This window comes from Streptomyces sp. NPDC056061, from assembly GCF_042266885.1.
Taxonomy (GTDB): domain Bacteria; phylum Actinomycetota; class Actinomycetes; order Streptomycetales; family Streptomycetaceae; genus Streptomyces.
The window spans coordinates 172,131-229,801 of the sequence record NZ_JBHJWQ010000009.1; the positions used below are offsets into that span (position 1 = coordinate 172,131).

At 70.6% G+C, this 57,671-nt stretch carries 46 protein-coding genes, 1 pseudogene and 1 CRISPR repeat array (2 of these 48 cut by a window edge); of the genes and pseudogenes, 27 read left to right on the forward strand and 20 right to left on the reverse strand.

Annotated features, from left to right (window positions below; genetic code table 11):
- The 4 genes from ACFC79_RS16400 to ACFC79_RS16415 all read left to right on the forward strand — a co-directional run.
- Positions 1 to 537, forward strand: partial view of an anthranilate synthase component I family protein gene (locus ACFC79_RS16400; protein WP_376240522.1) — the end only. The gene continues 1,056 nt to the left of window position 1, outside the view; the window shows 537 of its 1,593 coding nt (coding positions 1,057-1,593); its start codon lies beyond the left edge, outside the window; the stop codon is at positions 535 to 537.
- Positions 534 to 1,187, forward strand: coding sequence for an anthranilate synthase component II (locus ACFC79_RS16405; protein ID WP_376240524.1), 654 nt, complete (start codon positions 534 to 536; stop codon positions 1,185 to 1,187). Before ACFC79_RS16400 ends, ACFC79_RS16405 begins: the two co-directional genes overlap by 4 nt.
- Before the next feature lie 299 nt (positions 1,188 to 1,486).
- Complete coding sequence (locus ACFC79_RS16410; RefSeq protein WP_376240527.1) at positions 1,487 to 2,797, forward strand: phenylacetate--CoA ligase family protein; 1,311 nt, start codon at positions 1,487 to 1,489, stop codon at positions 2,795 to 2,797.
- Positions 2,766 to 2,975, forward strand: a complete 210-nt coding sequence (locus ACFC79_RS16415; protein WP_376240529.1) for a DUF6052 family protein — start codon at positions 2,766 to 2,768, stop codon at positions 2,973 to 2,975. The genes ACFC79_RS16410 and ACFC79_RS16415 overlap by 32 nt, the downstream gene beginning before the upstream one ends.
- An 8-nt stretch (positions 2,976 to 2,983) precedes the next feature.
- Here ACFC79_RS16415 and ACFC79_RS16420 read toward each other — a convergent pair whose 3' ends face one another.
- On the reverse strand, positions 2,984 to 4,180 hold the full coding sequence (locus ACFC79_RS16420) for an IS110 family transposase (RefSeq protein WP_376240531.1): 1,197 nt from the start codon (positions 4,178 to 4,180) through the stop codon (positions 2,984 to 2,986).
- Between the two features lie 1,096 nt (positions 4,181 to 5,276).
- On the opposite strand from ACFC79_RS16420, the gene ACFC79_RS16425 reads away from it, so the two are divergent.
- Entirely contained in the window at positions 5,277 to 5,996 is a 720-nt protein-coding gene (locus ACFC79_RS16425) for a hypothetical protein (RefSeq protein ID WP_376240534.1), read from the forward strand.
- On the forward strand, positions 5,981 to 9,139 hold the full coding sequence (locus tag ACFC79_RS16430; RefSeq protein ID WP_376240536.1) for a CHAT domain-containing protein: 3,159 nt from the start codon (positions 5,981 to 5,983) through the stop codon (positions 9,137 to 9,139). The genes ACFC79_RS16425 and ACFC79_RS16430 overlap by 16 nt, the downstream gene beginning before the upstream one ends.
- Positions 9,140 to 9,468: 329 nt before the next feature.
- On the opposite strand, the gene ACFC79_RS16435 is transcribed toward ACFC79_RS16430, so the two are convergent.
- Positions 9,469 to 10,290, reverse strand: coding sequence for a hypothetical protein (locus ACFC79_RS16435; protein WP_376240538.1), 822 nt, complete (start codon positions 10,288 to 10,290; stop codon positions 9,469 to 9,471).
- A gap of 744 nt (positions 10,291 to 11,034) precedes the next feature.
- Between ACFC79_RS16435 and ACFC79_RS16440 the strand changes: the two genes are divergently transcribed.
- Genes ACFC79_RS16440 through ACFC79_RS16450 form a run of 3 tightly spaced genes read left to right on the forward strand, consistent with a single transcriptional unit; the run spans position 11,035 to position 13,101 of the window.
- A complete protein-coding gene (locus ACFC79_RS16440) occupies positions 11,035 to 11,454 on the forward strand; it encodes a hypothetical protein (protein ID WP_376240541.1) in 420 nt (139 codons plus the stop codon).
- Positions 11,451 to 12,215 carry a hypothetical protein gene (locus ACFC79_RS16445; protein WP_376240543.1) on the forward strand — a complete coding sequence of 255 codons (765 nt, stop codon included), beginning with the start codon at positions 11,451 to 11,453 and terminating at the stop codon, positions 12,213 to 12,215. The genes ACFC79_RS16440 and ACFC79_RS16445 overlap by 4 nt, the downstream gene beginning before the upstream one ends.
- A 1-nt stretch (position 12,216) precedes the next feature.
- Entirely contained in the window at positions 12,217 to 13,101 is an 885-nt protein-coding gene (locus ACFC79_RS16450) for a hypothetical protein (protein ID WP_376240546.1), read from the forward strand.
- Between the two features lie 137 nt (positions 13,102 to 13,238).
- On the opposite strand, the gene ACFC79_RS16455 is transcribed toward ACFC79_RS16450, so the two are convergent.
- Positions 13,239 to 13,667, reverse strand: a complete 429-nt coding sequence (locus ACFC79_RS16455; RefSeq protein ID WP_376240548.1) for a hypothetical protein — start codon at positions 13,665 to 13,667, stop codon at positions 13,239 to 13,241.
- Positions 13,668 to 14,013: 346 nt separating this feature from the next.
- A CRISPR array of direct repeats spans positions 14,014 to 14,470; the repeat unit is 29 nt; unit sequence CTGCTCCCCGCGCGTGCGGGGATGGTCCC.
- A gap of 121 nt (positions 14,471 to 14,591) precedes the next feature.
- On the reverse strand, positions 14,592 to 15,518 hold the full coding sequence (locus tag ACFC79_RS16460; protein WP_376240655.1) for a Scr1 family TA system antitoxin-like transcriptional regulator: 927 nt from the start codon (positions 15,516 to 15,518) through the stop codon (positions 14,592 to 14,594).
- A gap of 170 nt (positions 15,519 to 15,688) precedes the next feature.
- On the opposite strand from ACFC79_RS16460, the gene ACFC79_RS16465 reads away from it, so the two are divergent.
- Both ACFC79_RS16465 and ACFC79_RS16470 read left to right on the forward strand, forming a co-directional pair.
- Complete coding sequence (locus ACFC79_RS16465) at positions 15,689 to 15,883, forward strand: hypothetical protein (RefSeq protein ID WP_376240658.1); 195 nt, start codon at positions 15,689 to 15,691, stop codon at positions 15,881 to 15,883.
- A gap of 257 nt (positions 15,884 to 16,140) precedes the next feature.
- Positions 16,141 to 16,836, forward strand: coding sequence for a hypothetical protein (locus ACFC79_RS16470; protein WP_376240551.1), 696 nt, complete (start codon positions 16,141 to 16,143; stop codon positions 16,834 to 16,836).
- A gap of 64 nt (positions 16,837 to 16,900) precedes the next feature.
- On the opposite strand, the gene ACFC79_RS16475 is transcribed toward ACFC79_RS16470, so the two are convergent.
- From ACFC79_RS16475 to ACFC79_RS16485, 3 genes are all read right to left on the reverse strand, one after another.
- Positions 16,901 to 18,109, reverse strand: a complete 1,209-nt coding sequence (locus ACFC79_RS16475; RefSeq protein WP_376240554.1) for an oligogalacturonate lyase family protein — start codon at positions 18,107 to 18,109, stop codon at positions 16,901 to 16,903.
- Positions 18,106 to 21,306, reverse strand: a complete 3,201-nt coding sequence (locus ACFC79_RS16480) for a hypothetical protein (protein WP_376240557.1) — start codon at positions 21,304 to 21,306, stop codon at positions 18,106 to 18,108. The genes ACFC79_RS16475 and ACFC79_RS16480 overlap by 4 nt, the downstream gene beginning before the upstream one ends.
- A 144-nt stretch (positions 21,307 to 21,450) precedes the next feature.
- Entirely contained in the window at positions 21,451 to 22,860 is a 1,410-nt protein-coding gene (locus ACFC79_RS16485; protein WP_376240560.1) for an ABC transporter substrate-binding protein, read from the reverse strand.
- Between the two features lie 233 nt (positions 22,861 to 23,093).
- Here ACFC79_RS16485 and ACFC79_RS16490 point away from each other — a divergent pair, with 233 nt between their 5' ends.
- Positions 23,094 to 24,275 carry a LacI family DNA-binding transcriptional regulator gene (locus ACFC79_RS16490; protein WP_376240563.1) on the forward strand — a complete coding sequence of 394 codons (1,182 nt, stop codon included), beginning with the start codon at positions 23,094 to 23,096 and terminating at the stop codon, positions 24,273 to 24,275.
- Between the two features lie 447 nt (positions 24,276 to 24,722).
- The gene (locus tag ACFC79_RS16495) at positions 24,723 to 26,006 is read left to right on the forward strand and encodes an MFS transporter (RefSeq protein ID WP_376240565.1); all 1,284 of its coding nucleotides are present in this window, start codon (positions 24,723 to 24,725) and stop codon (positions 26,004 to 26,006) included.
- A 351-nt stretch (positions 26,007 to 26,357) separates the two neighbouring features.
- Here ACFC79_RS16495 and ACFC79_RS16500 read toward each other — a convergent pair whose 3' ends face one another.
- Together ACFC79_RS16500 and ACFC79_RS16505 are read right to left on the reverse strand one after the other, a co-directional pair.
- The gene (locus ACFC79_RS16500) at positions 26,358 to 27,551 is read right to left on the reverse strand and encodes an acyltransferase family protein (protein ID WP_376240568.1); all 1,194 of its coding nucleotides are present in this window, start codon (positions 27,549 to 27,551) and stop codon (positions 26,358 to 26,360) included.
- Between the two features lie 114 nt (positions 27,552 to 27,665).
- The gene (locus tag ACFC79_RS16505) at positions 27,666 to 29,051 is read right to left on the reverse strand and encodes an MFS transporter (protein WP_376240570.1); all 1,386 of its coding nucleotides are present in this window, start codon (positions 29,049 to 29,051) and stop codon (positions 27,666 to 27,668) included.
- Between the two features lie 138 nt (positions 29,052 to 29,189).
- Here ACFC79_RS16505 and ACFC79_RS16510 point away from each other — a divergent pair, with 138 nt between their 5' ends.
- Positions 29,190 to 30,119 carry a LysR family transcriptional regulator gene (locus ACFC79_RS16510; RefSeq protein WP_376240573.1) on the forward strand — a complete coding sequence of 310 codons (930 nt, stop codon included), beginning with the start codon at positions 29,190 to 29,192 and terminating at the stop codon, positions 30,117 to 30,119.
- A gap of 255 nt (positions 30,120 to 30,374) precedes the next feature.
- Entirely contained in the window at positions 30,375 to 31,028 is a 654-nt protein-coding gene (locus tag ACFC79_RS16515) for an HAD family hydrolase (protein WP_376240576.1), read from the forward strand.
- Between the two features lie 103 nt (positions 31,029 to 31,131).
- Here ACFC79_RS16515 and ACFC79_RS16520 read toward each other — a convergent pair whose 3' ends face one another.
- Positions 31,132 to 31,506, reverse strand: a complete 375-nt coding sequence (locus ACFC79_RS16520) for a DoxX family protein (RefSeq protein ID WP_376240579.1) — start codon at positions 31,504 to 31,506, stop codon at positions 31,132 to 31,134.
- 115 nt (positions 31,507 to 31,621) lie between these two features.
- On the opposite strand from ACFC79_RS16520, the gene ACFC79_RS16525 reads away from it, so the two are divergent.
- Positions 31,622 to 32,530 (forward strand): LysR family transcriptional regulator, encoded by a 909-nt coding sequence (locus ACFC79_RS16525; RefSeq protein WP_376240581.1) that lies wholly within the window; start codon positions 31,622 to 31,624, stop codon positions 32,528 to 32,530.
- Between the two features lie 210 nt (positions 32,531 to 32,740).
- Here ACFC79_RS16525 and ACFC79_RS16530 read toward each other — a convergent pair.
- Positions 32,741 to 33,236: pseudogene (locus tag ACFC79_RS16530) on the reverse strand (cupin domain-containing protein).
- 79 nt (positions 33,237 to 33,315) lie between these two features.
- Here ACFC79_RS16530 and ACFC79_RS16535 point away from each other — a divergent pair.
- Positions 33,316 to 34,173 (forward strand): LysR family transcriptional regulator, encoded by an 858-nt coding sequence (locus ACFC79_RS16535; RefSeq protein WP_376240584.1) that lies wholly within the window; start codon positions 33,316 to 33,318, stop codon positions 34,171 to 34,173.
- Between the two features lie 284 nt (positions 34,174 to 34,457).
- A complete protein-coding gene (locus ACFC79_RS16540) occupies positions 34,458 to 35,009 on the forward strand; it encodes a YciI family protein (RefSeq protein WP_376240586.1) in 552 nt (183 codons plus the stop codon).
- Between the two features lie 39 nt (positions 35,010 to 35,048).
- On the opposite strand, the gene ACFC79_RS16545 is transcribed toward ACFC79_RS16540, so the two are convergent.
- Positions 35,049 to 35,561, reverse strand: a complete 513-nt coding sequence (locus ACFC79_RS16545) for a hypothetical protein (RefSeq protein ID WP_376240589.1) — start codon at positions 35,559 to 35,561, stop codon at positions 35,049 to 35,051.
- Between the two features lie 260 nt (positions 35,562 to 35,821).
- Between ACFC79_RS16545 and ACFC79_RS16550 the strand changes: the two genes are divergently transcribed.
- Complete coding sequence (locus ACFC79_RS16550) at positions 35,822 to 36,199, forward strand: hypothetical protein (RefSeq protein ID WP_376240592.1); 378 nt, start codon at positions 35,822 to 35,824, stop codon at positions 36,197 to 36,199.
- 76 nt (positions 36,200 to 36,275) lie between these two features.
- Here ACFC79_RS16550 and ACFC79_RS16555 read toward each other — a convergent pair whose 3' ends face one another.
- Positions 36,276 to 37,685: an extracellular solute-binding protein gene (locus ACFC79_RS16555; protein ID WP_376240594.1), complete on the reverse strand. Its 1,410-nt coding sequence runs from the start codon at positions 37,683 to 37,685 to the stop codon at positions 36,276 to 36,278.
- A 91-nt stretch (positions 37,686 to 37,776) separates the two neighbouring features.
- A complete protein-coding gene (locus ACFC79_RS16560; protein WP_376240596.1) occupies positions 37,777 to 38,949 on the reverse strand; it encodes an epoxide hydrolase family protein in 1,173 nt (390 codons plus the stop codon).
- Between the two features lie 704 nt (positions 38,950 to 39,653).
- Between ACFC79_RS16560 and ACFC79_RS16565 the strand changes: the two genes are divergently transcribed.
- Positions 39,654 to 41,192 carry a methyltransferase domain-containing protein gene (locus tag ACFC79_RS16565; protein ID WP_376240598.1) on the forward strand — a complete coding sequence of 513 codons (1,539 nt, stop codon included), beginning with the start codon at positions 39,654 to 39,656 and terminating at the stop codon, positions 41,190 to 41,192.
- Between the two features lie 62 nt (positions 41,193 to 41,254).
- On the forward strand, positions 41,255 to 42,649 hold the full coding sequence (locus ACFC79_RS16570) for an FAD-binding oxidoreductase (protein ID WP_376240600.1): 1,395 nt from the start codon (positions 41,255 to 41,257) through the stop codon (positions 42,647 to 42,649).
- Positions 42,650 to 42,770: 121 nt separating this feature from the next.
- Here ACFC79_RS16570 and ACFC79_RS16575 read toward each other — a convergent pair whose 3' ends face one another.
- On the reverse strand, positions 42,771 to 44,264 hold the full coding sequence (locus ACFC79_RS16575) for an aromatic amino acid lyase (protein ID WP_376240603.1): 1,494 nt from the start codon (positions 44,262 to 44,264) through the stop codon (positions 42,771 to 42,773).
- A gap of 372 nt (positions 44,265 to 44,636) precedes the next feature.
- Here ACFC79_RS16575 and ACFC79_RS16580 point away from each other — a divergent pair, with 372 nt between their 5' ends.
- Together ACFC79_RS16580 and ACFC79_RS16585 are read left to right on the forward strand one after the other, a co-directional pair.
- Positions 44,637 to 45,041, forward strand: coding sequence for a hypothetical protein (locus tag ACFC79_RS16580; RefSeq protein ID WP_376240606.1), 405 nt, complete (start codon positions 44,637 to 44,639; stop codon positions 45,039 to 45,041).
- Between the two features lie 148 nt (positions 45,042 to 45,189).
- Positions 45,190 to 48,249 (forward strand): NACHT domain-containing protein, encoded by a 3,060-nt coding sequence (locus ACFC79_RS16585; protein ID WP_376240608.1) that lies wholly within the window; start codon positions 45,190 to 45,192, stop codon positions 48,247 to 48,249.
- 142 nt (positions 48,250 to 48,391) lie between these two features.
- Here ACFC79_RS16585 and ACFC79_RS16590 read toward each other — a convergent pair whose 3' ends face one another.
- From ACFC79_RS16590 to ACFC79_RS16605, 4 genes are all read right to left on the reverse strand, one after another.
- Entirely contained in the window at positions 48,392 to 49,372 is a 981-nt protein-coding gene (locus ACFC79_RS16590; RefSeq protein WP_376240610.1) for a hypothetical protein, read from the reverse strand.
- A gap of 139 nt (positions 49,373 to 49,511) precedes the next feature.
- On the reverse strand, positions 49,512 to 51,077 hold the full coding sequence (locus tag ACFC79_RS16595) for a cytochrome P450 (protein WP_376240612.1): 1,566 nt from the start codon (positions 51,075 to 51,077) through the stop codon (positions 49,512 to 49,514).
- Positions 51,078 to 51,321: 244 nt separating this feature from the next.
- On the reverse strand, positions 51,322 to 52,296 hold the full coding sequence (locus ACFC79_RS16600; RefSeq protein ID WP_376240615.1) for an oxidoreductase: 975 nt from the start codon (positions 52,294 to 52,296) through the stop codon (positions 51,322 to 51,324).
- Positions 52,297 to 52,343: 47 nt separating this feature from the next.
- Positions 52,344 to 52,835, reverse strand: a complete 492-nt coding sequence (locus ACFC79_RS16605; RefSeq protein ID WP_376240661.1) for a carboxymuconolactone decarboxylase family protein — start codon at positions 52,833 to 52,835, stop codon at positions 52,344 to 52,346.
- A 404-nt stretch (positions 52,836 to 53,239) separates the two neighbouring features.
- Between ACFC79_RS16605 and ACFC79_RS16610 the strand changes: the two genes are divergently transcribed.
- From ACFC79_RS16610 to ACFC79_RS16625, 4 genes are all read left to right on the forward strand, one after another.
- Positions 53,240 to 54,595, forward strand: a complete 1,356-nt coding sequence (locus tag ACFC79_RS16610; RefSeq protein WP_376240618.1) for an MFS transporter — start codon at positions 53,240 to 53,242, stop codon at positions 54,593 to 54,595.
- A 403-nt stretch (positions 54,596 to 54,998) separates the two neighbouring features.
- A complete protein-coding gene (locus ACFC79_RS16615) occupies positions 54,999 to 55,571 on the forward strand; it encodes a transcriptional regulator (RefSeq protein WP_376240621.1) in 573 nt (190 codons plus the stop codon).
- 219 nt (positions 55,572 to 55,790) lie between these two features.
- Complete coding sequence (locus tag ACFC79_RS16620; protein ID WP_376240623.1) at positions 55,791 to 56,027, forward strand: chaplin; 237 nt, start codon at positions 55,791 to 55,793, stop codon at positions 56,025 to 56,027.
- 351 nt (positions 56,028 to 56,378) lie between these two features.
- On the forward strand, positions 56,379 to 57,158 hold the full coding sequence (locus tag ACFC79_RS16625; protein ID WP_376240625.1) for a class I SAM-dependent methyltransferase: 780 nt from the start codon (positions 56,379 to 56,381) through the stop codon (positions 57,156 to 57,158).
- Positions 57,159 to 57,226: 68 nt separating this feature from the next.
- On the opposite strand, the gene ACFC79_RS16630 is transcribed toward ACFC79_RS16625, so the two are convergent.
- Positions 57,227 to 57,671: the end of a LysR family transcriptional regulator gene (locus tag ACFC79_RS16630; protein ID WP_376240627.1), read on the reverse strand. The gene runs 587 nt beyond the window's last position; only the last 445 of its 1,032 coding nucleotides appear in the window; the start codon falls outside the window, past its right edge — the gene reads right to left on this strand; the stop codon is at positions 57,227 to 57,229.

The following is a 57,671-nucleotide window of genomic DNA, read 5'->3' on the forward strand; positions in this document are numbered from 1 at the left end:
CCGCAGACCGGGGAGGACGACGGGGCCGGGGCACTCCGCCTGAGCTCGGACCCCAAGGAGATCGCCGAACACACCATGCTGGTGGACCTGTGCCGCAACGACATCGGCCGGATCAGCCGCCCGGACACCCTTCAGGTCCCGGACCGGCTCACTGTCGAGCGGTACTCGCACGTCCTGCACCTCGTCTCGACCGTCGTCGGCGAGGCCGAGCCCGATGAGGACGCCTTCGGCATCATCGCCGCGCTGTTTCCCGCCGGAACCATGACCGGCACCCCGAAGATCCGCGCCATGGAGATCATCGAGTCCGTCGAGCGCAGCCGCCGCGGACTGTACGCGGGGGCCCTCGGCCTGATCGATGTCGGCGGCTACACCAACCTCGCCCTGTGCATCCGCACGTTGTTCCACCACGACGGTGTCTTCCGCACTCGGGCCTCGGCGGGAATCGTCGCCGACTCCCGCCCGGACGCCGAATGGCGCGAGACGCTGGCCAAGATGAGTGCCGCCCACTGGGCGGTCACCGGAAGGGAGTTGCTGTGACCGTCCTCCTCGATTCCTCGTATCCGGAGGGTCCGGCACGGCCGAGGGTCCTGGTGGTCGACGCGTTCGACAGTTTCGTCGACATCCTGCGCCAGTACCTCATGTCCGCAGGCGCGGTTCCCGTCATGGTGCGGTCCAACGTGCTGCGGCCGGACGAGGTGCGAGAGTCGGGCTTCGACGCGATCCTCCTGGGTCCCGGCCCCGGACACCCCGACACCTCCGGGCACGTGGAGATCGTCTCCGGGTTTGCCGGCGAACTGCCCCTGCTCGGCGTCTGCCTCGGTCACCAGGCGATCGCGCGCGCGTACGGCGCGGGCGTGGTGGCGGCCCGGCACCTGATGCACGGCAAGACCAGCCGGATCGAACACGACGGCAAGGGGCTGTTCACGGGGCTGCCCCAGGGATTCGAGGCGACCCGCTACCACTCCCTGATCGTCCCGGCGGACACCGTTCCGCCAACCCTGGAGATCACCGCCCACGCCGCCGACGACGGGTATGTCATGGGCTTGCGCCACCGGACACTGCCCGTCGAGTCCGTGCAGTTCCACCCCGAGAGCTTCCGCACCGATCACGGCATGCGCCTCATCACCAACTTCCTCGACGGCGTCCGGAATCCCGCAGCCCGGGAACGACGCACCGTGGCCGTCTGACTCCTCGTCTTCCGCCTCCTCATTCCTTCCCGGTTTCCTCCTCGGCTCCTTCCCCGCCCACGATTCGGCGGCCCGGCGACGCCTGACGCACAACCGCCTGACACACAACCGCCTGGCACACAACCGCCTGACACATAGCCGTACGACGCACAGCTTCATGACGCAGAGCTGCGTGACGCACGACGACTGCATCTCCGCACACCCGGAGATGCGCCACCCCGAACACACGCACGAGGATGGCGACCGAGTAAGTGCCCGACAAACTGGCTCAGGCTTCGACGCACCGCAACGGAGGCGCAGTGGACTTCTGGAACAGCAAGGCGGAGACCATGCCCCGCGACCAGTTGCTGGCCTGGCAGTGGCGCAAGCTCCGGCGGGCCCTGGACAACGCGCGCAGCAGGTCGCCGTTCTGGGCCGAACGCATCCCCGACGGGATCACGTCGCTCGCCGACTACACGGCGCGCATGCCGCTCTTGTACAAGTCCGACCTGCTTGCGGCGGAGGCGACGGAGCCCCCCTACGGCACCTGGCCCTCGCTCGACCCGTCGACGGCCGTGCGCCACCACCAGACCAGCGGCACCAGCGGCAACCCGCCGGTCCGCACGTTCGACACGGAACGGGACTGGTCGTGGTGCACGGACACCTTCTGCACCGCCCTGTACAGCAACGGGGTCCGCTCCCACCACAAGGGGCTGGTGGCCTTCGGCTACGGCCTCTTCGCCGGGTTCTGGGGCATGCACTATGCGCTGGAGCGCATGGGTTGCACCGTCATCCCCGCGGGCGGGCTCGACTCGCGGGCCAGGATCCGCCTGCTCGTCGATTACGGCATCGAGGTCGTCGGCCTCACTCCGAGCTATGCGATGCGGCTGATCGAGACGGCACGGGAGATGGGCGTCGACCTCGCCCGGGACGCCAACGTCCAGATCATCCTGGCGGGCGCGGAACCGCGGTCCGACTTCACGACACGCACCATCGAGGACGCGTTCGGGGCCCGGGTGTTCAACGCCGCAGGAACCACGGAGTTCGGCGGTGTGTTCATGTTCGAGTGCCCCGCGCGGCGCGGCGCCTGCCACATCATCGAACCCTCGGTCATCGAGGAGGTCCTCCACCCGGAGACCAAGCAGCCCGTGGGCTACGGCGAGGAAGGAGTCCGGGCCACGACCGGCCTGAACCGCGAGGGCCTCCAACTCTTCCGGCACTGGACCGAGGACATCGTCGTCAAGCGCCCCCACACCGAATGCGGCTGCGGCCGGACCTGGGACTTCCTCGACGGCGGCATTCTGCGCCGGGTCGACGACATGCGCAAGATCCGCGGAGTGTCCATCACACCGGTGATGATCGAGGACGTGCTGCGCGCCTTCACCGAGGTGAACGAGTTCCAGACGTCGATCCGGCAGGTTCGCGGTCTCGACACCATCCACATACGCGTCGAAGCCGGCTCCCTCTCCGGCCCGGCCGCGGTGGACCTCTGCGACCGCATCACGAAGGAGTTCAAACACGAGACGGGCCTGCGGCCCGAGGTGGAGCTCGCCGAGCCCGGAAGCCTGCCCCGATCGAACTGGAAGGCGGCACGACTGCATGACGAACGCACACCCATACCTCACAACTGAGCAGGAGCAACAGCTGCTCGACATCTACCGTGTCCTGAGCGACCTGGCCCGCACCTGCCAGGTCCCCACCGTCTCCGCCGCCGTCCGCGCGGCCCTGGCCCCCCTCCACACGGCCCTGGACGGCCAGGACCTGGACCACGACCACTACCGCCACCCCGACGACACCCTCGCTTCCTAATGCTGTTGTCAAGCAGCTGTAGTCACTGGGGGTGCGACTTGATAGCACCGTCGGTCACGGATCAGCGCCCACAGAACGTTGACGCGTCGGCGGGCGAGGGCGAGCACGGCCTGGACGTGTTTCTTCCCTTCGGCGCGTTTGCGGTCGTAGAACTTCCGCGAGTTCGGGTCGTAGCGGACGCTGACCAGCGCGGAGGTGTAGAACACCCGCTGGAGCCTGCGGTGGTAGGTGACTGGCCGGTGGAGGTTGCCGCTGACCTTGCCCGAGTCACGCGGTGCGGGGGCGACTCCGGCGAAGGCCGCCAGAGCGTCGGGCGAGTCGAATTCCTCCAGGCCGCCGCCGACAGCGGCGAGGAACTCCGCGCCGAGCACGGCGCCGATGCCGGGGACGCTCAGGAGGATGTCGGCAAGTTCGTGCTCGCGAAACCGGCCCTCGATGAGCTTGTCCATCTCGGAGACCTGCTGGTTGAGGGCCATCACCTCCTCGGCCAGGGTGTGGACCAGCTTCGCGATGGTCTTCTCCCCGGGGACGGCGGTGTGCTGGCGCTCGGCGGCTTCGATGGCCGCCTCGGCCAGGGATCTCGCGTTGCGAACCTTGCGGTTGGCCAGCCATGCGGTCAGCCGGGCGACCCCGATCCGGCGGATCGCGGCCGGGGTCTGGTAGCCCGTCAGCAGCCTGAGAGGCCCGGTGTTGGTCACGTCCAGGGCCCGCTCCAGGGCCGGGAACATGGACAGCAGGGTGCCGCGCAGACGGTTCACCGCACGGGTGCGGTCCTCTACCAGGTCGGCCCGGCGCCCGGTCAGCGGCTTGAGATCGATGGCGGCTTCGTCGCCAGGGCGGATGGGCCGCAGGTCGCGGCGCATCCTGGCCTGGTCGGCGATCACGCAGGCGTCGCGCGCATCGGTCCTGCCCTCGCCGCGGTAGCCGTCCGAGGCCCGGTTCACCAACCGGCCGGGCATGTAGAGGACTTCCTGGCCGTGGTTGATCAGCAGGGCCAGCAGCAGGGCCGGCTCCCCGCCGGTCATGTCGATGGCCCAGGTGACCTCACAGCCGTCGGCCAGGTCCAGGACGTCACCGATCAGCTTCAGCAGCTCGGGTTCGTCGTTGGCGACCCGCCGCGACAGCAGCGTCTTGCCGTCCGCGTCCAGGGCGAGGCCGTGATGGTGGCCCTTGCCGCTGTCGATCCCCGCCCATATCCGGCTCATCGTGCTCCTCACGTACGTGCTCGTTCTGTGCGTGCCACGGACGACCTCGCCGGCATTGCTCTACACAGCGACTTGTTCGCACTTCCTAATCGGCGGCCGAGTCGTCGTGGGGCGCCGGGCGGCGAAGCGAGGGAAGCCACGAGACGGCAGCCGCCTGATAGCCACACCCAGCACCCCTGGGCGACCCAACCCTACGAATGGCTCGATCAACCCGATCAAGACGGTAGAGCCGCCTGATCACTCTCCGCGCTTCGTGATGCGGGCCCAGCGACCGGCGAACGGCGTGGCGAATATGGGGTTCGGGACGCCGGGTGCCGTGCCGGCGCGATCTGGCATGATCGGGCGGGTACACGCCTTCGGACACCAGCGGATGGGTGATATGTCACTTTCGCCGGAATCTTTGAAAGTGATGGAAAATCGCGTCCAGCCGTGAAGAAACCGCAGGTCAGTTAGTCTGCTCCCCGCGCGTGCGGGGATGGTCCCGCCTCCGGGACCACCTGCGCCGAGGGCGCGTCCTGCTCCCCGCGCGTGCGGGGATGGTCCCCTGGCCGTCACCATGCCGGGCGTTGGGACGATCTGCTCCCCGCGCGTGCGGGGATGGTCCCATCCCGCGCGTGGGCCGCTCGTAGACGCGGCGCTGCTCCCCGCGCGTGCGGGGATGGTCCCAGGGTCTGGTTCAGGTCGCGGACGAATTCCGACTGCTCCCCGCGCGTGCGGGGATGGTCCCTGGGCGCGCCAACGTCGACCACCTTGCGATCTCTGCTCCCCGCGCGTGCGGGGATGGTCCCGCCAGCGATCAACTGAGTGCCCGTCACTCTGACTGCTCCCCGCGCGTGCGGGGATGGTTCGACGAGCAGCGGCCGGTAGTACGTCGGCGTGTGCTGCTCCCCGCGCCCGCGGGGCTGGCCCCGGCCTGGAGGGCCGTGGCCAGCCCCGGACGATCTGCTCCCCGTGCGTCCGCCGATGCCCGGCTTACCGAAAAGTCCCTCACGGGCCAAGGCTGTTGGGGAAACAATGGAGTGTGTTGAATTCAGAGGGGCAAGCAGCAACTGAACGGCGAGAAGCGGGGCGAGGGGTGGACACGCAGCTCGCAACTGTGACCGAGTTACTGGGCGTACGGGGCTTCGGCACGGTGCGCAGAAACGTCTACCGGGACGAGAGCGGCGACGGGACCGGTGACATGGGGTGGCTGTGGCTGCGTGCCGACCCACCGTTGTACCCGGATGAGCCGCACGACTGCGTCGTCCGATACAGCGAGGCGGACGAGAACTGGCAGGTCTCCGTGCCGGAAGGGCGAATGCGGCAGCTTTCGGGAACCGACGGTGTCGCCGCGGTTGCCGAGCTTGTCGTCGCGGAAACCCGTCGGCACCTGGACGCTCCCGCCCTGAGCGGGGTAGTCGGGACTCCGGCCGTGCGCGATGTGCCCGAGTGGGCGGCCATGCTCCTCGGCGGTGCCGCGACGTCGCTGGTTCTTCCCTTCGTGCAGGCCATGGTGGAGAAGTCCGCCGACGACGCCTACAACGGGCTGCGCGCCCGACTACGGGGACGCCGTTCGAGTGCGGAACCCGCACCCGCACCTGCACCCGCATCCGACCCTGCAACAGCACCCGTTGTCGTCGCCGATTCGTCGGCACGCGCCGCATCCGAGTATCTCAGCGTGCTCGATCCCGAGGCCGATCTCCACCTCGTCGTACCGGACCCCGTCCCTCCGGACGCGCTGCGCCGACTTGCCGCCATGGACCGGACCGAACTCCGTGGCCGCACACTCGTGTGGGACGAGAGCCGAGGAGAGTGGTTCCGGTGCCGGAGGGCCTGACCCCGGAAAGCTCCGGTGCGAGCCCGGTACTCCGCCGGGTCTCGGCCTATTCCGGCTGCCGGGACCTCCACATCCTGATGGCGGCCGAGGCGGAGCAGGAGGCGGCCGGATCTCTGGAGGCCGCCGTACGTGACGTCCTGTGGAACATGCGGCTGGACGTGCAGCCGCATCTGCGACTCCTCGAACAGGTCGGCTGGCTGTTCTGGCTGCGCGCCACGGCGGACCCGCAACGCAATCCCCGGAACGAACGGGACCTGCACCTGGCGCTCACGTTGTTCGCCCCGTTGTGCGACGCCGAGCCGGAGTCCGTCCCGGAAGCCGTACGCGGAGTCATCCCGCCCTCCTCGCGACCGGGTACACCCCAAGTGCACGGCTGGGGAGATCTGGCAGGCATCCTCCTTCAGGAAGCCGGACCGTACGACCGGACGGCCCAACTCGCTGCCGCCGCCGTGCTACAACTCGGCATGGTCATGTCCGAGACCGATGCGGACCGCGCCCGGTCCACCAGCAATATGGTGCACGTGCTGACCCTGCTGCACGAACACCATGGCGTGCCGGACACCATGACAGGCGCCATCCGTCTGGCCCGGCGACTGTTCTCGGAGGCGGTCGACGGAACTCCCGAACAGGCCGCGTACCTGGCGCGGCTGTGCGACACGCTGCGCGTGTCCTACCTGTCCGGACACACCCCGGACGCGCTCGCCGAGCTCATCGGCCTGACCCGCCGGGCGCTGGACATCCTGCCGAACGGTCATCCGGACCGGCCGGACCACACCACCAACCTCGCCGGCCTGCTGGACCGCCGGTACAAGGAGACGGGCGACACCGACTCCCTGCGCGAGGCGGTGGCCCTGAGCAGGGCCCTGGTCAGGGCACTGCCGCCGGGGCATCCAGCCGTCGGCCGAGAACTCAACAACCTCGCCTTCCACCTCGAAACGCTGTCCGGACTGGACGGCGGGCTCACCGATATCGCGACGCTGAACGAGATCATCGACCTCGGCCGCAGAGCGCTCGCGCCGACGACGGGTCCCCAACCCCCGCCGGAACTGCGCATCACCCTGATGGCCAACCTCAGCCGCTGGCTGCGGTCGCGTGCGCAGCTCGCCTCGTCCGACAATCGTGCCGCCAATGGTACTAACGGCACTAACGGCACTAACAGCAACCAGGGGACTGACGGCACCAAGGGGACTGACGGCACCGATGGCACCGACGGCGCCAACGGGACCTATGACACCGCTGACGCCGACGAGGCGTTGCGGCTCGCCCGACGGGCCTACGACACTTCCCCCGGCCCTCCGACCGGAGTCGTACTGGAAGCACTTGCCAACGCCCTGTGCGACCTCTACGCCCGCTCCGGGGAACGAGACGCCCTCGATGAAGCGGTGGCCCTCCTACGAAAGGCTGTCGACACGGCGGATACACCGTACCGACGCACCACCCGACGCTTCATGCTCGGTGCGACGCTCAACAACCGCTACATCGATCTCGGCGACACCGCGGATGCACACGAAGCGGCTGGGATGCTGCGTGAGGTGGCCAACTCCTCCGGTGCCCCCGTCAGCGACCGTCTGGAGGGCGCCTGGAACGCCGGCAAACTGGCCCTCGCCCTCGATGCCCCCGCCATCGCTGCCGAGGACCTGACTCTTGCTGTCCGTCTCCTCCCGGAACTCATCGAACAGCGGTGGCGGGACGACGACCGGGCACGGCGCCTTTCGGCCTTCGCATCCCTTCCGACGGTGGCCGCCGCGTGCCTGGTATCCACCGGCCGTCCCGAACGGGCACTGGAGCTCCTGGAACAGGGGCGCGGGCTGATCCACGGTGCATCCGCGGCCCTCGCGGGGGGAGAGCTGGAACGGCTGCGTGCCCGTTCGCCCGAACTGGCCACCGCACTCGAAACACTGCCGAACCAGTGGCAGGCCATCGCATCGGAGGCCGACCGAGGGCACCAGTCGGCCGAGCGGAGGAAGCAACTGCTGGCAGAGATCCGGCGCTTGCCGGGATTCGAGGAGTTTCTCCACCCGCCACGCATCGAGAAGATTCTCGCCGCGTGCGAGGCAGGCCCCGTGGTGGTGCCCATGGCGGGCAGGAACGGCGACGACTCCCATGCGCTGATCGTGACGAGGGACGGCGTCCGCTGTCTCTCCCTGCCCCGGCTCACCAAGGAAGCCGTCAAGGCGCTCGGCACCAGCATCGTCGCCGCGTCCGAACGGGCGCTGGACGCCGAACGTGCACCGAGCGAGCGGATGACGGCAGAAGGGGATCTGCGGTCCGGCCTGGCAGTTCTGTGGGACACGGTCGTCGGCCCCGTTCTCGGCGCCGTACGCGATCTGCCGCGCCGCGACACGGACGACCCGGCCGCTCCACCCCGCCTGTGGTGGTGCCCCACCGGCCTGCTCGCCCACTTCCCCCTGCACATGGCGGAGCACCCCGGGGAGGGTTCTGCCTTCGACCTGGTGACCTCGTCGTACACGCCCACGGTCCATGCCCTCGGCCGGGCGCTCCCATGGCGGGCGAGCGCCGGGAGCAGGCCGCTGGTGGTCGCGGTACCGCATGCTCCCGGAGTCCCGGACCTCCCAGGCGTCGACGAGGAAGCCGCCGTGCTCCTCGGTCTGCTCCCGGGCACCCGCCTCCTGCGGGGACAGGCCGCCACGCGCGGGCGCCTGATGGCAGAACTCCGCAACCACGACATCGTCCACATCGCAGGCCACGCCGGACACGATGCCGACCGTCACCACGAGGGCCACCTCGTCCTGCACGACGGCAGGCTGCACTTCGGTGACATCGCGAGTGCCCGTGCCGGAGGCGGAGGGCTTGCCTTCCTCTCCGCCTGTGCCACCGCCCGCAGCCGCCTGGACGTTCCCGACGAGTCGCTGAACCTGTTGTCCGCCTTCCAACTCGCTGGCTACACACACCTGGTGGGAAGTCTCTGGCCCGTGGCGGATCAGGCCGGAGTCCATCTTGCCGAAGCCTTCTACCAGCATCTGATCGGCCACCAGGACACGAAGATCGGCCTTCAGAGCACGGCGATGAGACATCAGCGTGCGGGCGTCGCCCATGCACTGCACCATGCGGTGTCCCGGCTCCGAACCCGCCACCCCGACCGCGCCTCCCTCTGGGCCTCGCACGTACACATCGGCCCATGAACCACGCAACCGACCTGCACGGTGGGTTCCCGACCGGCGACCCGATTCGCCAAACTCGCCCACTTCGCACCGACGTTCGACCTCATAGAGCCGGGCTGCGGTGTCGCGTGAGTACGACGGGATCTCGACGTGCCCAGCCCGGTGCTCCTTGCTGGTCGGACGGCGGGTTCTGCCATCGGACGATACGGCGCCCGCGCGTGCCCTGACTGCGGAATCCCGGTGCGGTCCGCCAGGGTTCACCACCCCTGTCCGAGTCGGGCCGGTCCTGCCTTCCCGGCGCGGATCCGGGCCGGTCATTCCTGAGGTCGGCGGAGGTGCTGCCGGCGGGCTCATGCTTCGATGCGCAGCCAGGTGTTGCCTGCGCGGAGCCAGAGGGAGCCGTCGCGGCCCTGACCGCAGCGCATGACGACTCGACCGGGCACCCGCAGCGGGCGGCGGCTCGTCACTTCCCAGGTGGTGCCGTCGAACTCGGCACGTATGAGCTCGACGGACCGCTTGTTGTGGTTCCGGCGGGTGAGTACCGCACGGTTGCCGCTGACGGCGAACCCGTCCGGTGCGGGTACGGGGCTGGGACAGCTGGTCACATCGCCGGTGGACGGGTTGATCCGCGTCAGGTAGGTGCCCGCTCTGCGGCCGTCGGAATACCAGACGAGCCATACCCGTTCGTTCTCGGTCGCGGCGGTGCAGCCTTCCAATGGGTGGTCGGGCAACCGTCCCCGGGGAGTCCAGGACGCCCGGCCCCGGAGGTTCCAGCCGGCGAGGCCCGCTCCTGATTCGGGGTGGCCGCCGTAGATGCCTTCGTCGCCATAAGCCGTCCAGACGCCCCCACCGATGTCCGTGACCAGGGCGGAGATGTCGTCGCCGACACAGAACTCGGCTTCAGGTGTGCCCGATGGGGAGAACACCACAGCGTTGGGTCTCCAGAGGCTCTCGGCCTCGTTCAGCATCGTACGGCCGCCCACCAGCAGGATTCGGGAATCCGGGAGGAGCGCCAAGTGGCTGGGGCGAATCCGGATGTCCTTCATCGGGGTGCGCCGCTCCTCCTGTCCCGTGATGGTGATCAATTCACCGGTGAACGGGACGTCCGGCCCCCAACCGATCCATCCCTTGGCGTAGCGGGTGTGCTCAAGGGAGCGCCGGTGGACCAGCATGACCGCAAGCTCCCCGGCGGGCCCGACACTCCACCAGAGGGCTCGGTGCCCCCGTCTGGCATCGGCGGCGGGAACGCGCCACTCGGTGTGTATCGCAGCATCGGAACGAGCAGTCGCCGGACGGAATTTCATGGGCGGTCGCCTCTGGGACTCCGAGGGCGGAGCCGCCCGAAGAGCGCCACCTTACCGGCCCTCACCCGGGCCGACTCCGGCGGCCGTCCGTCCGCCGTCCGTCCGACGTCTGTCCAACGGCCTTGTCACAGCCCATCCGGTGCCGAACTGTGCCCTCATCGAAGGCTGCTTCGGGCGAGACGGACGTCGTCGTCCGAAGCGACCGACCGGAAGAACGACGACATCGACGCGTGCGGCCGTGCCCGATAGCCTGGCCACCGGGGGAGGGGGATGCGGTGGTCTTCACATCGGAGCACTCGGGCGAGCGGATGCTCGGCGTCCCCATGGGCGGGACCACCACCCGGGCCCGTGGGCGCTTCATCGGTCACTCCCCGGTGGCCCCGGGAGGAGCGAGGCCGGCCGGCTCCGGCGGTCGGACCCGATGGTCCGGCCGGTCGATCGGCGGGGCCGTCCGCGTCGTTGCCCGCATGGGCGCGTGCCGCTCGTCTCGGGAACCGGGCGGCAGGGCTGGCGCGGTCGCGAGAGGGCGTCGGCATGGTTGAGCCGAAGTACCGGGAGCCGAAGTACCGTACGGCCCGTCAGCGGGACTGGACCTCCCGATGCGGGAGTGCGGTGCTGCCGGCGGTCTTTCTGGTGTTCACCGTCGCTCCGCCGACTGCGGCCTTCGACCCTCCCGCACCGTTGTGGGTGCGCCTCCTCGCGGTCTTGCTGCCGTTTCCGCTGTGGCTGGTGATGTGCTGGATGGTGGTCGATACCGGGGCCGAAGAATTCCCCTCGGTCCTCGCCGGCTGCGTCCATGACGACGAGAGGGCACGATTCGCTGTGGGAAGCCGCTGGCAGGTCTACGAGTTCACGCGCAACCGTCAACGGGTCGCCCTCACCGAAACCCACGACGATGTGCTCCGCGAGGGCTACAACCTCCACGGGCTGCGCATCGGATCGGAAGGAGGCTGCGGGACCGGCCGCGGATCGGAAATCGTCGCCCGCGGCTTCCGGTCCCGTCGTTCCCCCGCCGGGTGCCTGAGCTCATGAGCACGACGTGGGCCGTCGTCCTGAGCGTGGTACTCGGACTGTCCGCCCTGCTGGTCTGGGGCCTGGCGTTCGCCGGCCGGCGGGAATCGAAGTCCCCGCCGGCCCCGCATGATCCGGCCCACTACTTCCACCGGCGCATGGACTCATGGGAACGGGCCCCGGGGACACTCGCCGCATGGCAGGAGGGCGGCCCCGCGGCCACCGACGGCTCGACGATCGAGGGTGTCGAGGTCGCCCGGATCCTCGCGCTCCTGGGCGGCACCGGCAGTGACGACGGAGGGAGTGTCGGCGCACGGCTGGAACTGGCACTGCCGGACGGTTCGGCGACGACCGTCCACACGGAGGTGGGGAATGTCAGGAACGTACGCCCCGGCATGTTCGTGCCGGTCCGTCCCCTGCGGGAGGGGGTCAGCCACGTGCTCGGCGACACCGTCGAACTCGCCTCGGACCTCCGGGAACCGAGCGTCCGCCGCGTACTGCTGGCACACCGACGCCGCCTCGGCCTCCTCGACGAGGAGAGCTGCGACGTGCTCATGAACGGCCGCCCCGAGACCGTGGACGTCGCGGCAGTGCGGCCGACGGGCCGCGTGCGCTCCGAACATGTCGAAGTCGAGGTCACCCACACCTCCGGTGGCAGCGGGACCGCGACGGTACGGGGGTTCCTGCGGCCGGAGGAGATAGCCACCATGCGGCACACCGGCCAGGCCCTCATCGTCCGATCGCCGGAAGGACGGCAGGCTCTGTGGCCCGCCTGGTACTGAGATGACCGACGACCACACCCATGCGCTCCCGGACACGGGGGCACCGGACGCGTTCATGCGCGCCGCACATGCCAGGCGGCTCCGGCAGATGCGTGCACGTCGCCGCATCACCCTGCCTCTCGCCGTTCTCACAATCCTGGTCACCGCCATCGGGCTCATCAACCTCGACTGGGTGTGGTGGATGACGCTGCCGAGCGGCTTCTGCGTGCTGATCCTGCTCGGATGTGTGAACCTTGTCAGTGACGACGAAACCGAGCGCCCCGGCCCCGACACCGCGCTGGAGGTCGCCTGCGTCGTCGGCGTCGAGATCACCAGTTGGGCCCGTGCGGATTCCGGCGGCATCCACCACGTGCGTGTCATCGCCCGTCCGCTCGGATCCAGTACCGGTCAACTCGTGCACGGTTACCGGATCTTCTCCGCCGAACGCGGCTGCCGGATCGCCCCGGGAATGCTGTTCGGCTTCCGTCGCCATCCGACCATGAAGCACCTCGTCTGGATCGAACCGCAGCACGATCCGCTCACTCTGCTCCACCGCCGGGAGGGAACCGGGGCGGCGCCGAACACTCGGCCCGAGGACGCGACCGTCGAGTCCGTCGCTGTCCTCGCCTCCGCCTCCGCCTCCGCCCCAGTCCCCGTCGCCGTCCCCATCCCCATCCCCATCCCCATCCCCGTTGCTGTCGCTGCCGCCGACGAGCACGAGGGAGACTGGTGGAAGACCAGGATCACGGTCCGTACCGACGACGGGACACGGTTGGTCGAGACCCTGGACCGGCTGCCCGAGGAGCTCGGCCAGTTCGCGCACGGTCAGCGCGTACAGGTCATCCGCCACCAGGGCGCTCACGGCACCGCCGCGACCACCTGCTCCATCGTGCCCCGCACTCTGTGATTACGCCGTCCAGGACCGCCGGCCCCAACGAACTACTGTTCCCGGGCATGGGGCGCGTCGGCAATGCACCGAACCACAGCGTTCCGCCTTCTCGTCCCCGTCCCCGTCCCCGTGGGTTCACCTCACGGCCCGATGGGTCACTTCTCGTAGAGCACGACAGCCTTGCCCGCTCCGGCCGGGACGTCGGTGGCGAGGAAAGGTGCCACGGCTTCGCCAACTGCCGCCATCCGCTGCCACAGGCGTGGTGAATGCAGTGGCAGGAATGCGCCGTAGAGCAGAAAGAGTTCATTGCCGACGATCTCGATCTCCGGCGCCTTGCGTCCCCTCACCATTTGTTCGACGAGGCCCGAGGACAGCAGACTCCGCAGGAGCGCGTAATCCGGTTTCCTGCACAACATCCGCATGTCGGCGGGCCCGTCGACGGGCTCGATGTTCCGGAGTCTGCGCGGTGTGTGCCAGCACCTCTTGGTCAGAAGGGTGTGCGGGTAGGACTCACGCAGCGAGAACACGACGTAGCCCGCCTCGCCGCCACCATCTCCGCTCCGCCAGGTCCTCGCCGTGCTCACCCGCAACCGCCTCGGAACGGAACCGCCGCCACCCCGGCCCCCCGATCCGTTTGCCCAACACCGAGGTATCGAACCGTTCTTGTGCCATGGGACGCCACCTCCCCAGCAATTCATCCTGCCCTATGAATGGCAGCAGCGCCCCCCTCCGGGGACACGTCGGTTGCGTGGACGTTCGCGGTGCGCGGAGCCGGAACGCCGGGTGTGTTTCTGAGCGTTCTGGCATGATCGGTCTGGGGTTCTTTCGGCACACCGAGATGTGTAATTGGGTTGAATGTCCGTTTCGTCGAAATCTTTGAAAGTAATGGAAAACCGTGCCCTCCCGCGATAAACCCCCAGGTCAGTTAGCCTGCTCCCCGCGCGTGCGGGGATGGTCCCAGCTCATCCTCGGTGAGGCCGGTGGGGCAGGGCTGCTCCCCGCGCGTGCGGGGATGGTCCCCGTCTCGTGGCGGCCGCGGAGACGGACGCCGACTGCTCCCCGCGCGTGCGGGGATGGTCCCAACGGATGGGTGCTCGCCCCCGAGCATCACTGCTGCTCCCCGCGCGTGCGGGGATGGTCCCATCAGGTCGACGGCCTTGCTGTAGGGGCGCAGCTGCTCCCCGCGCGTGCGGGGATGGTCCCACCAGCAACGGAGCGTGACGGAAGAAGTCCGACTGCTCCCCGCGCGTGCGGGGATGGTCCCCGTCCCGGGGCGCCCCGCCCCGGCGCTACCGTGCTGCTCCCCGCGCGTGCGGGGATGGTCCCGTCACCACCTGGGAAGGCACGCAGGACCCGACCTGCTCCCCGCGCGTGCGGGGATGGTCCCGCCACGGTCCACCTGCACGCGGGGGAATCAGGTGCTGCTGGATGGTTCCGGGCATGACGGAGCCCCATCGTGTTCGGCGCGATGGGGCGACGTTCGTCAGTGGGAGGTGGCCGGCTGACGGTCAGATGGTGCCGAGTTTCCCGGACTTGACGCCCGACACGAAGGAGGCGAACGCGCCGGTGGGGATGTCGAGCACCGGGCCGTTCGGGTTCTTCGAGTCACGGACGGGAACAACACCGTGCGGGGCGACGAGGTTGGTGGCGACCTCCACGCAGTTGCCGCCGTTGTTGCTGTATGAGGACGTGAACCAGGGGGGCGTTTCGCGTTCCAGGTGTCCTCGCATCTGGGATTCCGCGTATGCGATCACGGAGAGGTCCGACAGCGTCAGCAAGTTCATCGGGAGGTCGAAGGGGCGACGTTCCCCTATGTCGTACGGGGCGATCTGGAGGACGGTGTTCGGCAGCTCGGCGAACTCCACCAGACTGTCGAGTTGAGCCCCCATGACCTCGTCCCCGCCCACCCGCCTGCGGATGCAGCTCTCGTCCATCACCACCAGCATCGTGGGAGGACGGGGTCGTGCCAGCGCGGCCTGACGTTCGGCAAGGAACGAGACCCGCTCGGCAGCCTGTTCGGTGCTGATTGCGCCTCGGCGCACGGCGCTGTCCGCCAGCACTCGGGCGTACTCCGGCGTCTGGAGCAGCCCTGGCACAATCCCGATGTTGTACAGCCGGATCTCGACCGCCCGTCCCTCGTGTCCGACGTACTGGGGGAAGCCTTCCAACAGCGAACCGTGCCGGATTTCGCGCCACTGGCGTTCGAATGTGTCGGCTGTGTCCTCGGTCTCGAAAACGCGGTCTGCACTGCGCGAAAACCGAAGAGTCGGAAGCTTCCTACCAGTTTCGACGGCGGAGACATGCGTGCTGGAGTATCCCAGGCGCTCGGCTAACTCCTCCTGCTTCCATCCGCGAGCCTCCCGCATGCTGCGGATACGTGCACCGAAAGCGGCCTGCGGACTGCTCTCGGGGTCCAACTCCTTGCGGTTCAACAGATTTCACCTGACTTTCCGCTCGTTCTCAGCAAGTTGAAGCGCTCCAGAATGTAGGGCAATCCTGAGCCGTCCGGGTAGTCGAAGAACTACGGAGAGGAGTCGTCGTGTCCGTGAGGGAAAGTCTTCCGGACGGGCAGGAAGCCCCCGGCGTTCCGGTCCTCGGCACGCTCATGAGGGACGCGAGCCATGGTGACCGGGTGGGCGAGTTCCGAGGGCTCGCCGGGCCGAACTGGTCCCTGCGACCGGTCGGCGGCGGGGTCGAGTGGGAGGCGGGGCCCGAATGGGTGCGCGCGCTCACCCCCGCCGAGCGGCTGAGCGCCGAGAACGCCCTGCGGAACCTCAGAAGCAGTCGGGGCGGGCTGTGAGCAGGGCCTTTGGCGCCTCCCAGGGGCGGTTCCTCGCCCGGATCCATACGGGCGACGGTCGGGCGGTTGCCCGTATCGGAGTTCACTCCAAAGGCGTACGCGTTGATAGGTATGTCGGCTCATACGTTGCGGTGGGCGGCTCCGACCGGTGGAGGGAAGAAGAAGTGGGGAGAGGTGGGAAGGGCATGAGTACTCGCGTCGGCGATCATCGGCGTCCCGGGCGCCGGACGGACATGAAGGGGAGGACGGAGGAAAGGATGGAAGAAGGGACGGAGGAAAGGACGGAGGAGGGGGCGGAGGAGGTCCCGCCGTTCGAGGTTCCCCATGTCGCTTCACGCAGTACTGATCTCGGTATCCGGCTGGTCGACCTGGCTGTTGAGATCAGTCCGAAGGGGCCCCGGCTCGCCTACGCCGTTCCGAGATCCACGGACCGGGACAGGCACGGGTACCTGTGGCTGCGCATGTATGACGGGCCGGGCAAGGGTCGTCCGGTGTACGACTGCTTGCACTCGGCCCGTCAACGCACCTGCATGGAGGACATGCTGTGCCAGGTGTGTGCCGGGCCGGCGGACCGGAACGGGGACGGCTGGCTGTTCATCGACTGGAGACGCGAGAACTCGCCTCCGACCTGGCCCGAGCAGTCCGTCACCTCCATGCCGCCCCTGTGCGTTCCGTGCGCTCGGGTCTCCGCGTACCACTGTCCGTTCCTGCGGAACAACGAGTACGCGGTTCTACGGGTCCGCAAACCGCAGCTCTACGGAGTGTCGGGTGCCGTCTACAGCTTGACGGCGGAGGGCTGGCAGGAGTCCGAAATCGACAGCTTGACGGCGGAGGGCTGGCAGGAGTCCGAAATCGACTACTTGGCCGAGTACAGCAAGCCTCGTATTCCTGGCATGCTCGCCTCCCGTCTGCACCGGCAGTTGCGCGGTGTGACGGTCGTGGCCCTCCCGTAGCGGGACAAGGCCACCCGTTTGCGAAGCCTCCCGCTTATGGAGCCGCCCACTACGAGGTGCCCGCTTATGAAGCCGCCCGCCCCGTCTCGCTGTTCAGACAGGTCCGGTCCGGTCGGTCCCGCGTGGTCTCGGAAGCAGTCGGGAACGGTGTTTCATGACGTGGCTGGGGGTGGCGGGGCAGAGGCGGCGGGGGCAGGGGTACCCGGGCCACCGTGACGTCACCGGTCGAGGGATCGCCGTGGTTGTAGAGGACCGCGGTGCCGTCGGGGGTGAATACCGGGTGCGGGTGCCGGGGGTGCCGGTCGGCCTCGGTGCGTGCCAGGGGTGTGCGGGTGCCGGTGGCGACGTCCACGAGCACGATGTCGGACACCTGTCCCGCGTTCTGCCAGCCCCGGCCCGGTGCGTCGAGCGGACCGGAGCTGTCGACGACGGCCAGCCGCCCGTCGCGGCTGATGTCGCAGTGCCAGTCCCGTTCCCCCTCGCTGACGAGCCGGGCCGGCCTGCCGTCGGGGTGGAGCATGTACAGGCCGCGCGGTCCTGCCTCGCTCTCGCCGTACGCGCACACCACGGCGCCCACATCGTGGAACATCCAGCGTTCGTGGCCCACGGCGAGCGTTCCGGCTGGTGCTCCGGCGCGCGTTCCGGGGCGCGTTCCCCCGTCCGCCGCCTGGTCGAAGACGCAACGGCCCTCCGGGTCCCGTGTGCGGTGCCGAGCCCAGATCCGGTCGGCGATCTGCTGGGAGGGCCCCTCGTGGGCGAAGGCCAGCCACGATTCGTCGTACGGGCTGTACGCCGGGTGGTTGGCGAACCATGGCTTGGTGAACAGTTCGCCGACCCTTCCGGTGGACACGGAGATTTCCAGGCAGGTCACCGGTGTGTCCCGGCCCTCGGGGTGTTCCATCACCACCACCCGATCTCCCGCACCCGTGAGGGAGCACAGGTCCTGCAGGGTGTGCCCGGGAGCGGCCGTGTACAGCCGCTCGGGGACACCGGAGTCCAGATCGAGAACGTGGAGCGCACTGTTCCAGACCCAGGCCACCCGCTCGGCGGCCAGGGCCACGTCGGGCCAGAGCAACTGCTCCGGCCCCGAGGCGCTGGGCGGCAGCTCGCACAGGGCGCGTGCGGCACGGTCCTCGCCGCGCCAGCGGACACTGGTCAGCCCGATGGCACCGGTGACCGGGGAGTGCCGGGTCAGCACCACCCGTTCACCGGCGGCGTGGAACCCGTTGGTATGGGGGTAGGGCAGATGGGCGCCGCTGAGGAGGAGAGTCATCGCACGAGCCTCGCGGACCGGAACTGTGCGGGGTTCTTGGGAGCCGCGCCGACTCCGGCCCCCCACTGGAGATAGCCGTCCCGGGCGTCGGGGCCGGTGCCCGCGTCGGCGTCGTTGACGAGGAACGACAGCCCGATCGTCCCGGTGGGCGGCTGGTCGAACCCGAGCGAGGACCAGGGCACCGCGAGCCGGTACGTGGTGGTCCGGGCCGCCTCGTCGCGCACGGCGGAGACGTCCGCGCCCGGTGTGGGCCCGGCCTGCTGCCCCGGTGGGGCGGTCCAGGTGTACGCGACGGGGCCGCTCGGCAGCAGCGCCGCGCCGACCTCGACCCGGGTGCCGCCGAGCGTGCCGGGGAAGTCCGAGTAGAGGTCGTACTGGATGGAGTCGACCTGCCAGGCCGTCGAAGGGTCGGTGCGGGCGGCGTTGTGCACGTCGTCCCTGATGACCGCGTCCAGGATCAGGTCCTCGTCCGTGTAGGTGTAGCGGATCGTCCCGGAGAGATCGTCGGGGCCGGTCCTGGTACCGCCCCGCAGACCCACCCAGTCCCCGAGGGTGTTCAGGTCCATCGGGGCGAGGGTGGTATCGCCCGCGCGTTCCACAGGACTGAAGCTGAGCGAGCCCGAATCCGTGGCACCGCCGGTGGTGACGGAGTAGGGGTAGGAGACGAACTGCGCGACTCCGGACGGGAGTTCAATCGTCCTCTCGGACGATTGCCCGGCGGGAACCGGAGCCGGATCCGTGATCGTGCCCATCCAGGGTCCGACTCGCCAACCCACCGGCGCAGGTGTCAGAGCCCGGTCCGGGTCGTTGTTGGTGATCTTCACGGTGAGGCCCCCGCCGCTCCTGCGGATGTCGGGTCGTCCGGTCACGGTGTACGGCTCGACCACCTTCGTCGTGGTGCGCAGCCGGGCCAGCTTGCCGAAGGACGCGTTGACGTCGCGTACGCCGGTGGTCGCGGTGGCGGGCACCGTCAGCGTGAGCGAGGTCTTGTCGCCGGGACGGGTTCTCAGCGTGCCGTGCACGCCGTCGATCGTGACCGGCAGCCGACGGGGCAGCGCGCCCGTCCCGGTGCGGTCCGCGGTGACGGTGACCTTCAGGGCGGCGCCGGTCACCGACTGCTCCGTCGTGCTCAGCGAGAGCGGCGAGTTCGTGACTGTCACGCCGGTGACCGGCCCTTCGAGGAAGACGGGGCTGCCGTCGAGGCCGAGCGTGACGCGTCCGGCCGTCGGGACGAGCGTGCTCCGCTTGCCGAACTGGTCGGTCAAGGTCAGGGGCCTGTCGGTGGCGACGGAGACCGTCTTCGGCGAAGTGGCCCACAGGGAACGGGTGGTGGTGCCGTACGGGTAGATGTGGACGGCCGGGTCGCCCGCGCTCTCCCGTTCCCCGAGCGGCTTGCCGGCGGTCTGGCGGATGAGGACGGCGTTGGAGACGGCGGCGGGTTTGGGGGCCAGTCCCTGGACACCTGCCCCGGCGCGGCGGAACAGGCCGAAGCGGTGTTCGCGTTCACCGGAGTCGGTGCCGTCGTCGAGGAGGTCGTACCAGAAGTACTTGTCGGCACCGGCCGCGCGGGCCAGCGTCTGGGCGCGGATCAGGTAGTCGGCCTGCTGGGGCTCGCTCCAGCCGCCGGTGTGCGTGGGCCAGCCGTTCTCGGTGACCCAGACCGGCATCTTCTTGCGCGCCTCGACCTTCTTCACCAGCTGCGCGAACTCTCCGAGCGCCTTGATCTCCTCCGGCGGCGTGCCGGGCGCGTCCGCCGCGTTGGCGTAGTAGTTGACGCTGAAGGTGTCGAGGTGGTCAAGGCCGCCGCGGGCGATGAAGTCGTCATGCCAGGCGAGCTGGGTGCCGGCCGAGGTGGGGCCCACGATGTTGGCGCCCGGCATGGCCTGCTTCACCGCCTTGACCATGTCGATGTAGCACTGCGCGGTGATGCCGCAGGCCCCATCGTTGAACCCGGTCCCGTTGAACTCGTTGTAGACGGAGAAGTCCTTGGTGTACGGGGCATAGGTGGCGGCCGCCGCCGCACCGAACCTGGCGAAGGCCGCCAGCCCCTCGGGTGAGCTGGGAGTTTTGCCCCCGTCGTAGAGAGGATTGCGGTAGCCGAGGATCGGCATGGTCCTGATGCCGCGCCCCGCCGCGCTCTTCAGCCCCGCGTCGAGTGCGTGGGAACCGAAGTCGTAGACACCCTTCTGCTTCTCCACCGCCCAGTTGGCGTCGGATCTGACCTGGCTCCAGCCCACGGTGGCGGCGGAGTCGAGCAGGGTGTCCTCCCACCCCGGCTGCCAGCCGTAATGCATGGCCACGGCGTAGTACGGGTCCTTGGCGGACGGCGGCGGGGTGACGACACCGAACGAGGTCGTCCGCGTCACCGGGGCACCGGAGTCGGCGGTGGCGGTGAGTGTGTAGTAGCCGGGGCCGAGATCCCTGATGTCGAGGGCGGCGCTGCCGTTGGTGACCTGCGCCGTGCCGGACTTCAGCGGCACCCCGTTCGGGTCGCCGATGGTCCAGCCGACCCGGTCGGCCGCGGAGGCGAAGGTGATCGGCCCCTGATCCGCGCCCTGGGCGAAGAGCAGACGGCGTGAGGTGATGTCGAGCAGCGGGGCATCGGTGAACTCGACGGATATCCGACTGAAGCAGACCGGAGGCATGTTCTCGGCCGTCGCCTGCACATCGAGCCGGAAGTCGGCGCCGTTGGCGCGGTTGGCGAACTTGATGTCGCCGAGCTCGAACTGTTGGCTGCGCCAGGTGCCGGTGCCCTTCAGCGCCGGGCCGGACACGCCGGTGAAGGCGTTGGACTGTGAGTCGTACTGGAGATTCATGCCGATCGCGGCCGCGTCGAAGTAGTCGACCGTGACCACGGCCCGCTTCGCCCCCGCGGGGACGGCACCGGCCGCCACATCGACGTACAGGTACCGGTTGTACGGATCGCCCGACATCGTCCAGCAGCTGCGCCCCGCCTGTTCGCGCACCGCGTGGGCGGGGTCCTTGTCGCGGTCGCCGGGCCAGGCCCGTTCGATGCCCTCGTACACGGGCTTCGCGCCGAGCACCGCCGTGGCACGGTCGGCCTGGGCGGGCCGGGCATGCGCCTGCGTGGCTGCGGGGGCCTGTATCAGTGTTGCGGCCAGGGCGGAGACGGCGAGCGTCGTGAGCGTGCGACGCAGCCGGGTGAGCGGTCTTCTCGGTGGTGCTCCGGACATCATGAGGCCCTTCTCGCGGAGTTGCGGGGTGCCGAGCCGTTCTGTGTGGGGGTGTCGGTTCCGTACAGGGGGTGCCAGTTCATGGCAGTGGTGTCAGTTCCGTGTGGGGGTGTCGGTTCCGTACACGGGTGTCGGTTCCGTGGGGTGTCACCGCTGCGCCCGGTCGATGAGCGGGCCGACCCTCCGGTCGGCCTTCTCCAGCTCGGCGGCCGGATCGGCGTTCTCCCGGGTCAGTACGGCCTGCACGGCGCTGTCCAGAGCGGCGTACAACTCCTGTGCGGCGACGGGGGGTTCGACGACGTACTTGGTGGTGTCGAGGCTGTTCACGTACGGGGCGAAGTTCTTCAGCGGCACGTTGGAGTGCTTGCGCTCGGCCTCGGCGGCCGGGCCGGAGACCTTCGCGTCGTAGAAGGGGAGACCGGGGACTCCGGCGGGATTCCTGTCGGCGGCGATCTGCTCGGTGCGCTGTGCGGCCAGCGCGGGGTCGTACTTGGTCCTCAAGTAGAAGAAGTCGATCCACTTTGCCGCGGCGCGACGCTGCGCCGCGTCCGCCTTCGGCGAGACGACGGCGACGCCGCCGCCGAGGAGGGTGGCCTTCTCGCCGCCGGAGGGAAGCGGGGCCTGTCCGTAGGCGCCGGGCCTGCCGTGGAACTTGGCGACATAGGCACCGTAGGTGCTGGGCGAACCCAACAGTATGGCGACCTTCCCGCTGGCGAAGTCACGGGTCAGGTCGTCGGTACCACGCAGGTGCTGCTTGCCCATCGACCCGTCGGCCCACCGCATGGCCTTGAGCAGGTCGAGGGCCTTGCCGGCCTGGCCGTCCCGGAAGGCCGTGGTCTGTTTGCCGTCCGCCTTCTTCTCCATCCGGCCGCCGTAGGAGTACGTCATGGTGGTCAGCATCCAGCCGCCGGTGTTGTCGACGGTATGCATGCCGAATCCGGGCACACCGGTCCGGTCCGTGATCGTCCTGGCCGCGGTGCGCAACTCGTCCCAGGTGGCGGGCGGCTTGTCGGGGTCGAGCCCCGCCTTGCGGAACAGTTCGCGGTTGTAGACCAGGCCGACGGAGTACATCTCGGTGGGAATCCCGTACACCTTTCCGTCGGCGCCCGTGACCGGGGCGAGCAGCCGCTTGTCGAACTCCGTGCCGTGCGGCAGTTCCGCGATCTCCTTGCTGAGGTCGGCGATCTGGTGCCGTTCGATCATGTTCGGCGGGTAGGTCAGTGGTACCCGGAAGACGGTCTCCAACTGGCCGGAGGCGAGACGCGCAGGAAAGGTCTTGGCGTCCCACAGCGCGTCGGTCGGCTTGATCCTGATGCCCGGGTTGGCCTTCTCGAAGGCATTGACCTGCGCAAGGAAGTCCTTCCGGCCGGCCGGAAGTGTGGTCGGCGGCATGCCCGCGACGGTGATCTCCGTCCTGCCGTCCGCGCTCCCTCCCCCTTCGCCACTCCCACAGGCGGCGAGGGAGACAACCATGAGCAGAGCCGCACCGACGGCGGAGACGTCCCGCCGTCGGCTCCTGATCCGACTGCCTGCTGATCTGCGCGTGGGTTCGGTCATCATGGCTCCCCTGAAGGTGGATCGGGCTGAGCAGAAGCTAGCAATAGCGTGTTAACGCGTAAAGATGTTGGCGCCAACTCGCCTTGATTGGAGTCAAAGTTCGTGCAGTTAACGCGTTAGGGGTGCTGTCCTTCGTCGTCGCCCACCACTTGGACCGCAGGCGCGTGAGCCCCTTCTGTGCAGGAGGGGCTCGGAGTTACCCTTAGCGCGTTAACGTGTCAGGGAATGAGTCGGTGAACGATGGGGGCAGCATGATCGAGGCCGAGCGCGAAGGCACCGGCCAGAACCCGCTCTACCGGATGGTGAAGCAGGATCTCGTCGCGGACATCGACCGGGGCGCCTACGAGCCCGATCAGCCCTTCATCAGCCAGCGCGAGGTCTGCGAGAGATTCGGCGTCAGCTCCACGACCGCCGTGCGGGCCCTCAACGAACTCGTCACCGAGGGCTACCTGGTCCGGCAGCGGGGGCGCGGAACGTTCGTGGCGGAGCGGCGTTCGCCGCCGACCGGTAACGGGACCGGGGCGCGTGAGCGCTCGGTCGCCTGTGTGATGCACGGCCACGGCGCGCACCAGTCGGACGTCCTCGACGGCATCGAGTCGGTATGCGGCGAGGAGGGGCTGCGGATGTTCCTGTCGAACTCCAAGGGCTCGAAGCGGGCGGAGGAGCACTCCCTGCGTCAGGCGCTGGAGTCGGGCGCCGGGGGTGTTGTGCTCTACCCCGTCGACGGCGGCTCGGATTCACCGGCGCTGGCCGAGCTCGCACGGTGCGGGGTGCCCGTCGTCATGATCGACCGTTACCACCCCGAATCCCCGAGCGATGCCGTCGTCTTCGACAACTACGCGGTGGGATTCGGGCTCACCGAGCACCTCATCGAGCGCGGTCACCGCCGGATCGCCACGCTCTGGGACGAGACCGACGTCACCAGCGTGACGGAGCGGCTCACCGGACACGTCCAGGCGCTGCGAACGCATGGCATTCCGGTCTCACCCGAACTCACCGCCCTCACCACCTATCACAAGCTGCCCGACGACCGTCGGCTCGCGATGCTCTCGGCCTTCCTCGACCGCCCGGAGCCACCCACCGTGCTGCTCTGCGCCAACGGCCACACCCTGGCGCACGCGGCCCGGGACCTCTCCGTCCTCGGTCTTGAGGTCCCTGGCCAGATCGAACTCGCCGGCATGGACGACGCCGGCCCCTTCGACCTGCTTCCGCTGACGCTCGCCGCCGCCCGCCTTCCCTCCCGGGAGATGGGCCGCCGGGCGATGGAGATGCTCGCGCAGCGCATCCGGAACCCGGACGGTCCGCACGAGGTCCGGCACATTCTGCTGCCCGTCGAGATCCGGACGCGTGACTCCGCGCAGGCGTATCTGCGGGTGGTCGGGGCCGGATCTGCCCACCGCGCGCGAGCGCGTTAGGCCGAGACCGTTGCCGTCCGTCGTCCGTCGTCCGTTGCCCGTCGTCCGTTGCCCGCCGTGTGCCGTGTGCCGTGTGCCGTGTGCCGTCCGCCGTCCGTCGTCCGTCGTCTGCCTCGCGGTCCTTCTGCCTCGCGGCCCCTCCGTATGGCGCTCTCCTCCGGAACTCACCCTCCGGAACTGTCCTGACGAGGCACGCGCCACGTGCGACGTGCGACGTGCCTGACGCGTCCGCCGTGCCGCCGCCACTCGCATGGCCTTCTCGCGCCGGAGCGGAGGCGTTGCGGAGTACCGTCGGCGGGGCTCCTTCGCCGAACGGGATGCCTGAGAGGGGACGCCTGATCGGGGCGCCTGAACGGAGTGGCCGAAGGGGATGCTCGACGGGAACGCCCGAACGGAACCCGTTCCCGTCGCCGCCGATCCGGCCCCGGCCGAAGAAAGGTGTCGCCCATGTCGCTCTCCGCACCGGCCGACGTCGCGCCCGACGACGCCACCGAAGTCCTCAAGGTCCCTGACTTCCGGCGTCTGTGGGCGGCGAACGGCTTCCGGTACGTGGCCGCCGAGGTGGCTTCCTTCGCACTGCCGGTCACCGCCCTGCTCCTGCTGCACGCACAGCCGCTGACGATGAGCCTGATCTTCATGTGCAGCAGGGCGGGGTTCCTCACCATCGGGTTACCGGCCGGGGTGTGGATCGACCGCCGACGCAAGAAGCCTGTCCTGATCTGCGCCGACATCGTGTACGCGGCGGTGTTCGCCAGCGTGCCGATCGCGTACTTCCTCGATGTGCTCACGGTTCCTCAACTCGTCGTGGTGGCACTGGTGGTGAGCCTGGCGGGCGTATTCTTCGACGTGGCGCACAACAGCGTCCTGCCGTATGTGCTTCCCCGGCGGCGCATAGCCGACGGCAACGCGCGGTTGCAGAGCTCCGAGACAGCCGTCCGGGCCGTATCCCCCGGCGTCGCGGGCATGGTGACACAGGGTGTGGCCGCCCCGGTGCTCTACTGCCTGGCAGCAATCGGCCATCTCATATCGCTGCTCCTGCTGCGGCGGATCCACCCGCAGGGCGATGTCGCCCGGGGCAGCGCCGGAAGCCGGCAGAGATTCGGACAGGAGATCACGGGTGGGGTCCGCGTCCTGCTCCGGCAACCGCTGCTGCGGCTGCTGCTCAACCAGGCCGCCCTCAACAACATCGGTGCGGGCATTCTCCTGCCGATGCTGCCGGTCTTCCTCCTCAGGGAAATCGGGGTGGCCACCTGGCTGTACGGACTGCTGTCCACTCTCGGCGCCGTGGCCGGCTTCTCCGCCGCGCTGGTGGCGCCACGACTGCGTCGGCGTTTCGGAGAGATCCGTATGACGTTGATCTTCTCCGCCCTGGCCCCGGTCGCCGCGCTGACGGCGCCGCTGGCCGGGGTGTTCCGTCAGGCGGCGGTGCCTCTCCTCGCGGTGGCGGAGGTCCTCATCGGCATAGCCATCGTCGGAAGGTCCGTCTCCGCCGCCGGGATTAGAGCACGGGTGACCCCCGACGCGTACATGGGCCGGGTGACGGCGGCGTACGGCGTCGTCACCCAGGGTGCCACTCTGCTCGGGGCGCTCCTGGGCGGACTGGTCGCCGACCGGTGGTCCACCGGTGCCGCCCTGTGGGCCGGCGGGCTGGTCATGGCCCTTCCCCTCGTCCTGCTGCTGGTCTCGCCCCTGAGCCGCCACCGCACACTTCCGGCCGAGTGGGAAGTATGACCGCCCCGTTCCTTCGCCCCCCCCACACGCACACATTCGGGCAACCGCCCCGATGCTGGAACGACCGGTTCCGATGACCGGTTCCGACGACCGGTTCCGACGGCCGGGCAGCCACGGTGAGCTCCGGAGCGCCGCACGAGCCGCTCCGCCGTGCGGAGCCGGGCCGGACCGTTCCGTTGCGCGGAGCACAGGGGGACCGACACGCGTCGGCTCCGGTGACCGAACAGGGCCCGGACCAACTGGTCCGGACCCCGTGGCTGTTCGTGACGCGGCGGGTGCGGGGCGAACTCCGGGTGTTCGGCGTTCGACGCGGCGCACGGCCTCGTCGGCGAGGCCGTCAGTTGCGGTGGGTCACTCCGTCCCGGTGCGCGCAGGCGAGCGGGGGTGGGCGGGTGCGGGCGCGGCGGCTTGGGCGGGGAGCGGCGTGCGGCGGGGCTGAGGACCCGCCGCACGCAGCCGCCGTTCCAGCGGGTGTTCCACCCAGTGGTAGGCACAGCCGGCCAGGGCCTGGCTGACCGCGATCACCGCGAACCAGACGAGGGCGATGTCGAGGAGGCCGTCCGGGCGGCCGTGGAGGCCGAGCCAGGTTCGGATGACGATCTCGTGGATGAGGTACCAGGCGAACGACCAGTGGCCGAGGCGTACGGACCACCGGCCGGCCAGCCCGGTGCGGCGGCCGTCGAGGTCGGCGCGGGCGGCAGCGGCGACGAGCAGCGCGAAGAAGGGGGTGGCCAGCAGTTGCGAGGCCTGGTAGGGGCCGTACCAGAGCGCGTCGGACACGGAGTTGCCCCAGGGAATCAACGCGAGGTGCCAGGCGGCGACGAGCGCCACCGCGGTCCACAGGCCGACGGGGGGCCGCCAGCCGCGGGCCACCGCGAGGCCCGCGGCGACCCCGAGCACGAACTGGAGCATGCGCGTCAGAGGCAGGTAGTCGACCAGCCACACCCGTGTGGCCACATCGGTGACAAGGGCGCCGCTCAGCCAGATGGCAAGTACTCCGACGCAGGTCAGCACCCAGATCCAGCGTCGGCCGCGGCCCGAGCGGAAGACCGGGAGGACCATCAGCAGCGGGAAGACGAGGTAGAACCACGCCTCGTCGCTGAGGGACCAGGCCGCAGGGTTGGCACCCTTGTAGTACACGGCATCGGGGATCCAGGCGTGCACGAGGAACAGGTTCGCGATCACGGCCTTCGCGGACACCGCCTTGCCCAGCCAGAGCCACACGCCGACGGACAACGCGCTCGTGACCACCATGAGCGGCCAGATCCGGGCGAAGCGCCGCCACAGGAACACCTTCGCCGGGACCACCGCCCCGTCGTAGGTCCAGGCCAGCACGAAGCCGGACAGCACGAAGAAGAAGGTGACTCCGCTGCGGCCGTACCAGACGGCCGGGCTGAGCCCCGGTATCTCCCCGATCTGACGGGACAGGTGGTAGAGGACGACCAGCAGGGCCGCCCAGAAACGAAGTCCCGTCAGGGACGGGAGCCGGTCGCGACCGGACAGGGGCGCCCCGGCCCGGGGCCGGGAGTGAGTCGCATCTTGCATCCCGCGATTATCGGTGCACCGACAAGGACCTGATGAGGGAGGTCCGTGGTCCGGGACCGGCGGGCGCGCCCGGGGTGACGGAGGCCCCGAACCGTGGCACGACGCGCCCCGGCATCAGACACGGTCGACGGCGCCCGAGCTCCCGGTCCCAGCCGCGCTCCCAGTCCCAGCCTCGGTTTCAGCCCCGGTTCCGGTTCCAGACCCGGTCCCGGTTCCAGACCCGGTCCCGGTCCCGGTCCCGGCCTCGACATCGACATCGACATCGACGGGATTGTCTTGATGTGCGTTCTCGCGGCGGGGGAGCAGCAGCGGGGTGGCGAGGAGGAGGACTCCGGCCGCGGCGATCGCGGTGCGGGGGCCGATGACGGCGGCGAGCACGCCCCACAGAGCGGTCAGGGCCGCGATGGCGGCGCTGCTGCTGACCGACCATGCGGAGAGGGTGCGGGCGATCCGGCCGGGGTCGGTGTGGTCGAGCCGGTACGTGGCCAGTACCGGATTGAACACGGCGCAGCTGGTCACCAGGCCGAGTTGGATGACAATGATGAGGACGATCCCCGGCACACCGGGCTGGACGAATGCCAGGCCGGTCGACCAGCACGCCCGCAGCGCCCCGGCGGTGAGGAGCACCCTGTGCCTGCCGAACCGTGTCACGAGCCGGTGCGTCAGGCGTGAGCCGATGAGGCCGCCGATGCATGGGGCGGCGAAGACGAGACCGTACTGCCACGGGCTGAACCCGAGGTGGCTCAGGAGGAGCACGGCGAGCAGCGGCTCGGTCGCCATGATCAGGCCGTTCGCCGTGATCGAGTTGAAGAAGAGCGGTCGCAGCACGGGGTGGCCGAGGATGTGGCGCCATCCTTCGAGCAGGTCGCGCGCTCGCAGTCGTGGCGCACCGGTCCGTGCGGGCGGTGGTGGTTCGGTCCCGCCGATGGCACGGATGCCCAGTGCGGAGAGCAGGTAGCTGGCCGCGTCGGCCAGCACGGTCGTCATCGGGCCGAATGCCCCGATCGCCGCGCCACCGAGCGGCGGGCCGAGCATGGTGGAGGCCCATGTCGTGGATTCGAACCGGCTGTTCGCGACGAGGAGGTCCTCGCGCGGCACGAGAGTCTTCAGATATGCGCCGCAGGCAGCACCGAAGGCGATGTTGGCCGCGGCGACCACGACCGAGACGACGAGGAGCTGGGCGAAGGTGAGCAGGCCGAACGCGAACGCGGCGGGGACGCTCATCGTCGCCGCGAACCGGACGAGGTCCGCGGTCACCATGACCGGTCGCTTGCGGCGGAACTCCACCCACGGGCCGAACGGCACCGCGATCACGGCCCCCACCGCCCGTCCCACGGCGGCAAGTGCCGACACCTGGGCCGGTCCGGAATGCAGCACGAGGACCGCGATCAGGGGAAACGCGCCGAAGGCGAGCGATGTGCCGTAGGAGCTGACGGCGTACGCCGCCCACAAGCGCCCGAACCGATGCCCCAGCGCACGTCTGCCCGCCGTACCCGCCATACCCGCCGCACCCCTCGTCGATCCGAACGATCACCCGCCGACCACCGGCAAGCATCCAAGCGGGTGGCCGGCGGCGGGATCAAACAACCGATGAGCTGTTGGCGCACAACCAATCGTTGTGCCGATACGCTGACCGGCGTGGATCTCGAAGCCGTGCGCACGTTCGTGGCCGCCGCGGACGGGGGACGGTTCCAGGACGCCGCCGCCGAACTGTCGGTCACCCAGCAGGCCGTCTCCAAGCGCATCGCCACCCTGGAGAAGACCCTCGACGCGCGACTGTTCATCCGCACCGCGCGAGGGGCGAAGCTCACCATCGACGGGCAGGCGTTCCTGCCCCACGCCCGCGACCTCCTACGTGCCGCCGAACGGGCGGTCGCGTCGGTTCGTCCCGGCCGCCGTGCGCTGCGCATCGACGTGATCGGCCGACGGCTCGCCCCGGCCGCACTGCTGCGCGACTTCCACCGCGCGCACCCCGAGAGCGAACTCGATGTCGTGACCCTCTTCGACGTCGACGCGGCCGTCGAGGCCATCCGGTCCGGCACCATCGACGCGTCCTTCCGCGCCGTCACCATGCCCGGTCGGCAACTCCCCGACGACATCGGCGCCGTCCGGGTCCACGACGAGCCCATCCAGCTCCTCGTCGGGCCGGATCACGACCTGGCCGCCGCACGCACGGTCACGTTCGCGGAACTCGTCGGGTACCGCATCTGGATGCCCGGCATCGTTCCCGGAACCGAGTGGGCCGCCTACTACGACGCCCTCGCTGCCGCGTTCGCGCTCACCATCGAGGTCACCGGGCCGGACTTCGGCGCCGAGCCGCTGCTGGACGCCCTCGCCTCCTCCCGGTCACTGGCGACCTTCGTCGGCGAGCGGACGCATCTCGTCTGGCCCGCCGACCACGGCCTGCGGCGTATCCCGGTGCGCGATCCCGCTCCGGTCTACCCACACTCCCTGCTGTGGCACCGCGACAACCGGCACCCGGTGCTCGACGCCCTCCGCGACCACTTCCGTTCCGGTCGGTCGGCCCGCTCCGTCGCCGGGCCGACCTGGACACCGAGCTGGGCGTAGGGGCGGCGGGGCGACTGCCCGGGGGCTTCGGCCGGGGCTCCGACGGCGGGGCGGCCGGCCCCGGCGGAACGGGGCGGGGCGCAGAGGGGGGCGGGGGTGGCCTGGCACTTCGACACCGATGTGCCAAGGGCCGAAGCTGCCGTCGACGGCTCGTACGCACTGCTGACGTCCGTCCCCGCCTGTCAGACGGGCGCCTGGCAGGCCCGACCCGTGAAGCCCGGGGCCAGAGCCTGCCGCTCCCCGTATGGTGCGCACGTGACCAAATCGATTGAGCTCGTAATCTTCGACTGCGACGGTGTCCTCGTCGACAGTGAACGCATAGCCGTGCGCGTCGACGCGATGGTTCTGGCCCAGCTCGGCTGGAAGCTCACCGAATCCGAAATCATCGACCGGTTCGTAGGCCGAACGATGACCTCGATGAGGAAGGACATCGAGGCCCATCTCGGGCGCAGCCTTCCACCCACCTGGGAGGAAGAGACGGAGAACCGGTATCACGAGGCTCTCCTGGCGGAGCTGAAGCCCGTCGACGGCATCGTCGAAACGCTGGACGCCCTTGCCCACCTGCCCGCCTGCGTCGCTTCCAGCGGGAGCCACGGCAAGATGCGACTCACCCTGGGAATCACCGGACTCTTCTCGAACTTCGAGGGCCGCATATTCAGCGCCACCGAGGTCGAACGGGGTAAGCCGGCGCCGGATCTGTTCCTTCACGCCGCACAACGCATGGGCGTCGCCCCTGATCGATGCGTGGTGGTGGAGGACAGTCAGTACGGCGTGCAGGCGGCCCGCGCGGCGGGCATGCGCGCCTTCGGCTACTCCGGGGGGTTGACCCCCGCGCAGTGGCTCGAAGGACCTGACACCGTGGTCTTCGACGACATGCGCACACTCCCGGCCCTCCTGGCAGCGGGCTGAACAGGGCACCGGATCGTCTCTCGGCACCACCGGCCGGCCTTCATGATGGGGCGACCTGCGAAGTACGGGCCCAGGTCGTGTCCGGACACGACCTCACAGGGCACTACACCTGGCGCGCGACGGCGACGGCGACGGCGAGGGTGAGGGCGAGGGACGCGGCCGCCAGAACCAAGTAGCCGCAGGGAAAGGCGATGTTGCCGTATACCCGGGCACGGATATGAGCGGCGACGGCGCCGAGGAAGAACAGGACGAGCCCGCTCGCGGCGGCGACGCCGACGACCGGGACGCCCACGAGTCCGAGCAGGAGACCGGCGGCCCCGGCGGCCTTGAGCGCGGCGAGCCGCGGAAGCCAGGTTCGGGGGACCCCCACCTCGGCCGAGTTGGCGAGGACGAACTCGGCCCGCGCGAAATCGGCGGCGGCGATCCCGGCATTGGCCAGGATGGTGATGACGGTGATGACCGCGTAGGCGGTGAACATGTGCCTCGCCTTTCAGGGGAGCGCTTCGTGGGTCCGGCGGGCGCGGCGCGCCCACCTCGACAAGCGTCTCCATCGCCCCCGAGTGGCGTCCAATCTGCATCTATAACCTGTAGGCATGGATGTGGACACGCGGTTGCTGAGGTACTTCGTCGCCGTGGCGGAGGAAGGGACCCTCACCCGCGCCGCGGAACAGCTGTTCGTGTCCCAGCCGGCACTCACCAAACAGATCCGACAACTGGAGACCCGGCTCGGAGTGCGGCTGTTCACACGGTCCCGCACCGGCATGACCCTCACGGAGGCGGGCCGCGTCCTGGCGGAGCGGGTGCCCGCCCTGCTGGCGGACTGGGACCGGGTGCTGCGCGAGACCAGGACCGCCGACGGCCGGGCGTCCCGCTCGCTGCGGGTCGGCTTCATGGCCAGCGCCGCGAACGAGGCGACCCCGCGCATCATCGCGGAGTTCACCCGTCGTCGGCCGGGCTGGCGGGTGGAGATGAGGCAGGCCGCCTGGTCGGATCCGAGTGCCGGGCTCGCGGACGGGAACGTCGACGTGGCCGTGCTGCGGCTGCCCTTCCCGGGGCAGAGTGCTGTGCGGACGGCGGTACTGTTCACCGAGCCTCGCTGGGTCGCCCTCTGCGACGACCACCCGCTCGCCGCACGCGACGTGATCGCCTTCCGGGAACTGTGGGACGAGCCGTTCGTGGCTGCCCCGTCCGAGACCGGCGGATGGCGCGACCACTGGCTGGCCGACGACGAACGCGAGGGCCACCCGGTCCGCGTCGGCGCCGTCACCGATCAGCCGGACGACTGGCTCAGCGCCATCGCCAACGGCTACGGCGTCGCCCTCGCCCCCGCGTCCGCCGCCCGCTTCTACGCCCGGCCCGGCGTCACCTACCGGCCCGTCGGCGGCGTCAGTCCCAGCCGGGTCGGGGTCGCTTGGGCCCCGGACCACGACAACGATCCCGTCGTCCAGGATTTCGTGCGGTGCTGCCTGGACGCATCGGAGCCGCAGGAGTCCCCCGCCTGATCCCGCACCGGCGCCGACCGCCCGGCGCCGACCGCCCGGCGTCGACTGCCCGGCGTCGACTGCCCGACCGCCCGACGCCGGCCGCATAGGCGCCGGGGGACTGGCGCCGAGGCACCGGTACGAGGCGCACACGAGCGGACCGTGACGCAGACGACCGGCACGGGTGCAGACGACCGGACTGTGGTGCCGGTCGGGAGGGACATCTCAGGCTCAGGCGAAGTCGGTGGCCGGCTCGGTGGCGTAACGGCTCATGGTCCGGACGGTCGCCTCCGGAGTCAGCGGCTGCCCACCGGCGATCATGTCCCGCAGGTCCCGGAAGTACTGCACGTACAGGTCCGGAGTGAAGGTGCTGAGCATGACGGCGGGCCGGTCGGTCGTGTTGGCGAAGGTGTGGGGGGGCTCCGGGCGGGACCATGACGAGCGTGCCCGCCGTCGCGTCGTAGTCCTTGTCCCCGACCGTGAACCGCACCGTGCCGGAGATGACGTAGAAGCCCTCGTCGTGCTGGGCGTGACGGTGCTGCGGAGGTCCGGGGGTGTGCGGGGCGAGAACGGACTCGGCGATTCCGAGACGGTGTCCGGTGTTGCTGCCGTCCTCCAGGACGCGCAGTCGCGTGGTGCCCAGGAGGATCGTCTCGCCGTCGTCCGGGCCGACCACCGATACGGCGGGGTCGGCGGACGGTTCAGTGGTCTTCGGTTCGTCGGTCATGCCTCGATTCCACCGCCGGGCACGGCGTCCGTCCAAGACCCGTTCCGCCGTGTCGATACCGCGCGGGTATCGTCGCAGCATGGAGTTACGCACGCTGCGCTACTTCGTGGCGGTCGCCGAGGAACTCCATTTCGGTCGGGCCGCCGCCCGGCTGCACATGAGCCAGCCGCCGCTGAGCCGGGCGATCAAGCAACTGGAGACCGAGGTCGGAGCCGCGCTGTTCGAGCGGTCACCGGCCGGTGTCGTACTCACCCCGGCGGGGGCGGTGCTGCTCGACGAGGCGCGGACCCTGCTCGACCGGGCCGACCGGGTCCGTGTACGCGTGGCCGCGGTGGTCGGCACGGCGACCCTCACCCTCGGCATCCTGGGGGACGGAGCCGACACCCGCGTTCACCGACTCGCCACCGCGTACCGCCACCGACACCCGCACGTCGAGGTCCGCATCCGCAAGGCCGATCTGACCGATCCCACCTGCGGACTGCGCGCCGGGCTGGTCGATGTCGCCCTGACCCGTGGCCCGTTCGACGAAACCGGCCTGACAGTGCACGAGTTGCGCACCGACCCGGTGGGCGCGCTGCTGCGCGCCGACGACCCGCTGAGCCGTCGCGACAGCCTGCAACTCGCCGATCTTGCCGACCGCCGCTGGTTCCTCTTCCCGAAGGACACCGATTCGGCCTGGCAGCGGTACTGGAACGGCGGCACCTCTCGTCAGGGTCCGGTGGTGCGCTCCGTCCCGGAATGCCGACAGGCGGTGCTCTGGAACGGGACGGTCGGCATGACACCCCTGGACCACGAGCCGACGGAGGGACTTGTCGTGGTGCCGCTGTCCGATGCGCGGCCGAGCCGTACGGTGGTGGCGTGGAAGGAGGGCGCGAGCGACACGAACCCGCTGATTCGTTCGTTCGTCCGGGCCGCAGCTGCTTCCCACCGGGACTGAGCACCGCGCGGGGGCCGTGCCCGTCCCGCCCGTCCCGCATCCGTCAAAGACCCCACGCCGACGACCCCACGCCAACCGCACCGCCCCGACGACGCCGTGTCGACGACGCCGTGCCGACGACGCCGTGCCGACGACGCCGTGCCGACGACGCCGTGCCGACGACGCCGTGCCGACGACGCCGTGTCGACGACGCCGTGTCCTGCACGGGTTCTGCCGGAACGTGCCGCTCAGCGGCCGTCGCGAAACCGGTCGCCCCGGTTGTCGCTCCCAGGAGATCCTTGGGCATGGAGTTCCTCTGCTACCACCGCGACCGACCCGGATCCCTGCCGCTGCGCGACGAACTGCTGCACGAACACTGGGCGTACATGGACGGTTTCGCGAAGGAGATGATCGCCCGTGGCCCGACCTTCACCGACGACGGCGAAACCCCCACCGGAAGCGTGCACATCCTGAACCTGCCCTCTCCCGCCGCAGCTCGCGCGTTCGCCTTCGACGAGCCGAACCAGCGGGCCGGGGTATACCGGGACGTGCTGTTGCGACGGTGGCGCAACACGCTGGGGCGCACCATGTGGGAATTCCCCGGCGGCAGGGAGGGCGGCAACCGGTATCTGGTGCTCGGCCTCGGCGCCGGGCCCGCCGCCGACATGGACCTGCCGCCCGGCCGGGACGAACTGATCGCCTACGGGCCGCTGCTGTCGGACGACGGCGCCGCCTGGCTCGGCACGGCCGCCCTGGTCCGGGCCCCGGACCCGGTCGCGGCACGTGCCGTTCTGACCCCGGACCGGTACGCCGACGTCGAGGTCCACACCTGGCAGTTCGGCGGTCGCCCGTCGTAGTCGGGGAGCCCCGGCGGCTGCCGTCCCGGGGCTCGTTCGTCACTCGTCGTCGATGCCCTGTACGTCGACGGGCCGAGTCCCGTCGAAGGTCACGAGGATGCCGTGCGGGTCGCCCATGCGGAGCCCGCTCTCGGCGAAGCGGATCGCCCAGCTCCCATCGGCCCACACCGTTGCCTCGGGGGCTCCCAGCGGTGGCTCCGGACGGTCCAGCAGGTCACATTCCTCGGCAGTGAGTCCGAAATGTTCTTCCCGGAGCCGGGTACGGCAGTATTCGACGGCCCGGTCGACGAAGGCGTCGAATCGGCTCACGACATCGTGGGCGCGCCGGAGGGTGGCCGACAGCGGCGGGGCGGGCGGCTCGATCACCAGATTGACCACGCCCGGCGCCGTGCCCGCCGGTGCCGGGAAGCAGCCGGTCCAGCAGGTCAGCGAGGGAGGGCCCGCCACCCGGCTCAGCGCGATTCCGGCGATGTGCAGGGTCGCGGGCAACTCCGCGTCGCCGCCGGGCTCCCCACCGCCCGAGTGGCTCGGCGGTACTCCGTTGTCGGACATTCGCCCAGGATAGGCCGGACCCGTGCGGACCCCGTGCGGACCCCGTTCGGACTTGTTCGTGGCCGACCGCCGACCGCCGACCGCCGACCGCCGACCGCAGGGTTGCGGGGTGATTCGCTCGGTCGGTTCCCACCCCGTTCGAGGCCCCTTGTGCGCACGGTATTTACACGGCCTTTATTTGAACACTTGAATATCTGCGGGCGCGGGGTGAGGCTTGTCCCCGATCCGCCGCGGATCACTCGGACTTGTGAGGAGAAGGCATGCACATCCTTGGTCTCAAGCGGGCTGCGGCCGGTGTCGCGGCCATGTCCGCGGCGCTGCTGATCGGAGTCATGCCGGGGGCGGCGTCGGCGTCGTCCGGTCCGGCAGCTGATGTGGATCCGTCGCAGTGCGGTGTCGCGGGCAACATCTGCGTCTGGGAAGGTGCGTTCACGGACCGGTGGGCCCTGTACGAGGACATCGGCACCGAGTGCGTGACCGCCCCGTTCGGCGTGCTCGCCACCCTCAACATGACGGACCGGCAGGTGGACTTCTACCGGAACGCCGACTGCACGGGTGCTCCCGCCCACAGCGAGCCCCCCTCGGGTCTGCACTCGTGGAAGAGCATCGGCGCGCTGTACAGCTTCCGAGTCGCCTGACGGCCGGACGGCCCGTCCCCTCGGCCTGCGCCCCGGACATCGCTGGGGAGCAGGCCGAGGGGACGGGCCCACGCCGTCACCGGGACGGTCGCCCCACCGCGTTCTCCAGAGCCGCGCCGGTGTAGACCTCCGCGTCGGCGAAGTACTCCACCCGCAGGCTCCGGGGGCTGCGCACGCCCGCCTCGACCCGGTCCTTCTCGTACGCGTCGAGAAGTTCCTGTGCGTCGGCCGTGGCCCGCGCGAACCGTTCGGCCGGCTCGGCGCCGTCGCACAGCACATCGGCCATCGCCCGCGTCATCACGTCCTGCGCCCCGGCGAAGTCGCCGAACAACGCCCCGCGGCACGGCGGGGCGCCCGCGGCCTGGCCCTCGGGGTGCGAGTCGAGCTGCTCGCCGGCGAGCCGGTGGTACGGGTACTTCTCGAACCAGCCCTCGTCCTCCAGGAGTTGGTGCGATGCCTTGGTGACGGGCACGAAGCTGCCGGCGATGTGCCGGTCGGCGGCGTTGCGCGGGTTGTTCAGGAACTGCATGAAGGCCAGCGCACCGTCCTGGGTCGCCCGGTCCAGGCCGTTGGCCAGCCACAGCGACGTACCGGCGATGATGTTGCCGCCGAAGGTCTCGCCCTCGCGGTGCGGGAAGCGTCCCACACTCATCTCGAAACCGGCGTTCCCGGCCGCGGTCGCCATGTAGTTGAGGTCGTTGGACGAGGTGATGCGGATGGCCACGTCCTGGTCGGCGTACGCCTTCAGGTTCCCCTCCCAGTCCGGGATCTTGCCGGTGTAGAGGTAGTGGCCCTTCCGGTGCAGGCTCTGCCACCAGGTCACCCAGGTCAGCATCTCGGGCGACGACAGGTCGAGGTGTGCGGCACGCCCGGAGCGGCCGTTGTCGTGGTCGGCGAGCAGGCCGCCCTGCACCGCGAGGGCCTCCTGGAAGAACAGGCCGTGATTGGCCCAGGTGACACCGTGAGAGGGGCCGCCGGACAGGGCGGACACGGCCTCGCACGCCGCCTCGATGCCCTCCCAGGTGTCCGGCAGCTCCGTCACACCGGCGGCCCTCAGCACCGTTGCGTTGCCGTAGGTGAGCATCGTGGTCACCACGGCGGGCATCGAGGTGAGGTCGCCGTCGTACGTGTAGTACTCGCGCACGGCCGGGAGCAGGTCGTCGGTAACGACCGGCTCTCCGAGGATCTCGGTGCGGCCCGCGATGGCCCGCTCCACCGAGGTGAACATCGCGCTGCCGTCCGCACGCCGGGAGTCCCGGGCGGCCTGCGTCACCGCGAAGTAGTACTCGGCGACGGCAGGCATCCGGCCCTCGTCGGCGGCCTGGGCGATCTCCCGCGACATCATGCGGAAGTCGCGGCCCTCGATGTTGATCCGGTACTCGGGGTGCGCCTTCTCGAAATCGGCTCCGAGCCTGTGCAGCCGGTCCATGTAACCGGGGAACGTCAGGTCGGCGACCCATACGTCGATGACGGTCGGGGCGGTCATGCGATTCCTCATCTCTGTGGATACCCGGAGCGGGGAAGTGGCCGGGGGAGGGGATGCCGGGGAGGCATCCGGGGCGGGGCGGTCCGCCGGATCAGGCCGCCGCGGCCTCGGACACCAGCGACCGGGCGAACGCGCGGATGTCGCCGACCAGAGCCGAGGGCTGTTCCAGGGCCGCGAAGTGGCCGCCGTGCTCGAACTCCGTCCAGTGCGTGATCGTGGGGAGGTCGCGGTCGGCGAAGCGGCGGATCGGTACGAAGATGTCGTGCGGGAAGACCGCCACTCCCACCGGAACCGTCAGCGGCGGCGGCACGGCCCCGGACGCGGCCTGCCGCACTTCCTCGGCGCCCTCGAAGTAGTACTGCGCGGACGAACCGGCGGTGGCCGTCAGCCAGTATATGGACACGATCGTCAGCAGCCGGTCGCGGTCCACGGCCTCCTCGGGCAGCTCCTTCGAATCGGTCCACTCGGCGAACTTTTCGACGATCCAGGCAAGTTGGCCGACCGGTGAGTCGTTGAGACCGTACGCGAGGGTCTGCGGGCGGGTCGCCTGCGTCTTCATGTAGCCGGACAGCTCCGCCTCGAAGCGGGACAGCTTGCCCAGGCGGGCCAGGTCGGTCCCGTCGAGCCCCTCCAGCTCCGAGGGGTCACCGGAGGGGAACGTCATCAGCATGTTCACGTGCACACCCAGCACGTGCTCCGGGTCGGTCCTGGCCAGGGCCAGGGAGATGACCGCGCCGGCGTCCCCGCCCTGCGTGATGTACCGGTCGTGGCCGAGCCGCCTCATGAGCTCCGCCCAGGCCCGCGCGATCCGGCCGGTGTCCCAACCGGCCTCGGGCAGCGGCGTGGAGAAGCCGTACCCCGGTATGGACGGAATCACCACGTGGAACGCCTGGGACGGGTCGCCGCCGTGAGCGCGCGGATCTGTCAACGGGCCGATCACGTCGAGGAATTCGACGACGGAACCGGGCCAGCCGTGTGTCAGCAGCAGCGCGGTGGCATCCGGCTCGGGGGAGCGCACGTGCAGGAAGTGGATCGGCGCTCCGTCGATCTCCTCGACGAACTGCGGGTACGCGTTGAGGGCGGCCTCCGCCGCACGCCAGTCGAAGGAGGTGCGCCAGTACTCGGCGAGCTCCTTGAGATAGCCCACGGGAACGCCGCGGCTCCAGCCCACCCCGGGCAGTTCGTCCGGCCAGCGGGTGGCTTCGATCCGGCGGTGCAGATCGTCGAGCTGGGCCTGAGGGATGGCGATGCGAAAGGGATGCATGAGGGCTCCGGAGTCCAGACTGTGGGTGCCGTGGTGATCGGGGAGACGACGGGAGTGGCGGGCGTGGCGGGCATGGCGTGAAGGACGCGGATGTCTGGGCGCGTGCGGCGGCGGTGTGCGACGACCGGAGACATCCGGGAACGGCCGGAAGCCGCCTAGCACAGCGGGGGTGTGCTCCGCCGTATCGTCCGACGCGGCGAGAAGGAGCCGCATCTTGAGGATTGCGGCGTGTCGGCGGATGTAGGGGCCTACGTGGACGCCGGGACGCCGGGGTGCCGGGGTGCCGGGGTGCCGGGCGTGGTGCCCGGGGCCGGCGCCCGGGGCGAGCCCTCGGCGATCCGAGTGGGATCCGAGGCGGAACCGAGTGGCATCCGAGGCGGATCCGAGTGGCATCCGGGACGGATCCGAGTGGGGTCCGGGACGGATCCGAGTGGGGTCCGGGACGGATCCGAGTGGGGTCCGGGACGGATCTGCGAGAGACGATACGGCGACGTGCGTTACAGGGCAGTCCAGAAGATGCGCGTCCTTCCGGGGCCCTGAAAGCATCCGCACGAGGCGAAGGTCCCCGCCCACCGGCGGACCGGGCCGTCGTGGCAACGCACCCCGCCCGGATCACCGCTCCTCCGCCCGTACTACCGCTCTCCCCGCCCGGACCACCGCTGCCGCCGCCCGCTCCCCGTCGCACCCCCGGAAAGGAAGCGCACATGAACGCTCCCACCGCCCACCCGGCCGTCGCGCTCGTCGGCGACTTCGTCGCGGCGCCGCACGCCGAGCGCGACACACGGTTCCGCGCCCTGGTGGACGCACTGTGGTCGGACGGCAGGGCCACCGACGCGGCCCTGCCCGCCGTACCGGCCCTGGTGCGTGCACTCGCCGACAGCGGTGAGGAGCGGCAGGGACACCTGGCCATCCTGCTGGGGCTGCTCGCCGAGAGCGAATACCCCACCCTGGACGGGCCGTTGGCGACCGCCGTGGGCTCGCACCTCGACCTGTACCTCGGACTCGTCCGCACACCGGGCGCGGGCCGTCCGCTCGTCCTCGCCCTCCTGTACCTGCTCGCCCATTTCCCCCACCGGCGTGCCGACATCCTCGCCGCCGTCTCCGGTCTCGGCCTCGACGCGGAGGACCTCTCCCGGCTCGACCGCGGCGCGAGCCTGCTCGACCCGGAGGACCCCGACCTCGGCCGGGTGTGGCCGTCGCCGTCGGCGTGGACGCTCAACGAGGACGAGCGTGCCTTCGACCGTTCCTGGATCAAGGCCCTCACCCCGCAACAGCTCGTCGCCAACTGGGACAACGACACCCGCACCGTCCACGGCTGTGCCGGGGCACGGGCGTACTGGGCGGTGTGCAACGGCGACCCGGTCGAGCTCCCGGCGGCCGGTGTCCCCGAGGACCGCGCCGGGCGGACCGCTCCCGCGGTGGACGGTCTGTTCGCACCGCACGAGGCCGCCCTGCGCTGCCCCGCCTGCGCCGGACGCCTCGACACCGGCGGCGACACCGCCCGCTGCACCGGTTGCGGCGCGCGCTACCCCGTCGCCGGCGGCATCCTCGACCTGACGACCGTCGTCGGCGCCGACGACGACACCGACGCCAACGCCGACTTCCTGGAGAAGCTCTCCCGGGTGCCCAGCATGGGCCTGTTCTACGAGGCCGTGGCCCGCCCCGCCTTCCTGCGGGTCTCCGGCTCGAACTGGGGCGGCGCCGTCACGCCCGACGACGAGGACCGCTACATCGCCGAGCACGTCCGGCCCGTCGACGGCCCGGTCCTCGACCTGGGGGCCGGGGCCGGACGCTGGACCGCCGTCGTCGCCGAGACCGTCGGCGCCGAGCGGCTCATCGCACTCGACGGCGCACTGCCCATGCTGAACGTGCTGCGCGGACGACTGCCCGATGTTCCCTCCGTGCTCGCGGGGGCCTCCCAACTCCCCTTCGCCGACGCCTCGTTGGGTGCCGTCGTGTGCTGGAACGCGCTCCAGGCCTTCTACCACGACGCCGCCGCGGCCATCGCCGAGGTCGCCCGCTGCCTGCGGCCCGGGGGCACCTTCACCCTCATGACCTTCCGCCGCTCCGACGACCCGGTCTACGGCTACTTCCAGCGGGCCCACCGGTTCCCGCAGCACCAGGGCGGGTTGCAGCTGTTCGACGCCGACGAGCTCAGGACGTGGCTCGCGGACGCCGGACTGACCGTGGTCGAGGACAGCGGGCCCGGCACCTTCGTCTTCCTCAACGCGGTACGGGCATAGACGGCGGACACCGGCAGCGCGCGAGGCACCCGGACACGGAACCAGAGAGGACGCACCCAGACATGACACTCCCCACGGCCCACGAACCCGTCGTCGGCCTCCCGGGCAGTCCCGCGTACGACGAGGCGACACGCGTGTTCAACCTCGTCGCGCCCGCCCGCCCCGCGGCGGCCGTCACCGCCCGCGGCATCGAGGACGTCCGGCTCGCCCTGGCCCGTGCCCGCGCCGACGGGACCGGGGTACGGGTCCACACCACGGGCCACACCTCCGCCGCCACGCGGCCGATGGACGGCGCACTCCTCATCCGCACCCGTCTGACCGGACGCGTCGAGATCGACGCCGTGCGCCGCACGGCACGCATTCCCGCCGGCACCACCTGGGGCGAGGTCGCGGAGGCGGCGGCCCCCCACGGACTGGCGGCCCCGCACGGCTCCACCCCCGGCGTCGGCGTCGTCGGCTACCTGCTGGGCGGCGGCGTCAGCTTCTACGGCCGGTACACCGGCCTGGCCGCCAACAGCGTGCGGGCCGTCGAACTCGTCACGGCCGACGGCGACCTGGTCCGCGCCGACGCGGCGGGCGACGCCGAACTCCTGTGGGCGCTGCGCGGCGGCGGGGGCGGCTTCGGCATCGTCACCGCCGTCGAGATCGAACTCTTCCCGGTGGCGAAGGTCGTCACGGGAGGCGCCTACTGGTCGGCCGCGCACGCCCGCCCGCTGCTCGACACGTGGCAGGAGTGGACGCGCCGGGCACCGCGCGAGGCGACCACCACGCTGCGCATCATGAACCTGCCCCCGGTGCCCGGCGTGCCCCCGGAACTGGCGGCGGGCCCGGTGCTGTGCGTCGACGGTGCCGTGCTCGCCGCCACCGAGGACGATGTGCCCGCCGCCCTCGACCGGGCCGACGCACTCCTCGGCCCGCTGCGCGAGATCGCCCCCGTCCTCATGGACACCTGGGCGCCGACCGACCCCGTGGGGGTGCTGTCCGCACACATGGACCCGGAGGACCCGGTGCCGTTCATCGGCGACCACCACCTGCTGCGAGACCTCGGCGACGAAGGTGCCGAGGCATTCCTGCGGGCCGTCGGTCCCGGCTCCGGCTCCCCGCTCGCCGTCGCCACCCTGCGCCAGCTCGGCGGCGCGTTCGCCGAACCGCACCCGCACGGCGGGGCCCTGAGCCAGGTCGACGCGGACTGCGCGTACATGGGTTCGGGACCGCCGTTCGGCCCGGTCACCGTCGAGGCGCTGGAACAGCACTGCGCCGTGGTGCGCGAGGCGCTCGCCCCGTGGGACACCGGGCGGACGATCCCGTCGCTCGTGGAGAGCGGCCGCCGCCCCCAGTCGCACCTGGACCGTGAGAGCGCCGAAACAGTGGCGCGCGTACGATCCCGGATCGACCCCAAGGGGCTGTTCGCCGGGGACGTGGCCCACCACACGGTGGTCGGGGACCTGCCGGGGTGAGTGAGTGACCGGCCCCATCGTGCCGCGCCGCCCCGGCGCCGACGGTTCCCGCCCGTCGGCGCCGGGGCTGCGATGTGCGCGCTTCGGCCGTCGACCGGACCCCGTGAACGCCGTCAGCGCCTCAGCGCAGGGTGATCCGGGCCCGGTGGGCCAGCGCGCCGAGCACGTGCTGCGACGACAGCGTGGCCGCCACCAGCTCCGTGTCGGAGGCCATGTGCCGGTCGACGCCCAGCGGCGGCACCAGGGACCGCAGCGCGTCGTACGCCGCCTGCGTGGCCGGGGCCATGCCCTCGTAGTGCCGTCCCAGGTCGACGGCCTGCGCGGCGGCGAGGAACGCCATCGCCAGGACCCGGTCGTTGTTGGCCACTGCCTTGCGGGTGGTGCGCGCCGCGAGGAGACCGGTCGCGGACGGGCCCTCCATGGGCTCGGCGGCGGCGGGCCGGGTGCTGACCGGGGCCAGCGCACGGCTCTCCGCCACCAGCGCGGCGGCCGTATGGCGCAGGCCCGCGAAGCCGCTGTTCAGGGCCGGATCCGCCGCGACGAGGGACCGCGGCAGCCCGTAGCGCGGTTCGCCCGACAGCAGCCGGGCCAACTGCCGCTCGGCCAGGGCCCCGAGCTGGGTCAGCGCGATGGTGGCGAAGTCCAGGGCCGGCGTCGCCGCATGACCCGGCAGCCCCCCACCGTGCACGGCACCGTCCGCACCGCGCAGCAGCGCCTCCCCGTCACCGGCGTTCAGCTGGGCCTCCAGCGCGCCCGCGACATACCGCAGGGTGTCCCGCACCGGGCCCAGCACCTCGGCGACCGAACGCACCGCCGGGGAACGGTCGGGGCGCTCACCGCGCAGGCGGGTACGGCCCCGCAGCAGATCGCGCAGGTTCGCCGCGCAGTCCGCCGTGCCCCGGTGGGCGCCGCCCGCGTCACCGCCGCGCACCGGGGCACCGTCGAGGCCGCCGAGCACCTCCAGCAGCAGGGCCGAGACCACCTCCGCGTGCCGCACCTGGTCGAGCGCCCGGTGCACCAGGAGGCAACCCAGGCCGATGGTGGCCGCGTTCCCGCTCATCAGGGTCAGCGCCTCCCGGCCCCGCAGACCGAACGGCTCCAGGCCGCGCCGCACCAGCACCGAACCGGTGTCGGCGGGACGCCCGTCGTGCAGGACCGTCCCTTCACCGATCAGGGCCTCCGCGATGTGCGCCAGCGGGGTCAGATCGCCGGCCGCACCCGACGAACCGGTCTGCGGAACGGCCGGAGTCAGCATCAGGTTCAGGTAGTGCACGAGACGCGACAGCACCTCGGTGCGCACCGGGTGATGGCCCTTGGCCAGCAGGTTGAGCCGGGCCACCATCATGGCCCGCACCTCGTCCTCGGCGAACAGCCGACCCACGCCCGCACTGTGACTGCGTACCAGGTTCTCCTGCGCCAGTGCGGTCTTTGGCCCGGCCGGAGCGGTCGGGCGGTCGCCGTGTGCCCGCGGGGTGCGCCCCAGGTCGGACACGGTCAGGCAGCGGGGCGGCACATGCACCGGGGCACCACCCACCGCGACCCGCTGGACGGCCTCGACGGTCAGACTTTCCCCGTCCACGACGACGGGCGGTGGCGCGGTCTCGGGAACGGTCAACGTCCGGCTCCTTGGGCGTGGATGAACCCCCTCCGGGGCGTGGCCCGGGACGAGGGAGGGTTCCTGCCACACTGCGGTGCGGGACCGGGCCCGTCCACGCGGAGTTGAGCGAACCGTATCGGCGCCGCTCACCTGCCCGTACTTAGCCAACTCGGCTTGCGGGGACGGTGCGGAAGTCCTTGTATGGGCTCGTGCAGCCATGGCCTGGTGCCGATTCCGTGCGGCCGCGGCGTGCCGAGCCCCGTACGCCCATGAATCCGTCCCGCCGCGTACGCGTTCGGACGCGGGATCCGATGCCGCCACCACGCCATTCCGCCCGTGCCCCGTACGTCATGCGCACCTCACAGCCCCCACCGCCACGGAGGACCGACCATGACTCCCACCCCGCTCCCGTCCGCGCCCGCCACCCCGAGACCGGACCTGCGCGTCGTCCGGGCACACGTCACCGCGCTCTCCTACGACCTGTGCTCCGGTCAGTGGGCGCCCACCGGCCTCGAACGCCGGGTCGCGGGCATTCTCACCCTCTCCGCCGCGGCCCACGGCACCCTGACCGCCGTCGGTCTGCGCAACGCACTGTGGGAGGGGAACCTTGCCATGACCACGGAGAACGGCGGCCATTTCGCCCGCGTGCTGGCCGTGCTGCTGTCGCTCCTCGATACCGACCGCGACGGCGAACGCGCGGACGATGACCTCGTCGGCCCGGACGTGCTGGACGTGCTGGACGAGGCCGCCGACCTGTGCACGGCGATCGCGTCCACCGAGACGGCCGCTGCCTGAACACGTTCCGGTGAAACCGGAGCGCGGCGACCGGCTCGCCGGAAGCGGGGGTGACCGGCCGTTTCGTACTGTCCGGATGTCGTCCACGGATGGGGTGAACCACGCTGTTCCGCGGTGGACGGCAGGTTTCTTTCGGCATTCTGCTGGGATGATTCGACTTCCGCGTCACGAGCGGCGACAGTGGGTGCGACTGGGACTCCTGGTGTTGTGCGCACTGGTATGCCTGGGGCTCGTCTGGGCGCTGCTGGACTCCGAGGAGAAGTTCGAGGGCGAGCAACTGGTCGGCTGGGCCGGTCTGTTCGTCTCACTTGCCGCTCTGATGGTATCCCTCGCCCAGTTCTTTCCCCCGCTTTCGCCGCCGACGGACGCGGCCCGGTTCGCGGACGATCTTGCGGTGTCGGTGCGCGCGCAGTGGGAGGAGGAGGTCAACGCTCGCAACCTGCGTGCTCCGCGCGTGATCCCGTTGTCCTGGGCCGCCACCCGTCGACCGGTGGCCGCGTCGCCCGAGGAGACGCACGGAGGCACGGTCGACGCCCGTGTTCTGCGACTGTCGCTGAACGGCCGTTTGGAGGGCGACTTCGACCAGGCGGCCCGACGGTTGGCCCAGGGGTATCGACAAGTGCCCAGCGGCCGACTCGTGGTGCTGGGCGAGCCCGGTTCGGGCAAGACGGTACTGGCTGCCGTGCTCACCCTCGGACTGCTCGCCGAACGCGAGCCCGGAGCGCCCGTTCCCGTGCTGCTCACGTTGTCCGGCTGGGACCCGGTGAGCGAATCGCTGAGGGACTGGATCGAACGCACCGTGGGGACCGCCTACTACGGCGGACGGACCGACGTCCCCAGGCTGTTGCTGCGCGGGCAGCGACTGTTGCTGATCCTGGACGGCCTCGACGAAATGCCCGAGGCGTCGCGCCGCAACGCCGTACGTGCGATCAACGAGTCGAGCGGTGAGGGCGCCGGGGTCGTGCTCACCTGCCGCTCCGCCGAGTACCAGGACGTCATCGAGGGCGGCTCGCCCGTCCTGCGCCGGGCGCCGGTGGTGGAGGTGGCACCGGTGTCGGCCGCCGACGCCGTCGCCTACCTGAACGATGTGACCTGGCCCGCCGGTGTCGCATGGGAGCCGGTGTACGCGAACCTGCGGGCCGATCCCGACAGTCCGATGGCGGTCGCCCTGTCCACCCCGCTGACCCTCACCCTGACCCGCACCGTCTACAGCAGCTGCGACCGCGACCCAAGAGAACTCCTCGGCTTCGACAGCTCGCACGCGGTGGAGGACCATCTGCTCGACCACGTCATCACCGCCGCATACGCCCCGGAGCCGGGCAGCGCCGGACAACGGAGTCCGGATGCCTGGCACCGCGACGCGAAGCAGGCCGAGACGTATCTGACCTACCTCGCGACCTACCTCCACCGGAACCGCGAACGCGACCTCGTCTGGTGGCTCATGAGCCGACGCCTGTCGTCCCGCCTCACCGGCTTCGCACTGGGAATCGCCGTCGGCCTGCTCGTGACGTTCACCATGATCGGCGGGATGTCCCTCACGGACACGAAATTCGATGACGACGACGCATTCTCGATTCCGATGGTGATCGGGCTCGGCTGCGCGGTTCTGACCATGATCGTCTGGTACGCGGCACCGGGCGAGACGCCTGGGAGGCTGTCGTTCAGGCGGCACGGTTCCCTGGGGCGGCTCGGACAGGGCCTCGCCACCGGCGTGAAGCTGTCCGCCACGCTGATCGTCCCCGTCGGCGCGGCGGGGGCCGTCACCCTCGTGTTCCTGGGAAATTGGACCGAGCCGGATCTCGCGGCGTACGTCATGCTGGTGGCGGCGGTGTGCGGGGTGGCTCTCGCGATCAGCCTCGCTCTCGCCGTGCACGCCTGGCTCGACGCACCGTCGGAACGCTCCAGGATGGCCAGCCCCCCGGTCCTGCTGCGCCAGGACCGGACCTCGTCCCTGACCGGCGCCTTGGCAGCCGGAGCGCTTCTCGGGGCCTGCGCCGCACCCCTGCTCATTCTCGGCTTCTCGTCCGCGTTCGTCGTGTTCTCCGCGCTCACGTACGGCCCTGCCGCTCCGTCGGCCACCGGCTTCATCGCTGCGAGGTTCGACAGCAACGCCGCTTACGGGTCGATCACGGCGGGCGTCATGAGCAGTCTGCTGCCGGCAGCGGTCTTCGCCCTGCTGGTCCTGCTCGCCAGGGCGTGGCCAAGGTTCCTGCTGCTCCGCCTGGTTCTCGCCATCCAGGGGAAACTGCCCTGGAAACTCATGCGTTTTCTCTCCGACGCCCGGGACCGGAACCTGTTGCGGCAGTCGGCGGGTGCGTATCAGTTCCGGCACATCCGGTTGCAGGAACGGCTCGCGAGCCGCGCGTTGGCCCAGGACCGCACACTCCCCACCCGCGTCCCGACCGGTCGCCGACGCACGATCCGGGCAGCCACCACGGCCGCCGCGGCCACATTGCTCGTGGCCGGTGCACTGGCGGTGTCCGACACCTCCCCCGACCGTTCCGCGCCCGACTTCATGGACACCGGCGATGTCGAGTACATGTCCTTCGGTCCACCGGGAGAAGATGTCCTCATCACGGTCGACAATGCGGGCGAGGTGCGGCAGTGGAGCACGAAAACCGGGAAGGAGTACGTCGATCGCAAAAATTTCGTCACGAATGGTGGAAGCAGGATTTCCCTCGACTCCGATCCTGAATTTAGTGACGAAACATTCATGGCGCGGGAGGACGGCCTCATGGCGTTCGGCGTCGATTACTCGGATCCGGACATGGAGCCGGAGGTCATTGCGGAGGCGAGGTTCTTTCCGTGGAGAGGTGAGAAGTGGGACAAGGTGTCTCTGGCGCCGACCCCTCGGTCCTCTCTCCCCGAATACGTGAGTTCCGGAGGTCGCCATTATCTGTACGTCGACAACGGTTCGAAGCTGAGTCTCATTCGATTCGACACGGTTACCAAGAAGGTGGATCGGTGCCGGATGAAGTCCGATGGTGCCGATAATTCGATGTGGCACATCAGCGATGACGGTCAACGGCTGGCCGCTGCGCCGATGGCCGAAGCGTCCGCAGTTGTCGAAATCTTCGATCTCTGCAAGAGGGTTGATAAATTGATTTTCGGTTATGGTTCCATCAATTCCGTTGCGCTCAATTCCGATGGCAGCGTTCTGGCGGTCAATGCGGACGGCGTCACTCGGCTGCGACCCCTGGATCGCTGACGTGCGGTGAGCGAACGGCCCGGCGCACCGGCCCACCATCCCCGGCGGGCCGGTGTCGACGAACAGGTGGCAGGCGGCGAACGGGTCGGCGCACCGCATCCGATACCGCGCGCCGAACCGTTGCGCATGACCGGATCCGCCCTCAGGCCCACGGAGCGAGCGGGTACCAGATGAGGTCCCGCATGGCGAGCATGCGCACGTCCCAGTACAGGATCATGAAGACACCCGCCGCGATGAACGCCGCGGCGATCGCCGCGGAGGCGCGGCTCGGCCGGGCCGTCAGCCAGGAGCCCAGCCTGCGGCCGGCCAGCAGCGTCAGCAGCACGAACAGCACACTCATGATCACGAGATTGCCGACGGCCTGCAGAGCGAAGGCGGATGCCCCGTACAGGACGTTGCCGCTCTCGGCGGCGTCGTGGAACAGGCGCCGGAAGAGCGGGTAGGGCCGGCCGACGAGGAAGCCACCGAGCAGAACGCCCATGACGACGAGAGGCGCGTTCGGGAAGCGGCGGGCCAACCGGGCCAGCGGGTCCCGGACCAGGCCCAGCGAGGCCAGCCCCAGACAGACCATCGCCGCGCCGATGACACCGAAGGTGACCATGGCCTGGATCGTGCTGGGCGAGAAGCCGCCGTGCCGCGACGGGCCGAGCTGGAACTGGGGCATGCCCGTACCGACCAGGGCGACGACGACGCCGTACACGGCGGAGACGGCGACGGAGCCCGCCGCGAGGCAGCCCAGCGGCCTGACGAGCCGCCCCAGGCGGCTGCGCCGGGAGTCCATCCGGCCCGCCAACGGCGCCATGGCGCTGAACACCGCCACGTTGCAGGCGGTGAACGTGCCGCCGACACCGGTCGCCAGCGCAAAGGCGATGCCGAGGAAGGAGCTGCCCAGCGAGGCGGTGGCCGCGTCGTGCCCCAACAGGGCTCCGGCGACGTTCGCCCCGATGGTCCGGTCGACGAACTCGTAGGACCAGACCACGGTCAGCGCGAAGCCGAACAGCGCGGCGAGGCCGATGAGCAGGGTGCGGCGGCGCGGGAAGACGCCGTTGACGAACAGTGAGCCGCCCCGGTCGGCGTGCGCCGACGGGGGCGTGGGAGGGATGCGTTCCATGACGGAGTGCATGACGAGATCCTTCCGGTGAGGGAGCACAGCAATCTGGAAGAAGCCCGGATCGCGACGGAGCAATCCGGGAGAAGCGGCGGCCCGCGACAGAGCAATGTCGAAGACGCGGGAGCCGCGGAAGAGCAATCTGGAAGTTGCGTCACGGGAACCCGTCGTGCGGGGTTCGTGCCTCGTGCGGGGTTCGTGCCTCGCGCAGGGCCGGTGCCTGGCGCGGGGGCCGTGCTTCGAGCAGGGGCCGTACCGCGGGCGGGGTTCCTGCGCCGTGCGTACCCGGTGTCTCGTGCGGCGTTCGTGCCTCGTGCCGGGGACGTCGGTCGCTCGTGGCGCCGTTCGGCACCTGGCGCGGGATCCACGGCCGCGCGCGATCACCGAAGCCGTCGGCGTCGACCCACAGGGCGCGGAGACCCCGCAGCGCGACACTGGGCCGGTAGGTCGGGGTGCCGGTCGCGAAGCGGGGGCGCTCCACCCGTTGGGCGAAGCGCACGAGCACGTGACGTGCCATCAGCCGGGCCGTCGAGACAGCGATGCACGGCTGACCGCCGAACCCGGGACCGTGCCCGAGCCGGAGGTCGCGCCCTGACCCGGGACCGTGCCCGACCCCGAGGCCGTGTCCGAACCCGGGGTCGTGCGGATGCCCGCATCCGGGCCCGAATCCGAGATGCTCCCGCGGTGCGTCGGGGTCGAACGCGTCGGATCCGGCCGGGCGGTGCGGATCGCGGTGTGCGGCGGCCATGAGCAGCACCATCGTCGTCCCCTCCGGCACCCGGACTCCGCACACGTCCAGGTCGGCACGTGCCGTTCGCTGAAGCACCTGGACCGGCGGGTCCGTCCGGAGCACCTTCCCGACCACGGCCGCGGCGGTGGCCGGGCGCCGCCGGATGCCCTCCCGTTCGTGTGGGGCGCGCAGCAGGGCCAGCACACCGTTGGAGATCAGGTCGGCCGCGCTCTCCAGCGCGTCGACGAGCAGGACCCGACACCACGCCCAGGTCTCGGCCGCGCTCGGCCGTTCGTCGGCCGGCAGCCCGGCGAGGGTCGGTGCCAGCAGCCCGTCGCGCAGGTCCGTGCCGCGTCGTGCGGTCAAATCCCCGAAGAAGACGTCGAGTTCGGACTCCGCGCGGAGTTGCTCGTCGTACCCGGGCGGTTCCGTGCCGAGCAGCGCGCGATGCGGCTCCCAGACACGGGACAACGGCATCAGCCGTCGGCGCAGCCATACCTGATCGACCTCTGCGAGGCCGAACAGTCGGCAGACCAGTGCCACCGGCAGGGGACAGGCGAGATCCGTCACCACCTCCAGGCGGCCACGTGCCGCGACCGAGTCCAGCCGGTCGTCGACAAGGTCCCGCACGCAGCGTTCGAGGCGGTCGGGCGCGACCGGCACGACGACCGGTGGTGCCGGGGCGCGCCGACACCGTTCGGCAGCCGGGCCCGGCATCGTCGCGCGCCCCCACGGGCGTACGGCCGGGGCAGCCGCCGATGCGGGCACCGCCGCCACGGACCGCAGCACCGCCGCACAGTGCTCGTACGAGGAGAACACCACGACGTCGTCGCCCGGCCACGCCGGACCGCGGTCACGGATGCGTTCGAGAAGCGGATACGGATCCGCCCGCACGGCCGGGTCGAACAGGCGCCGCACCAGACGCCCGGCGCTCGTGGTCCGGGGCGCGGATTCCTCGACGAACGGCCCCCCTGCCCGACCGGTCTTCATCGATGGCCTCCCTGACGGGGGCGGGAACATCGTCGAAGAGGTGCGGGGCGCGGTGAGGGGGAGCGGCGTTCCTCTCCGCCCGTCGGGTACCGTCGCGCCGCGTACGAGGCACCGTTGACCTCGGGCAGCGGTTCGGCCGCGTGGAGGTACGCCGTGAATCGGCGCAGCAGCCGACGCACCAGCAGGCGAAACCGGCCCGAGAGGCCCGCGACGGGCGGCGGCGCGCCCACTTCCCCGCCCGCGCTCACGCTCTCGCCCCGGCCGTTCCCGTACGCATGCATCGGACCGCGGCGGCCCGGCCGGCCACCCCGTGCGGTCCCGGGCCGCCGAACCGCACACCGGTCAGCTCCTCCGAGAGCGCCCAGAGACGGCGCTGCTCGACGCCGTCGCGCGACAGCCGACTGGACCCGGCGGGCCCTGGTGCGCCCCGGCAGCCCGCGAGACCGTCCGGCCCCAGATAGGCACCTGCTCGGACGAGGGGGTCCGTTGCGGCCCGCAGCACGGGTAGCGCCGCGGCGGCCGGCGGATGCGCCATCCCCCTGAGCAGGACCGTGCTCACCGGCCGCAACCACGTGGGGACACCGCTCCACAGCCCGGTGGCCGAGACCCCGGGATGAGCGGCCAGCGCGACCGCCCGGGAACCGGCACCCGCCAGGCGCCGCTGGAGTTCGCGGGTGAACAGCAGGTTGGCCAGCTTCGACCGCCCGTACGCCGCCGCCCGGTGATGGGCCCGCCCGGTTCCCGGCACGCCGTCCCCGGCGCCGCCGCGCGCCAGCCGGTGGGCGAGGCTGGACACCGTCACCACACGTGCTCCCGGTACATTCTCGACGAGGTCGAGCAGCAGGCCGGTGAGCGCGAAGTGCCCGAGGTGGTTGACACCGAAGTGCGGCTCGAAACCGTCCTGCGTGCGTGTGCACGGGGGGAGCAGCACCCCCGCGTTGTTGATGAGCAGGTCCAGCCGGTCGTAGCGGTGGTGGGCCTGCACGGCGGCCTCCCGTACGGAGTCGAGGGAGCCCAGGTCGACCCCCAGCACCTCTGCACGGCCCCCGATCCGTGCCGCGACGGCGTGCCCGCGTCCGGTGTCCCGGCAGGCGAGCACCACCCGGGCGCCTCTCGCGGCCAGGGCCCGGGAGGTTTCGAGCCCGATGGCCCCGGTCGCCCCGGTGATCAGAGCGGTCCTGCCGCGCTGATCGGGTATGTCGGTCGTGCTCCAGGCCATGCCGGCCTCCCTCGAAGCCAGGTCGGGACGTGGTCGGTGATCAGTGGTCACCGCGGGGCGGTGTAGCCGCGCGAGACGATGAGCCGGGCCGCCACGTCGTAGTGGTCGGGGCGGGTCGGCAGGGCCGTGGCCAGGCAGTTGACGTAGCGGTTGTACATGCAGAACGCGGCGGCGATGAGCACGGTGTCGTGGATCTCGTCGTCGCCCGCGCCCTCGTTCCGGGCGGTGGTGAGCGCGTGATCGGAGACAGGCCGTGCTTCTTCCCGGACCTCGGCCGCGATCCGGAGCAGGGCGCGCAGCCGGGGGGTGATGTCGGCACGGTCCGGATCGGCCAGCACCTCTGCCACCAGACCCGCACCGCCTGCCAACTGCGCGGCGGCGAACGCGCTGTGCGAGCGGGAGCAGAACGGGGTGCGGTTCAGCTCGGATACGTACGCGGCGATCAGTTCGCGCTCGCCCGGGGGAAGCGACCGGGGGGCGCGCAACAACGTCTCCGCCAACTGCGACAGGGGCGCCCCGGTGTCGGGGTGGTCGGCCATCAGGCCGCTGATGCCCGGGAGATCGTTGCCGACGGTGATGCGGGGCGCGGGCCTGCGCTCCTCGGTGATCCCGGAGCCCGGCGGCGTCCCCGTGCGGCGGCCGGGTCCCGGAAGATCCTTGATCGTTTCTGCGGTCGGCATCGGTGCACGTCCTTTCGACAGGCCGGAAGGTGCCTCATCGTGGCGAGCGCGGAATTGCCCGGCCAACTCCGAAAGTGCGCATCCTCACGGCACTCGAACGCCGTACACGGCGTGCTGTCAGAACACCTCGCACACGAAAAGTGCTCAGCAATACGGGAGTTGGCCGCGCCGGAACGGACCGGTGAGCATGAACGCCCGCTCTCCCCGTCTCCGTTCTCCCCGTCTCCGTTCTCCCGTCCCCGCGCATCCCGTCAGGAGCCCTCATGCCCGCCGCCCCTCGCACACCGGCGCCACCCCTGCCGCGGCGCCGGTCCGTCGCCGCGACCGTCGTCGGCAACTTCGTGGAGTCCTACGACTGGCTGGGGTACGGGCTCTTCGCGCCCCTCTTCGCCCAGCAGTTCTTCCCGTCCTCCAACCCGGTCACGTCGCTCCTCGGCGCCTTCGCGGTCCTCGGCGTCGGTGTGCTGGTCCGGCCCCTCGGCGGCGTCCTGCTCGGCAGGCTCGCCGATCGGCGCGGCCGCAAACCCGCGCTGATGCTGGCCATCGCCCTGATGACGGGCGGATCGCTCCTCATCGGACTTGCCCCCACCTACGAACGCATCGGCTTCCTCGCCCCCGTCCTCCTGCTGGTCGCCCGCGTCGCGCAGGGCATCTCCTCCGGCGGCGAATGGCCGGCCGCCGCCGCGTACCTGATGGAAGTCGCGCCGCGCCACCGCAAGTGCTTCTACGGCAGCCTGTTCTCCGTCACCACCTCGGCGGGCGCGTTCGTCGCCTCCCTCCTCGGCGGCGCGCTCACGGCCGGGCTGGGCGCGGAAGCCATGACCAGTTGGGGATGGCGGGTGCTGTTCCTGGTCGGCGGCGTCTTCGGGCTGATCCTGCTGCTGATGCGCAACCGCCTCGCCGAGACGGAGGTCTTCCGGCGCCAGGCGACCGCACGCTCCGCACGCGGCTCCGTCCGCGAGGTGCTGAGCACCTACCGGCGCCAGGTCCTGCTGTGCGTGCTGCTCGTGGCCGGTACCGGCACCGTCGGCGGCGTCTGGACCGCGGTCATCCCCGCCGTCGGCCAGCGCATCGCCGCTCCCGGCACGATGTTCTGGGTCGTCGTCTGCGCGACCACCGCGCTGATGACCGTTCAGGTGCCGATCGGGCTCCTCGCCGACCGGATCGGCGAGGTCAGGTTTCTCGTCGTGATCAGCACCGTGTTCGCCGCGATCGGCTCGTACGCCTACCTCGGCATGTCCGGCACCTTCGGCGGTCTCCTCTTCGCCTACGGAACCGGTGTCCTCTATCTGGGCAGCGTGACCATGCTGTTGCCCAAGCTCCTCTCGGACATCTTCCCGCCGCAGGTACGGGGCGTGGGCATCGGTCTGCCGCACGCGCTGACCACCTCGCTCCTCGGCGCCGTCACCCCCGCGGCGGCGACATACCTCGGCGAGCACGGGGCCTCCGGCTGGTTCATCGCCGCGGTGATGGCGACGGTGCTGCTGTCCCTGCCGGCCGCCGCGCTCTCGCGCGGCCGATACCGCGTCGTGGCCGAGGCGCCCACCGAGTCCGAGCCGCGGCCCCTCGGGGCGGGCACCGTCGTCCGGGACATGGTGGCGACGGCCGGGAAGCGGTAGGACGCCGGGCCCCGTGCGGACAGGGCCCCGCGCGAGGGCCGGGCCCGCGCGAACACCGGGGCCCGCGCGAAGGCCGGGCCCCGCAAGCGCACCGGGGCCGACGCCGACACCCGGGCAGGGCCGACGCCGACGTAGCACCCGACGCCGACACCCAGGCAGGACCGATACCGAAGCAGGACCGCCGACGCCGGCACGGGACGGATGCCGACACGGGACGGATGCCGTCGCAGGACCGACGGAACGACACGATCCGCTTCGGACGGGGGCGGTTGCGGTCGACATCGGCCCACCCGGCATGCTGGACTTCCGGTGGTCGCCGACAGGAGCGTGGCAGAACTTCGGCCACCGCCGGGTCCGGGTACGCACCCGGCCTGGCAGGAACGACACAGCAGGGGAAGGCGAAGTGCCTGAGCGCACACGTGAGTTCGGAAAGTTTGGGGCCCGAGGCGTCAAGGGGCACGAACTGGTGGCCCGTCGGCTCGACGAACTCGCGGGCGGCATCGCCACCCCCGTCACCGCCCGACGCGGCTGGATGGCACGTCTGCACTACCTGACGAAGTCGGCCCACAGCCGCCGGGCGGCGCGGGACGCCGGTCTGACCGTCACCGACCGCACCCTCAAGGCATGGCTGGACGAGCGGCGCAGTCCCTCGCGCACGAGCCTCGAAAAGATCGAAACCGCCTACCGCACGGTGCGCCGCGCCAACGTCGCCCGGTACCTGCTCGGTCGCCTCAACGCCCAGGGGCGCGGTACACGGGTGGAGATCCACCCGCTCAACCAGTCCCAGGTGTCCCGTCCGCACCAGAGGTTCCTGGAATTCCGTACCCTGAACATCCGTCACTGGGACCGGATCGTCGACGCATGGGCCCGGGCGGACGACAGGGCCCTGGACGACGCGTGGGTGGACCAGATCGTCGATCTCGGCTCGCAGTGGGGCCAGTACGAGTACTGCACCAGTATCGGCTTCGCCGCCTGACGGCGCGGCGGAGGACTGCAGTCCGGGCGCTTCGCCGAGCGGATTGCTTCCCGGCCCCGTGCCCGATCCGCCTCTTCACCCGTTCGGCCCTGTCCTTCCGTGGTGGGAACGGGTGTCGGGCCGCCAAACGGGTGAGTGCGGACTGCTCCGACGTGCTGAAAAGAAGATGTTCATGGTCTGATCGGGTTCAGATATTTCGTATCCCCTGATGGGAGAAAAATGCGTATTCGAACCGCTCTGGCTGCGACTGCCCTTACCGCCACCGCCGTCCTCGCGGGCGCCGGTGCCGCCGCTGCCGACTCCGGCGCGGAGGGTGCGGCCATCGGCTCCCCCGGTGTCATCTCCGGCAACACCATCCAGATCCCGGTGCACCTCCCGATCAACCTCTGCGGGAACAGCATCGACATCATCGCCCTGCTGAACCCGTCCTTCGGCAACACCTGCGTCAACAACTAGGGCGTTGAGCCGGACGGTGTCTTCGGACCGCCGTCGTCCGGCCGGAGGCCGGGCCGTGCCCGGCAACGCCTGCCGCTCCCGGTGCCCCCGCGGCACGGGGACGGCGACCGCAACGACGGCGGCGCGAACAGCGCGGCATATGACGTCGGGACCCTGACACAGGGCCCGTCCGGGAAGCCCCGGACGGGCCCTCGTCCGTGAGCGCCTGGACGGGCCGAGGGCCGACCGCGCTCCGACCCGGGGTACGGCACACCTGCCTCGGCACGCCCGGCCGGGTCGGTTCCGTCGCGGCCCTGTGCGATCCGTCGGCCCGGCGGCCACGCGTGGGAGGGTGCCGATACCCTGAGCCGCATGTCCGGATCCGGCCCCTCAACGGTGGCGCACTTCTACGACGAGCTCGCGACCGACTACCACCTCGTGTACGCCGATTGGGACGAGGCGATGTCCCGACAGGGGACGGCTCTCGACGCGTTGATCCGTGCCGAACTCGGCACGGGTCCGGTCCCGGTACTGGACTGCTCCTGCGGGATCGGCACCCAGGCGATCCCGCTCGCCCTCCGGGGCCACCGGGTCGTCGGCACCGACATCAGCCCGTCGGCCGTCGACCGCGCGGCGCGGGAGGCATCCGCTCGTGGGGTTCGCCTGCCGACGGCGACCGCGGACATGCGACGACTCCCCTTCGCCGACTCCCGGTTCGACGCCGTCGTGTGCGCCGACAACTCCCTCCCGCACCTGCTCACGGAGGAGGACGTGTGCGCGGCCCTCGCAGAGATGAGGAGGGTTTTGAGTCCCGACGGCCTGCTGCTCATCAGCACGCGCCCCTACGACGAGATCCTGCGCTCCCGCCCCGCGTCCACCATGCCGCGAACGGGCTCGTCCCCTGCCGGACGAGCCGTCACCTTCCAGTTGTGGGACTGGCACGACGACGGCGAGCACTACGACCTCGAACACTTCCGACTGCTGCCGGAGGGGGACGGCTGGAGCGTCCGGGTGCGACGCAGTACCTACTGGGCTCTTGCCCAGCGACAACTTGCCGACTTCGCCGACCGGGCGGGATTCGTCGCGCCGACCTGGCACACCCCCGCGAGCAGCGGCTTCTTCCAGCCCGTCCTCACCGCCCGGCGCCCGTGAAGCCCGCACGACGGACCTGACCCGGCTGCGTGAGGCCACGGAGCCCGGCGGCCCGGCCGTCCTGCCGACTACCCGTCCGGCAGGGCCGGCAGGACCTCGCGCAGCCGGGCGAGGAGTGCGCGGGCCGCCGGGCTCGCGGGTCCGGTGGCCCGCCAGGCCAGGGCGACCCGGCCGCGCAGAGAGGGACGGACGATCCGCAGCGTACGCAGCGGCCCGTCGGGGACCGGCTCCTCACCGGCGGGCAGCACGGCGACACCGAGACCTCGGACGGCGAGTCGTGCGAGAACGTACGGAGCGGCTGCCTCGAAGGCGATACGGGGCTGGAACCCCGCCTGCGCACAGGCACGTTCGAGCACGGCGCGCACCCCCGTGCCGCGCGGCAGGCAGATCAGCGGCCGCTCGCGCAGTTCGGCCAGCGGAACGGTGCCGCCGCCAGTCCCAACAGCTCTATCAGCGCCATCGATCCCATCAGCCTCATCGGTACGCCCGGTGCGCCCGGTGCGCCCGGTGCGC

Bases quoted from the DNA above. Each gene is read 5' to 3' on its own strand.
- ACFC79_RS16445 (WP_376240543.1), top strand. From the start codon at position 11,451: ATGAGCACGACGTGGGCCGTCGTCCTGAGCGTGGTACTCGGACTGTCC.
- ACFC79_RS16595 (WP_376240612.1), bottom strand. From the start codon at position 51,077: ATGAAGACCGGTCGGGCAGGGGGGCCGTTCGTCGAGGAATCCGCGCCC.
- ACFC79_RS16580 (WP_376240606.1), top strand. From the start codon at position 44,637: ATGACTCCCACCCCGCTCCCGTCCGCGCCCGCCACCCCGAGACCGGAC.
- ACFC79_RS16450 (WP_376240546.1), top strand. From the start codon at position 12,217: ATGACCGACGACCACACCCATGCGCTCCCGGACACGGGGGCACCGGAC.
- ACFC79_RS16550 (WP_376240592.1), top strand. From the start codon at position 35,822: ATGCACATCCTTGGTCTCAAGCGGGCTGCGGCCGGTGTCGCGGCCATG.
- ACFC79_RS16485 (WP_376240560.1), bottom strand. From the start codon at position 22,860: ATGACCGAACCCACGCGCAGATCAGCAGGCAGTCGGATCAGGAGCCGA.
- ACFC79_RS16560 (WP_376240596.1), bottom strand. From the start codon at position 38,949: ATGCATCCCTTTCGCATCGCCATCCCTCAGGCCCAGCTCGACGATCTG.
- ACFC79_RS16535 (WP_376240584.1), top strand. From the start codon at position 33,316: ATGGAGTTACGCACGCTGCGCTACTTCGTGGCGGTCGCCGAGGAACTC.
- ACFC79_RS16590 (WP_376240610.1), bottom strand. From the start codon at position 49,372: ATGCACTCCGTCATGGAACGCATCCCTCCCACGCCCCCGTCGGCGCAC.
- ACFC79_RS16505 (WP_376240570.1), bottom strand. From the start codon at position 29,051: ATGGCGGGTACGGCGGGCAGACGTGCGCTGGGGCATCGGTTCGGGCGC.
- ACFC79_RS16415 (WP_376240529.1), top strand. From the start codon at position 2,766: ATGACGAACGCACACCCATACCTCACAACTGAGCAGGAGCAACAGCTG.
- ACFC79_RS16600 (WP_376240615.1), bottom strand. From the start codon at position 52,296: ATGGCCTGGAGCACGACCGACATACCCGATCAGCGCGGCAGGACCGCT.
- ACFC79_RS16545 (WP_376240589.1), bottom strand. From the start codon at position 35,561: ATGTCCGACAACGGAGTACCGCCGAGCCACTCGGGCGGTGGGGAGCCC.
- ACFC79_RS16620 (WP_376240623.1), top strand. From the start codon at position 55,791: ATGCGTATTCGAACCGCTCTGGCTGCGACTGCCCTTACCGCCACCGCC.
- ACFC79_RS16585 (WP_376240608.1), top strand. From the start codon at position 45,190: ATGATTCGACTTCCGCGTCACGAGCGGCGACAGTGGGTGCGACTGGGA.
- ACFC79_RS16480 (WP_376240557.1), bottom strand. From the start codon at position 21,306: ATGATGTCCGGAGCACCACCGAGAAGACCGCTCACCCGGCTGCGTCGC.
- ACFC79_RS16475 (WP_376240554.1), bottom strand. From the start codon at position 18,109: ATGACTCTCCTCCTCAGCGGCGCCCATCTGCCCTACCCCCATACCAAC.
- ACFC79_RS16610 (WP_376240618.1), top strand. From the start codon at position 53,240: ATGCCCGCCGCCCCTCGCACACCGGCGCCACCCCTGCCGCGGCGCCGG.
- ACFC79_RS16540 (WP_376240586.1), top strand. From the start codon at position 34,458: ATGGAGTTCCTCTGCTACCACCGCGACCGACCCGGATCCCTGCCGCTG.
- ACFC79_RS16500 (WP_376240568.1), bottom strand. From the start codon at position 27,551: ATGCAAGATGCGACTCACTCCCGGCCCCGGGCCGGGGCGCCCCTGTCC.
- ACFC79_RS16565 (WP_376240598.1), top strand. From the start codon at position 39,654: ATGAACGCTCCCACCGCCCACCCGGCCGTCGCGCTCGTCGGCGACTTC.
- ACFC79_RS16525 (WP_376240581.1), top strand. From the start codon at position 31,622: ATGGATGTGGACACGCGGTTGCTGAGGTACTTCGTCGCCGTGGCGGAG.
- ACFC79_RS16465 (WP_376240658.1), top strand. From the start codon at position 15,689: ATGAGGGACGCGAGCCATGGTGACCGGGTGGGCGAGTTCCGAGGGCTC.
- ACFC79_RS16520 (WP_376240579.1), bottom strand. From the start codon at position 31,506: ATGTTCACCGCCTACGCGGTCATCACCGTCATCACCATCCTGGCCAAT.
- ACFC79_RS16495 (WP_376240565.1), top strand. From the start codon at position 24,723: ATGTCGCTCTCCGCACCGGCCGACGTCGCGCCCGACGACGCCACCGAA.
- ACFC79_RS16470 (WP_376240551.1), top strand. From the start codon at position 16,141: ATGGAAGAAGGGACGGAGGAAAGGACGGAGGAGGGGGCGGAGGAGGTC.
- ACFC79_RS16555 (WP_376240594.1), bottom strand. From the start codon at position 37,685: ATGACCGCCCCGACCGTCATCGACGTATGGGTCGCCGACCTGACGTTC.
- ACFC79_RS16420 (WP_376240531.1), bottom strand. From the start codon at position 4,180: ATGAGCCGGATATGGGCGGGGATCGACAGCGGCAAGGGCCACCATCAC.
- ACFC79_RS16605 (WP_376240661.1), bottom strand. From the start codon at position 52,835: ATGGCCGACCACCCCGACACCGGGGCGCCCCTGTCGCAGTTGGCGGAG.
- ACFC79_RS16570 (WP_376240600.1), top strand. From the start codon at position 41,255: ATGACACTCCCCACGGCCCACGAACCCGTCGTCGGCCTCCCGGGCAGT.
- ACFC79_RS16625 (WP_376240625.1), top strand. From the start codon at position 56,379: ATGTCCGGATCCGGCCCCTCAACGGTGGCGCACTTCTACGACGAGCTC.
- ACFC79_RS16435 (WP_376240538.1), bottom strand. From the start codon at position 10,290: ATGCTGGTCCACCGGCGCTCCCTTGAGCACACCCGCTACGCCAAGGGA.